Below are 56,675 nucleotides of genomic sequence, written 5' to 3' on the forward strand. Positions count from 1 at the left end.
TAATTCCTGCTGCCGGGGTGCTTGCAGGTCAGGCTGATAAATTGTATCGACCAGCGCGGTGGCAAGTGCTTCCAGTAACTGCTGCTTGTTGCGGAAATAGTAATAAATCGCCATCGGATCAACCTTTAAGCATTCGGCGAGGGCGCGGATCGAAGGTATTTTTCCCTGTGCCTGCCACATTTTCTGTGCTTCAGTCAGTATATTTTCCGGTGTCAGTTTACTGCCCCGGTGAGCAGGCCGCCCGCAGGGCGGCAGTCGGGATTGGGTCACGTTCAGTCTCCGGTTACCGGAAATGGTGTTGATATTTAAGAATAAAATCCGTCACAGACATCGGTTTTTTGCCGGTGATCGCCGTGAAGTTATCAAATGTGGTTCCCGCTCCCGGAATACGGAATTCGCTGAAATCCACATAATGATCATAAATACTTTTCATATACGCCGGTTCAAGCTGCTGCTTTTTGACAAACTCACGGAATATTACCGGAGACAGCGCCTGATAGCGATACGGTTTCCCGGTAACATCACTGATAACAGCGGCAATTTCATGATAGTTTTTTGCATCATAGCCCAGGCGGTACACGCGGTTGCGGTGCTGTTCAGGTGCCCGTAAACAGGCCGCCGCCACTTCTGCCACATCTTCACAGGCAACCCAGCTCAGTGTTGCATCGCCGAAATAATCGCTCAATATACCGGGATCGCCATTATTATCACCCTGATATCCCAGCAAATTTTGCATATAGGATTCCGGTCGCAGATGGGTGAAATCAAATCCCGCCCATTCAATATAGCGCTCAACCAACTGATGCCAGGCCCAGTGTGCTACGCGGGTATTATCATCACCGCAGGCGCCGAGGTGAACAATATGGCGCACACCGGATTTTTTCGCTTCATCCGTAAATACTTTGCTCTGCTCCAGCATGGCAAGTGTATAGCCGGTCATCATAAAAACGGTATCAACACCTGCCAGTGCCGGTAATATTGAATCCGGATCATCATAATCGAAATAACGGACCGGCAGACCACTGTCAGCGAGCTTTTGCGGGTCACGGGCGGCGAGGATAATATTCAGCCCGGCGCTTTCCCGCAGGCGCTGAGTCAGAAATTTGCCGACCTGCCCGGTAGCGCCGGTGATCAGTACTGTGCGTGTTGCCGTCATCATTATTCCATCCGTTTTTGATCATATTATTGACGACAACCATATCAGTCCGCTAAGCTGTGTAAAGATATTCTACGGTGTAGAATGCCGGCAGAGCACAATATATATCATTTAATTAATTAACTATTAAGGTCTTAATCATGCGCAATATTATTTATATCGCGACCAGCCTCGACGGATATATTGCCGATGCACAGGATAAACTGGACTGGTTGTTTGCCGTACCAAATCCTGAGCAGGATGATATGGGATTTGCTGCGTTTATGCAGGGCATTGATGCGGTGGTGATGGGGCGCAAAACCTTTGAAACTGTGTGTAATTTTGACGGGGAGTGGCCGTATGATAAACCAGTTTTTGTATTATCGCGCTCTGTGACGGAATTACCGGAAAAGCTGACCGGTAATTCTGTGAAATTAATGCAGGGTGATATTAATGAGATACTGAATACGATTCACGGTTCAGGTTATAAGACACTGTATATTGATGGCGGAACGGCGGCACAGCAGTGTCTGGCGGCAGATTTGATTGATGAGATGGTGATCACGACTGTACCGGTTCTGTTAGGCAGCGGCAAACCCTTGTTCGGAACACTGACTGAGCCGCTGCAATTTGTTCATATCAAAACAGAGCGCTATTTTGATTATATGGTTAAAAACACATACTACAGACAGAGTGATCAGGCAGCGCAGGTCTGAGCACGCTCCGGGTGGCATAACTCAAATACCATTTCCGGCACTGAATACCGGTCCGTTTTCACCGATCTGATTGAACTCATAACCCGGCTGCTTTGGCCGGTATTTCATCCATACTGCGGCGCAGAACTATCATCGCAAAAACAATACTGCCCCCGACTGCCAGCCCGATAGCATTGACGCAATACCAACCCGCATAATAAAACGCAACACCTCCCAGCAAGCTGCCGAGCGCGCCAAAACTGAAGATAAGAAAGTCCGTTGCACCCTGGATTTTTGCCCGTTCATTTCCGCTATAGGTGCGTGGCAGCAGTTGCGTGGTACTGATCAGGATAAAATTCCATGCCAGCCCCAGAGCGGTCATGGCAATCAGAAAATGGGTATAACTGTTACCGGCAAGACTGACCAGATTAGTGATAAGCAGGCAGCCGACACCCAGCCAGACAAATAATTTCACCCCGAAACGGCTGATGAGATGCCCGGTAAAGAAAGAGGGCGCAAACATGCCCAGAATGTGACACTGGAAAACAAAGGCAATGGCGGGAAACTCAAAGCCCAGCGCTTTCATTGCTAACGGAAACGCGCCGATCATATAAACAACAAGGGCGTAACCGACAGCACTGACAACGGCAATCAGCATCAGTAATGGCTGGGAATAGAGCTGACGATACGGGCGGTTTGGCGGCGCATCTGTTACCCGCAGGGTATGTTGCGGTTTAAGCGGTAAATACAGTAACAGGGCAAATGCCAGCACATAAATGATACTCAGCGCCCAAAATGTCCCGGCAAACGGATAGGCTGCAACCAGTGTGCGGGTTGACATTGCGAGTGTCGGACCAATCAGCACGGCAACAATACCGCCGCTCATGACCAGTCCGATAGCTTTTGCCCGCAGCGCGGCAGGGGCCTCTTCCAGTGCGGCAAAGCGATATTGTTGTGCGGTGCCGATAGCAATACCGGTAAAAAAGGTACCGACGGAAAAAAGAGTCATACTCTGCGCATAAATACCGGCTATCGCCAGCAGAGCGCCAATTAATCCTCCTATATTTCCCAGGATAAACCCCGGGCGGCGACCTGCACGCATCATAAAATGCGCCATGGGAACAGAGGCAAAAATCAGACCGATATATTGCGCCAGCAGCGGCACGGTGGCGTAAGCCGGATCGTCCGCCAGTTGTGAGCCGATTAATACCGCCACAGAAAGAACCAGCGCATTACCGGTGGTAAACAGAGCTAAAGCGGCAGCCAGCCAAAAAACAGAACGGGGCATAATAATTCCTTATTATTCAGTGTCATAAATTAATATATGGATGAATAATGTAATAAGATGGAAATCAGTATGCCGGATGATACAACTTCAAGTTAACTTGAAGTCAAGAGGGGGTTTTGATCATTTTTTCTCTGTTTTTTTTCAGGCTGACCGCAAGGATTTTCCGGAAATTCGGACACTCCAGGTGATTTTCTGCCGGACATTGCTCAATATGCAGTAATCCCTGCTTCAATTTTTGCAGTTCGAGTATTTTATCATCAATTTCGGCGATTTTTTCTTTAATCGCTGTCCGTTCGATGCCTTTTTCCGGTAATTCACTGAGCATCACCGCGATTTCATCCAGCGAAAAATGCCCCTGTTTTGCCAGTATGATCAGAGAGAGCCGGGTCAGTACCTCCGGCTCATAGATACGGGTCAGACCTTTACGCCCGGCGGGCGTAATCAGTCCTTTGCTCTCATAATAGCGAATGGTGGCCGTTGTCAGACCGGTCAGTTGTGCAACCCGCCCGATGTTCAGTAATTTCATGCCTGTCCTGTCAGTTTGCGGAGTGAGGCGAGTGAATGGATCTGTTTTCCGTCTGCGGTAAAGTTGTCCGGAGATAACCATGTCTGCATCGCCTGATCCACATCCGGCCACTGCGTATCAATAATGGAAAACCACTCTGTATCGCGGTTACAGCCCTTGACCACGCGAGCCTGACGGAAACATCCCTCATACTGAAAACCCAGACGCAGCGCCGCGCGGCGGGACGGTTCATTCAGGCTGTCGCATTTCCACTCATAACGGCGGTAACCCAGGGTATCAAACGCATATTTCATCAGCAGCCAGTGGGCTTCCGTGGACATCACCGTGCCGCTCAGTAACGGGGAAAAATGAACATGTCCGACTTCAGTTACGCCATTTTGGCAATCTGTCCGCAACAGGGAGAACAACCCGATGGCTTTGCCGGTTTCTTTACTGATAATGGTAAAAAACAGTGGGTCGGTCAGTTGCGCATTTTTTTCAATTCGTGCCGTATACTCAGTGAGATCACGCGGCGGCTCATCCGGCAGCCAGGTCCAGTATCGTCCGTCGGGTGCAAGGGAAAATGCCTGATATAAATCAGCCGCGTGTGCCGGAACCAAAGGTTCAATACGGCAATGCTCTCCCTCTGCGCTAATCCGCTCAGGGTAAGGGCGTCCTGACCAATCCGGTATGGAATCGCCGACAGGTTGTCCGAATGTGTTTAACCGGCTCATTTTTTTTCTCCTCTGTGTATCTGTTTTTTTTGTACTGTAATATGCCGGGCAAAAAGAAGAAAGATCCAGTTTATTTAAATAACAGGGATCCGGTACCAAATTGATATTTTATTCTGTGGTAATCCAATACAGAACATGGAATGGCTGTGTTAATGGCTTATTTCACGAAATGTACTCCGGGGGAGTACATAACAACATGTCATTATATTGTGTAATCTAATATAATGATTAATCAATACGTTACTCTTATGCTGACAACGTGTTATGTGAATGTTTCATTAAATACAGGCTGATATATATGAGGGATATGGTAAGTAATATAAACAGGATAAATAAAAAAGAAATATCAGTATCAGAGTATTTTACAGTTATTTTTTTTACCTCTTTATTTTACTCGCTGTCATGTTTTTTTTCACTGTTTTACGGCAGTGTCAATATAGAGTTTCATCAAAAACTGACAACTGTCCTTAAAATAGTCACCGGTGGAATAAACAGCAAAGACCTGTTGCCGTATGAAACGATTATTTATAATATCCGGTTGCCCCGGATAATTCTTGTTGCTGTCACCGGCGCATCATTATCATTGGTCGGTATTCTGATGCAGACCATTACCCGTAATGAACTGGCTGATCCTTATATTCTCGGCGTTTCTTCCGGTGCGAGTGCGGGAGCTGTTTCCGCGATTGTGCTGGGGTTATTCTCTTCTGTTTCACCTTATAATATCTATATTGGCGCCTTTGCGGGGGGATTGATTTCCACCTCCATTATTGTGTTATTTAACTTTAAAAAAAAGTAATATGACAAACCTGGTGCTGATCGGGATAGGGATCTCCAGCCTTTTCTCTGCAATAACAACCGCGATTATTTATTTATCGAAAAATGAAAGTCAGGTGAAAAGTGCGATGTTCTGGATGCTGGGCAGTTTTTCAGGCATAAAATGGTCCTATATCTGGCTTCCGTTTGTTGCCATGCTGGTCGTGCTGGCATTCTGTCTTTTATTCAGTAATGTCCTTGATACACTGTTATTAGGCGCGGATGCTTCACAGCAGTTAGGTATTAATGTTGGTGCGATTAAATTATGTATCATCATTCTGTCTTCTTTTGTCGTCTCCATTATTGTTGCAAACGTCGGTGTTATTGCGTTTATCGGGCTGATTATTCCGCATATTGTCAGGAACCTTATTTCGGTTAAACATTTTAAGTTATCACTCTATTCCTGCCTGATCGGTGGCGCATTTTTAGTCATTATTGATACCATCTCCCGGAGCTGGTTTAAACCGGAAGAAATTCCGGTCGGGATACTTACTTCTTTAATTGGTGCGCCGTTGTTTGTTTATATCATTATCAAAGGAAACCGGAGCCGATAACATGAGTACTGTTGATGTTACTGACCTGAACTATAACGGAATACTGAAAGATATTTCGTTATCATTTTCCGGTAAACATATTATTGGTATTGTCGGGCCTAATGGTTCAGGTAAAACAACGCTGCTGAGACATATTTACCGCGATATAAAAACAAAAAAAACCGTCTTTCTTGATAAGACGGATATTGCTGCATTTTCGATAAAATCGCTTGCCCGTCATATATCAGTACTGACTCAGTTTAATGATCAGGTAGAAGGAAAACTGACCATTGAAGAGATAGCGGTTATGGGCAGAATGCCGTATAAAAAACATTATGTTGATTACAGTCACAACGATTTTCTGATAGCAGACCGCTATATGGCATTATTTGGCCTGCAAACCATGAGACATAAAGAGTATCACGATTTATCCGGCGGTGAAAAACAGCGGGTTATGCTGGCAAAATGTTTCTCACAGGAAACAGATATCATGATCCTCGATGAGCCGACAAACCATCTGGATGTCAGGTATAAAGTTGAGGTAATGAAAGCATTAGCGGCGTCAGATGCGACGGTTATCATGACGATTCACGATATTAATTTAGCCGCCAAATATTGCCGGTATCTTATTATGATGAAAGACGGTGAAATTTATGCACAGGGAACACCTGCGCAGGTATTTACCAAAGAGTGTCTGTTTGATGTATTTGGTGTGGAATTTACCATACTACCGGTCGATGATCGTGTGGCTATATTTCTCTGAATTAGTTTGTGTTTGTAACCCGGAGAGGGAATGATGAAAAAATTATTACTGAGTACATTTATTATCTCTGCACTATTTTCACTACCGGCGCACACTGCACTGGCACCGGTTCAGTTTGATGCAAATCTGGACGGCAGTGAATATCATTTTAAACTGGATAAACACCCGCAGCGTATTGTTTCCCTCAGCCAGATCACCACGGAGATGTTATTGGTACTGGGATTAGGTGACCGTATGGTGGGAACCGCCTTTCTGGAAGAGCCTATTTATCCGCCGGTCAAAGAAGCGTATGACAAAATCCCGGTGCTGGCAGAAAAATGGCCCTCTTATGAAGTGTTTATGTCAGTTTCCCCTGATTTTTCCACCGGCTGGGCAAATTCATATTCTAAATTAGCACTGGAAGCGAATAAAATTGTTCCGGAAGGCGTTTCTGTTTATATCCCCGAATCAATGACCTCTTCAGACGCGGATGTGAATACCTATTTTAATGATCTGCTGAAGTTTGGTGAGATTTTTGGCGTTGAAGACAATGCTCATAAATATGTTGCGTCTGAAAAAGAAAAATTAAAATCAGTCGTCAGCCATATTAATAAATACCCTGAGAAAACCGCGTTTATTTTTGATTCACAGGATGGTAAGCCTTATACTTTTTTTGAGGGGTATACGACGGAAATGCTTAAATTAATTTCAGTGAAAAATATTTTCGCCGGGAAAGGCATTAAAAAGACCTGGGCTGTCGGTAACTGGGAAGATGTGATTATGTCTGATCCACAAGTCATTATTATACCTGTCTATAAAGGCTTCCGTAATGATGATGATTATGACCAGAAAGTAGCGTTTCTTGAATCTATGCCGGAAATGCAGGGCGTCAGTGCGATAAAAAATAAAAATTATATAAAAGTGAATTTATCTGAGCTTGTTCCGGGTCCCCGTTCTATTGATATTCTGCCGGCACTGGCAAAAGAAATACACGAGAAACATTAATCGTGTATTTGTTCAGCACCGGTTTTTATCCGGTGCTGAAGTATGACGAGTATAATTAAAACAGATAAATCAGTGAATAGAAAAAAACCAGTGTCAGAACAACTGTCAGCAAGGTATTTTTAATTAATCGCGCAGATATTATGCAAAACAGTGTTCCCCATAAATACGGATTATCACTTATCTCCCGGAATTGTTGCTCTTCCAATAATACAATTGGCGCACAAATAGCCACCAGCAGGCAGGGCGCAGAGTAAGTCAGTGCCTGTTGCACAAAGACGGGCAGACGCAGCGGCAGCCCCGGGATCAGAAAAATAAAGCGCAGTGAAAAAAACATCACTGTCAGTGTCAGAATTAATCCCCAGCTCATTTTACATCCCCCCATTTACGACCCAGGAAGACAGCAATCAGCATGGCGCTGACACCGGCTACCACTGTGCTGCCCTGAATACCCTGGCGTGTCAGGAAAATAGTCAGTGCAAAAGAGATAATTGCACCGGTTAATGCACTTTTAGATTTAATCAGCGGCACAACAATGGCCAGTAATGTCGCGACGACTGAGAAATCCAGTTTTAGCTGACTCAGGTCACTGATGCTGTGCGCGAGAACAATTCCGAGCACGCTGACCAGCACCCAGACCAGGTAAAAACTGAGCCCGGCGCCGAAAAGATACGCAAAACTCAACTGTCTGCGCCCGGCAACACTGACGGCAAAGAGTTCATCTGTCAGTAAAAAACCGATACCCGCGCGTTGTACCGGGGTGAACGAACGTACATGCGGGCGCAGCGTCAGCCCGTAAAGCAGGTGCTGTGAGGTGATAAAAAAAACAGACACAATAATCGTGATAATCCCGGCGCCACTGTTTAGCAACCCGAGCGTTACAAGCTGAGCAGCACCGGCAAACATCATCGCGGACATCGCCACACTTTGTGCAAAGGTCAGCCCGCTGTCCACCGCCATCGAACCGGCAAGGATTGCCCAGGGAACCACAGCGAGATTCAGCGGGGTCATATGCAGCGCGCCGGTAAAAAAATCCTTCAGAGGTGATACGGGTAAATCAGAGGTTATCGTCATAGTGAGCCATCCGTCAGCATAAAACAGTAGCGGATACTCTGGCATCAGAGAGGGTAGGAAGATTGTATAAAATTGCTCAGCGGGTGCGGCGGTTATGGATAAATTTACCGGGTGAAATGCCCATTGCCCGTTTGAAATGGCGGGTAAAATGGCTTTGGTCAGTAAATCCGCACTGAACGGAGATATCAGCCGGGCGACCGCCGTCAATCAGTAACTGACGTGCTTTGCGCAGGCGCGCCTGGATAAGCCAGGCATGGGGCGGCATGCCGTAGCGCTGACGAAACTGGCGCAGAAAGTACCACGGACTCAGGTTTGCGAGTGCGGCAAGGTCGTCCAGTGCGTAATCAGTCTCCGGCTGGCTGCTCATCATATCCGCGATATGTTGCAGGCGCTGACCGGCAGGGGTTATTTCAATCCCGGAAAAACTTTTTTTATTATAACGGGTTATCAGCCATGCGAGGGTGGAGAGCAACAGTGAGCCTTTGAGCAGACGGTTATCCGGTTTGAGCAGTAAATCAAACAGCAGCCGCAGTTGTGCGGACAACCCCGGGTCATGTACCACAGCACTGGTAAACCAGGGAACAAAGCTCTGGTCTGTCGCTTTCAGATCCCGCATCAGGGTGTCCAGCATTTCAGGTGTCGGGTAAATCGCCCGGTAAGCCCAGCCGGTTTCCAGGGCGGAAGAGCCGGTGTGGATCTCATCCGAATTCACCAGGATGATATCCCCGGTCGGAGCATAATGATTACTGCCGGTGCGGAAGAACTGCTGTACACCATCTTCAATCACACCAATACAAAAGCCCTCATGAGTGTGACGGCTGAATTTTTGCTGATGATAGCGTGCCGAGAGCATACCCAGACCATAAAAATCGTCCAGGTGAAAATAATCCGCTGTTTCCCGGAGCTCCGGCTGTTTGTCATGCATAAAAATAGACCTGTATTTATACCCTTATTCATTCAAACAGCAGATTGGTTGTCTGTCTTGTACAAAATTGCGCATCTGCCGCGAAAATTCAATTAATTAATTTACGTGCGCTCAGGTCTTTAATAATCAACGCTGCCACCAGAGAGCAGCGGGGCAGGTCACGGCTGTCGAGCCATGCCAGTTCAGCAATTTCAGCCGCCGGTTTCAGTTCACCGGTAAATTCAGCCTGAAAACAACGGATGCGTACTTGCGTGCCGTCCTGCTTGCCATCCGCCTGTCCGGTAAAATCACCGTAAAAAGAGATAGAGTCCGGTATCAGGGTAACGGTCAATTCTTCATCAATTTCACGACAGAGTGCCTGTTCATCCGTTTCACCCGCCTCACGTTTACCGCCCGGGGCATAAAACAGGGTTTTATTATGTGAGTGCACCATCGCGACTTTGCCATCTTTCAGGGTAATCAGTGCCAGTTTATCAATCATTTTTGTGGTCATGGTCATTTCTCAGAGTTTATATAATTAATTATCACTATCGTTATTAAAACAGTACATCATAATGTATTTTTGAGGTAATAATCAGTGTACCGCTAACTGACTAAGAAACATTATACCCAACGTCATTTAAGATGCAGGCTGGCTGAGCGTAGCCAACGAACCTGTAGTTTGAATGAATAAGGGGATTAAGGATAATAACATTGAATACCAAACCCCATCGCTTCTATCAGGTTGATGTTTTCTCTGCGGTGCCGTTACTGGGCAATGCGCTGGCGGTCGTTGTTGATGCTGATGATTTGACGGATGAGGATATGTTGCGCTTTTCCCGCTGGACAAATCTGAGTGAAACCACCTTTTTGCTCAAACCGGTCGATCCGCAGGCGGATTATCGCGTACGTATTTTTACCCCGGACGGTGAGCTTCCGTTTGCCGGGCATCCGACTCTTGGCTCTTGCTATGTCTGGCGGGAGACGCAGTCGTTTCAGGAAAAACGCACTATTATCCAGGAGTGTGGCGTGGGGTTAGTGCCTATTCGTCAGCAGGATGAAAAGCTGGCATTTGCCGCGCCAAAATTGTTGCGCGGCGGGGATGTGGAGCCTGATAAACTGGCTCATATTATCAGTGCGCTGGGATTAACAGATGCGGATGTTGTGCGTTCTGCATGGGTGGATAACGGGCCGGGCTGGATAGGTCTGCAACTGACTTGCGTTGAAAGCGTGCTGGCGGTTAAGCCGGATTATTCCCGCCTGAATGGTTATGATATTGGTATTTGCGCTCTGTATGACGATCAGACGGGTCCGGTACAACTGGAAGTGCGCGCATTCTGTTGTTCCCTGGTGGAGGAAGATCCTGTCACCGGTAGTCTGAATGCGTCACTGGCACAATGGCTGATTGGCAACGGCACATTGCCGGAAAAATATACGGCCAATCAGGGACGGGCACTCAGTCGTGACGGACAGATTTTTCTGAGCAAAGAGGGCGCTGATGTGTGGGTTGCCGGTGATGTGGTTTCTGTTATCACCGGGCAGGTGTCTCTGCGCTGATTATGTCCCTGTTTTTCCGGTCTGTAAGGGATTTATCAGACTTTACAGACCGGCATATAAGGCGCTAAATCCGGTTTTTCGTTTTCTATCCAGTCTGTAATGATGTTCAGGGCGCCGGGATAATAGGCATCGCGTCCGGCATACAAAAAATGCCACCGGCGCAACACCGGCCAGTCACTTTCCAACTGATAATTAAAGGCGGGTGCGCGGAGTAATCCGTGACCGGCCTGCGGAAAAATAATCACATCAGCCTGCGGATTATCTTTCAGGGCTGACTGATAATGACAGGCATCAGTGCGCGCATTTACATTTAAATCTTCCGCGCCCCATACCGCTAATACGCGCCCGTTCATGCGCGGCAGGTCAGCGGATGAATCACTCAGGTAATTTTTTGCTACGAACGCAAAGCGATCCGGCGTCATATCACTGCGTTGCGCCGGGTCTTTTGAACCATTCATTGCGAAAATACGGTCATTTTCTGTTTGCTCTTCCGCCAGCAAACGGGCGATATCATCAGGTGTTTTTCCCTGCTGCGCATAGCGCAATCCCTGATAAAACTGCCCCTGATCCCGCCAGTTAACCGCTCCGCCGATAATCACAGAGAATGCCGGATGTGATTGTCCGGCCGCCGCAGGGATAACCCATCCCGCCTGGGAAAAACCGAGAAAGCCGACTTGCACAGTGCCGTCCGGATAGCGGGACTGAATAAAGCGCAGTGCGGCTGCCGCTTCTTCTGCGCGATCCGGCATTGATTGATCCGGCCAGTTTCCCCGGCTGCTGCCGACACCGGCTTTGTCCCATGAAAACACCGCAATACCGGCATCTGTCAGTGTGTTAAACAGCGGGCTGTAACCCATATTGGAATAACGATCCTGCGGGCCATCGCCGTGAATAATAACGGCAACCGCCGCCGGTTGTCCGCTTCCCGGTAACAGAAGTGTGCCGGAAAGGGTATTACCCTGTGATTCAAAGGTCAGTTCCTGCTGTATCGCGTTATCAAAATCGAAATCATCAAGGTGACTGGTAAAAAACAGCACAACACCGGCTGTCAGCAGTAAGAAAAATAGCCTGGTTAATATGCGGGTGGCGGCGTATTTCATTATTATTTCTCTCAGAAGAGCAGATAAAAATTAGACTAAACAATCTGAAATATAATGTCGAACATTTCCCTGAGCTATCCGTTGTGGGCTTAATATTGTGTTCAGATTCAGCTCAGGCGTTTGAGGCTCTGGCTGTGCTGCATAATGAAATCGATAAAGCAGCGCAGGCGCGGGGAGAGAGTCTGACTCCGGTAATAGACTGCGTGAATGGGTTGTTTGTTTTCATACGTAAATGAGGTCAGGATCTGCCGGAATTCGCCGCTTTCGCGCATCTCATGGGTCATAAAATCGGACATACAGACAATCCCTGCACCCTGACGAGTCAGATTACAGAGAATTTCCCCGCTGCTTGCGGCAATATCAGGGGTGATTTTCAGTCCTTTTTTATCATTATAATACAGCGGCCATTCATTCAGACTTTCCGGCGAGGTAAATCCCAGCAGGCGGTGTTGTGTCAGCTCCTGTGGTGTTTTGGGTTCGCCGTACTGTTGCAGATAGTGCGGGCTGGCTAAAATGCGCAACCGGCTGTGACCCAGTAATGTGGCGTGAAGAGAAGAGTCCGCGAGTGTCCCGATACGAAATGCAATATCTGTCTGTTTTTCAAGTAAATTAATAACACCTTCATAGTTGGTCAGTTCCAGGCGGATCTGCGGGTAGAGCTCATTAAACTGCGCCACCAGCGGTGTTATCACATGAATAAGAAAGGGCGTTGATGCATCCACCCGCAAAATACCGGACGGGATCTGCTGGTGGTTCATCAGCGCATCTTCTGCTTCCTGTGCGAGCTGTACCACATCCCGGGCTTTGTGCAAAAATACCGCGCCTTCCTCACTCAGTTTCAGCCGCCGGGTCGTACGTAAGACGAGTGTGCTGTTCATTTTTTCTTCCAGACGCAGCAGGGCGCGGCTGGTGGCAGAAACCGTCAGTCCGCTCTGTGCGGCGGCGGCAGTGATAGATCCGCTGTCCACCACAGCGATAAATACCCGCATCTCTTCCAGCGTAATGTTCATTTTCGCGTTTCACTCAATTATTTTTTGCAGATTAACGACTATTTCCGCCAGAATCAATGTGACACAATCGCCGCACTTACAACAAAGTGGCGTTGTTATTATTTTCTGAGGACATTATGCGAACAAATACTGCACTGTTATCCCTTTCTGTCGGGGCTTTTGCTATCGGTGCGACCGAATTTTCCCCGATGGGCATGCTGCCGGAAATCGCAGGTTCACTGGCGGTTTCCATTCCTACTGCCGGTATGCTGGTTGTGGTGTATGCGCTGGGGGTAATGTTGGGTGCGCCAATTATGACATTGTTATTAATTAAGCGTTCACCGAAAGCTGCCCTGATTTTTCTGATGAGCATTTTTACCCTCGGTAATATTTTGTCGGCGCTGTCGCCGAATTATGAAATGTTGCTTATCGCCCGCTTTATTACCAGCCTGAATCACGGCGCATTTTTCGGGATAGGCGCGATGGTGGCGACCCGCGTGGTCGCGAAAGGGAAAGAGGCGAGTGCTATCGCAGGGATGTTTATGGGACTGACCATTGCCAATATCGGTGGCGTACCGGCGATCACCCGGTTATCCCAGATACTGGGCTGGCGTGAATCTTTCTTTGCCATCAGTGTATTAGGGCTGATAACTATGCTGGCACTGTTGCGCTCTCTGCCGCGTAATATGCAGGGACAAGAGCTGAACCTGCGCCGCGAATTACAGGTGCTGACCCGCCCGGCAGTGTTACTGGCGATGCTGTGTACTGTGCTCGGTGCCAGTGCAATGTTTACATTTTATACCTATATTTCGCCGTCACTGATGTTTATCTCCGGTGTGCCGGAAGCACAAATCAGTATCATGCTGGTGCTGGTTGGTCTGGGATTTACGCTGGGGAACTACCTCGGCGGCGTTTGGGCAAACCGCTCAGTTTCCCGCACATTATACGGATTATTTACCCTGCTGGCGCTGACCATGGTGCTGTTCCCTATGGTAGCAAGTGACAGTGTCACGGCGGGCGTAATGCTGGTTGTCTGGGGGCTGGCAAGCTTCGGGATTGTGCCGCCGTTACAGGTAAAAGTGATGCAGGTAGCCTCGGAAGCACAGGCGCTGGCATCATCGGTCAATATCGGGGCGTTTAACCTGGGTAATGCTGTTGGTGCGGCGCTGGGGGCATCTGTACTGGCGAACGGTGGTGATTATTCTGCGGTCAGTTATGCCGGTGCTGCTGTTGCTGCGGGCGGGTTAATTATCCTTCAGGTCACATTGCGTCAGGCAAAACGTCAGCGGATGATGAAAGCAAAACACTGTACTGAAAGCTGAGTTATCTGATATTTCCCGCATAACCGCAGCCTGTTGCACCATATTGTTATACTGTGCAGTTGCTGCGGTTGTTTTAATGGTTATTCCTCATCACTGACCGGCGTATACACCAGCAGCCGGTTTGATTTATCAATATCAAATGTCAGTGACGCGTACTCGTAGGTTTCCCGCTGTCCGTCAAATTCAATCTCCCGCATTCCGTTACAGGGCTGATAAATCTCATGAATATTCCACAGCCGGTTAAATACCGGGGATTCCTCACATAATGTACGGATAAGCAACTGAATCGCGGGGTCTTGTTTTGTCCGCGCATAATCACGGCGGAAACTGGCGAGCAGGCGCTGTGCATCAATATCCCAGTCAGTAAAACGGGTCTGATAGCGCGGATCAGTAAACAGCATATATAAAAAGTTGCGCATTTTGGGCGTGGCATCAGAAAAATGAAAATATCTGTCCGCTTTGTCATTATAAGCCAGTACATCCCAATGCAGATTCAGTACATAACAAAGATAACTGTCCGGAAAATCATCCAGCATACGGGTGATCACAGCGGGGACATGATGCTCCGTTTCACTTGTGGTTTCCGGTACCCGCTGGTGTGCCAGCAGATAAAGGTGCTGACGTTCAGCATCATTGAGCTGCAACGTCCGCGCCAGATTATCCAGAAAGCGGGTGGATACACCAATTTCGCGACCCTGCTCAAGCCAGGTGTACCAGGTCAGCCCGACACCCGCGAGTGCTGCAACTTCTTCCCGCCGCAGTCCGGGAGTGCGCCGCCGCGAGGTATGCGGCAGACCTGCACTTGCCGGTGTCAGGCTTTCGCGTTTTGTCCGCAGGAAATCAGCCAGTTCCGGGCGGGTTCGTGCTTTATCACTCATTGTCGGTAGTCCTGTGTCATCAGTTATGTTTTGTCAGCCTGTTGCAATAATATAGCCTGTTGCTTTTAGTAATAGTATAACCAGTTAAATTGTAACAGGATAACACCCCGATTATAGTCTCATTCCTGCTTATACCCGGATTCATTCAAACTACAGGTTCGTTGCCTGCATCCTGAATGACGTCGGGTATAGAATTGGTTACATAATGAGATAAAAAATGAATCAGCAACAACGGATCGCGCTGTTTGTATTAGTCCTTGCCGGGTTTGTCACTATTTTTGATTTATTTGTGGTTAATGTGGCGATAGTCAGCATTGAGCGCGATTTACACACCAGTTTTACGGAGCTGACACTGATTATTGTCGGGTATGAACTGGCTTTCGGGCTGTTGCTTATCACCGGCGGGCGTCTTGGTGATATTTACGGGCGGCGCTGTTTGTACCGTGTTGGTATGACCTGTTTTACTGTCGCATCATTGTTGTGTGCATTTTCGCCCACCGCGACACTGCTGGTGACAGCCCGCTTTATTCAGGGGCTTGCTGCCGCACTCCTGTTTCCGCAGGTCTACGCCGGGATCCGCCTTAATTTTAATGAAACACAGGCAAAAAAAGCCTTCGGTTACCTGGGAATGACGCTCGGGCTTGCCGCGATTGCCGGGCAGGCGCTGGGCGGCTGGCTTATTACACTGGATCTGTTTGGTATGAGCTGGCGGCTGATTTTCCTGGTCAATCTGCCGGTCGGTATTCTGGCACTGATGTTATCCCGTTATTTACAGGAAGGGCGGGCAGAAGGCCGGTTAACACCGGACTGGTGCGGTGTCATTCTTTCAGCAGCCGCTATCAGTATGCTGTTGTTGCCGTTACTGATGTTACCGGTATGGGGCCGGGATTGGCGCAGCAGCGGGTTATTTATCACCGGTATTATTCTGTTGTGGTGCTTTGTCCGTCATGAAATTAACCTGTCCCGCAAAGGTAAAACACCGCTGTTTGATATGGCAATATTACGCAACCGGTCGTTTGTTACCGGCACCGGCGTCGTGGTTTGTGTGTATGCCACATCCTCTGCATTTCCGCTGATACTTTCTCTGTTGCTGCAAAACAGTATGGGGGCAACGCCACTGGAAGCCGGGCTGATTTTTGTTCCTGCCAGTATCGGATTTGTTATTGCCTCATTTATCACGCCCGGCGCGATGATCAAATACGGAGAGCGGGTTATTTTCCGGGGCGCATTATGGTATGCCGCCGGTTATCTCGCACTGATTACAGGGCTTCATCTGTTGCCCGCCGGTGATACGCTGTGGTTACTCACCCCATTGTTGTTCTGGGTGGGTTTTACCCAGGGAATGATCATGACCCCGATGCTGAACCTGGTGCTCTCCCGTGTTTCTGCGCAAGATACCGGAATGGCTTCCGGACTGACCGCCACACTGCAACAAATCGGTGCGGCAGCAGGGGCTACCGCGGTATCCGTTATTCTGCAATTTTCATTTAAGTCTGAGGTTATTACTTCATTGACTGCCGGGTCTGTTACTGCATTCAGCCTGAGTCTCGGGTTTAATATTCTGATGGCATTGTGTGCGGCGTGGTTTCTTTACCGGCTGACGCGCAAGCCCTGCGTGAGCGGATGATGAAAACAGCAGTCAGCAGAAGGGCTGCAAGTACACAACCTAATGCAGCCCGGATATCCCCCTGAAGTGAAAATGAGGAGACAAACATACCGCCCGCAGCAGATCCGGCTGCGATCCCTGCATTAAAAAAAGCAATATAAAGAGCGCCGGTTATTTCAATATCCGGCGCACTGAATCGGATCATCCAGGTCATCAGTACCACAGACACACCTCCATAGGTGAGCCCCCAGAGAATGACCAACGGGATCCGGGCAGTCATGACAGGAGGAAGAAAAAGTAACCCGGCTAATGTCAGAATGATCCCTGTAATGATACAAAAAACAGCCCGGTACAGATGACGTCCGGCAAGTAGCCCGAACAGAAAGTTTCCGGCTATCCCGGCAATACCGTAAAGTGCCAGTAATCCGCTCAGATTTTGAGGTTGCAGTTGCGGATCTTCATGTAATAACGGGCGGATAAAGGTAAATATCATAAAATGTCCGGTTACCAGCAGCAGCGTGATAAACAAACCGGTACGGATAACCGGGCGGCGCCACTGCGTTATAAACCGGCTTACAGCAGGTGCGTGTGTACAGGGCAAAGATGGCAGGCACACCATTTGTAACAGCAGAATAGCGAGGGAAAATGCGCTCATGATAGTGAAGACTCCCCGCCAGCCGGTCAGTTCCCCCAGCATGATACCTGCGGGGATGCCCAGTACGGAAGCCGCCGCCACGCCGCCAAAAATCAATGATGTTGCAGCGGCGACCGACCGGGCCGGCAACAGGCGGACGGCAATACCACCGGCTATCGCCCAGATCCCGCCGATACTCAGCCCGACAATAATCCGTGCGGCAACCAGTACATAAAAATGCCCAGCGAAAGCGGCACTGATATTTGCCAGCATCAGCAATGCCATCAGCAGCATCAGCAGGGAACGCCGGTTCAGCTGACCGGCAAATAAAATAACCAGCGGGGAACATAATGTCGCTACTATCGCCGGGATAGTCAGCAGCAGGCTGACTTGTGCCTGCGGCACATCAAAATCGGCAGCGATAGGGCTGAGTAATCCGACCGGCAGCATTTCGGTGGTGACAACCGCAAAGGTGGCAAGTGTGATGGCAATAACGGAAAGCCATCCCCGCCGTAATGATGGTAAAGATAAACAATGATTGGCTGACATACATTCCTCATAAAAAATAAACATAACTTGAGGCGTTAGTCTATCTGCGCCAATATGACAGATAAAGATGGGATATGGGGTAACACCGGGGACAAATCGTGGCAGATAAAAATCGCTTATTGCTGGATAATTTATTTGATGTGCTGGTTTTTGTGCGGGTTAGTGAAACCGGGAGCTTCACATCCGCAGCAGAAAAACTGCACATTTCCCGCTCGGCAGCCGGAAAATGTATTCAGCGCCTGGAAAACAGGGTAAGTACCCGCCTCCTGCACCGGACAACCAGGCAGATCCGCCTCAGTGAAGAAGGTGAGCGCTTTTATCTTCATGCAAAACGGATTTTATCTGAGGTGGATGATGCAGAAAATGCACTGCATGAAGGGCAGCAAACCCCGTCGGGCACATTACGGATTGACCTGCCTGTGGTATTCGGACGTCACTATGTGTTGCCGGTTTTACAGGATTTTACTGCGCAATGGGTGGATGTGGAGATTGATGTCAATTTTTCTGATGATTATTGTGATTTGGTACAGGAGGGAGTCGATGTGGCAATCCGCATCGGCGGAAACGATGACAGCCGCCTGGTACGGAAAGTATTGGCACCGCACCGTCTTATTACCTGCGCATCGCCGGATTACCTGGCACGGAAAGGTACACCGGAAACACCGGATGAACTGACCGCACATGAATGTCTGGTTTTTTGTCACCGCGGGCGGCGGGTTGCCTGGCAGTTCAGCCGGGATAAACAGATAATATCGCTGCCGGTCACAGGCAGGATGCGTTTGGGGGACACCGGCGCTATCCTGGATGCGGTGCTTGCAGGGAACGGCATTTGTCAGATTGGTGCATTTCTTGCGGGACCACAGATAGCGCAGGGTAAATTAATACCACTATTTAATTCTTTTTCAGTCCCCGGAGAACCGGTGTGTGCCGTTTACCCGTCAAAACAGTTTTTACCGCCTAAAGTCCGCCAATTTCTGGCATTGCTTGAAACCCGCTGGCAGGGTAAAGCAATATGGGAATATTAAGGAAACGGATGATGTAACTTGTGTGCGAGACGATATTATTCAGATATCCGGCTGTTATGATGAATATCGTTGACTGGTTAATAAGGATCGGGAATGGCTGACAAACAGTTTTTGCAGCAGGCGATTGCACTCGCACGCCGCAATATTGAAAAAGGCGGACGTCCGTTCGGCGCTGTTATAGTGAAAGACGGCAAAATTATCAGCGAAGGTGTTAATCAGATGGCTGAACTGAATGATCCGACGGCACATGCAGAGTTGCTGGCATTGCGCCATGCCGGACAGACACTCGGTCAGACCCGGCTGGAAGGTTGTGTGGTTTACGCCAGTGGTCAGCCGTGTCCGATGTGTCTGGCTGCTATGCGCATGGCAGGCATTACCCGGGCGGTTTATGCTTATTCCAATTCCGATGCACAGCCCTATGGCTTATCAACAGAGTTGATTGCCGTGGCATTGCGCGCGGATCCTCATGAGCAGACCGGATTTTCGTTTACACAACAAAAACCGGATGATGAGCCGTCTCTGTATGCACAATGGCAGGCGCATCAGCATTAAATTATCATAGGGACGGTCGCGGCTTCCGGCGGCGGCTGTTTCTGTTATAATCGTCCCTGCATAACCTGGTTATGTTCCTCTTCGTCTTTCCTGCGTTTACACTACTGTCATTGTGACAATATGTCTGTTCCTCCCCCCAAATATTGTTACCACTTATTTTTCCTGTCGTTTTATCTGCATTAACTTCCCCTGATGATGTGATTTTTATTTTCCTCGATCCTTTTAACCTTATTTCACGGGAATTTATGATGACTTCACCTTATTTACTGCCGGTGCTGGCAATGATTGTCTTTTTCACCGGTGTAACGGAATTTATGGTGTCACCGATGCTGACACCACTGGCAGAGGCATTTTCGGTTACACCTGCACAATCATCCTGGCTTATCGCGGTTTATACCTTATCTTACGCCGTCGCAGCTCCCTTTATGGGGCGGATTTCTGATCGTGTAAACCGCTATAAGTTGTTACAGGCAGCACTGTTGTTATTTGCCGCTGACGGGTTTGCACTGGCGCTGGCGCCGGGATTTGTGGCTGCTGCCGGGTTGCGGGTTCTGGGTGGGCTGGCTTCTGCAGCACTGATCCCGACCGTATTTGCACTGATTGCAGAACAGTTTCCTCCGTCACTGCGGGCAACAATTATGGGCTATGTTATGACAGGAATGACACTCGGTATTGTATCCGGGCCGGTTATGGCGGGTTGGCTGACAGCCCGTACGGGCTGGTATATGCCCTTTATTCTGACGGCGACAGGCGGGCTGATTATGTGGTTAATCTGTGTTTTTTTGTTCCGCAATATCAGTACCACGCTACTGTCGGTTTCTCACAAAACAGGAAAAATCCGCGATAACCCCCGGCTGATTGGTTTTCTGATGGCAAAAGGTCTGTGGAATAGCGTTGTTGTAACATTATTTGTCCTCAGTGGTGAGCTTTTGCGCCTGCGTTTCGGGTTACCGACAGAAATGGTCGGGTTTATCAGCGGAATATTTGGTGGTGGATTGCTTCTCGGAAATATATTACTGCCGTTTATAATACGCCGTTACAGAGCGGAATCGCGTTTATTACTGATAAGCCTGACAGGTATGACCCTGATGATTGCCGCGTTTATCCGCGGAACCGGTGGTCTTTACTACTCCTTGTTATGGATGATGCTCTGGGGCGGAATGCTGGGTATCGCGGCGCCCGTCAGTACATCTGTCGTGGCTGAACGTGCCGGGGCTAATAAAGGTGAGGCGCTTGCACTCTCTGAAAGTATGAATAATGTCGGTATTTTTATACTGTTACCTGGTGCGGCGGCATTACTGGCTTCACAGGGCAGCACGGTGTTATTGTTCGCGTCCGTCATATTATTGTGTATAGCCACCGGGCTGACAGGGTACTTAATCAGACCGGTAAATGGAAAATGGAAAAATAATAATGAGAGGCATTCGTGAGCAATATAACAGCGAGTATTACAGTTTTTTCTCCATTATAAATAACTGAGAGGATTGCTGTGTGGTTTCAAACGCAAGGGTGCCGGTTTTTATCATTCCCTGTGACTGATAAAAATGTTGTGCGCCGGTATTATTTTCCAGGACTTCCAGCCATAAACCAGGCTGGTTCCGGCTGCGGGCAAATGTTTCTATCAATCCAAAAACCGTTTTTCCGTAACTTTTTCCGGTTTCACCGGGTAAAAAATACAGTTTGTTCAGCAGCATTGCGCAATATTCGCTCCCTTCAGCCCGGCTATTCTCTGTTAATTTACAAAAACCGATTATTTTTTCATCAGCACAGATAAAAAACCAGAATACACCGGGTGTCGCCAGGCTTTGCTGCAAGGGCTCCGGGTGATATTCATTGTTCAAATAAGTATTTAGTTCTGCCACTGAATCCCAATAACCGGTAAAATGGTGTCGGTAAGCTTTGTCGCCCGCGTCACTGAGTACGGTGATTTCATCCGGTGTAACAGGCTGTAAAGTGAGTAATGCTGTCATTTGTGTTTACCTCATTAATTTTATTGTTTTAATATAATGATTTTTAGTGAAATATCTGATTTATCAGCCGGGTTTAAGGTTTTGTTATATCCGACCAGTGAACGATAACCCGAATAATGAGTGAAATAATGCCTCCTATATCAATATTATGCACTCGTTTTCCGAAAAAATTAGGAATTATCCCTATGGAACGGAAGGGTGGTAATTTGTTGATAATTATGGCGTTATGGAAATCAACATAAAATGACACGATAGTATTTGTCGTATCAGTGTGTTAAAACACAGTGTACTGAAAATCAGAAAAATAGTTTAATTGATTTTTTATAAAAGGATATTTTCAGATGATGTTCATCGACAGGGTCATTCACCTGGTGCTTAGTGGTATTATTATCGTCGGTGTTTACCAGTTTTATTTTTTTTACACAACGAAACATGGTACGGCCTGTTAAAACGTTTAATTCATCCATTGATGAAAAAATTCCTTTCTGGCCCTGGTGGTCATGGATATACAGCTTTCTTTATTATCCGGCTATTCTTTATCTGAACTGGATAATTCAGGACTCACGACAATTTATTATCATCGTATTCAGCTATGTGATTTTATTGTTTATGCAGATGTTTTTCTTTGTTGTCTACCCGGTTGCCGTACCCGCACACTGGCGTCAGATGAATACAGGGAAGAAAGCATCTGAGAAATTCTTGCAGTTTGTACAGAAATTTGATGACACTTCCAACTGTTTCCCTAGCATGCACGTATCCGTTGCCACATTAACGGCGTTACTGGCTTATGCATCACTGGGTCCGTGGGTGTTTATGTTCCCGCTGCTGATTGCATTGTCCTGTATGTTTACCAAACAGCATTATGTGATTGATTTACCTGCCGGCGCTGTACTGGGCTGGATTGCGTTCCAGTGTTATGTATTTTTGATTTAACCTTTTCCTTACGTTTGATTAGTAGACTCACTATTATTGGTACCCTTACTGACTTCCTTGCCGCATAATTATATGCGGCTTTTTTTTATGTGCGCTAACACAAAAGACCGGCAAAATGCCGGTCTTTTTAACTATCATACTATTGCTTTTTCAACGGCAATATCACTTCGCCATACGCGCGAATCCATCGGCTAAATCTGTTTTCAGGTCATCACTGGCTTCCAGTCCGATTTGCAGGCGCAATGTCAGTCCGCCGGGATTCCACTGCGTTACTGTGCGGTATTCTGCGCAGTCAAACGGGATGATCAGGCTTTCAAATCCGCCCCATGAATACCCCATTCCGAAAATAGAAAGACCATCCAGTAATTTCCCGATATCGTCTTGTGTAAATTTCGGGTCCAGCACAATGGAGAACAACCCGGAAGAGCCGGTGAAATCCCGTTTCCAGATCTCATGCCCCGGGCAATCAGGAAATGCCGGATGCAGCACCCGGATAACTTCCGGGCGTGCTTTCAGCCAGTGCGCCATATCCAGCGCCCGCGCCTGTGCTTCTTTCAGACGGATTGGCAGGGTGCGCAACCCGCGCAGGGCAAGGAAGCAATCTTCGGCACCCGGCAGCATGGCCATTAAATCATAAGTTTCCCGCAGTGCAGGCCACCATGCGGCATTGGCTGAAACAATCCCCATCAGTAAATCTGAGTGCCCGCCCAGGTATTTTGTCCCGGCTTCGAGAGAGATATCACATCCCATATCATGGGCGCGGAAGAACAATGGGGTCGCCCAGGTGTTATCTATAATCGTGGCGATATTATGGCGTTTTGCCACGGCCACAATCGCCGGAACATCCTGAACTTCAAAGCTCTGGGAGCCAGGGGATTCAAGGAAAATGGTGGCGGTGTTGCTCTGGATCAGCGATTCAATATCACTGCCTGCCATCGGGTCATAATAGGTGGTAACAATCCCCATTTTGTTCAGCAGCCCGTGGCAGAAATTACGGGTCGGGCGGTATACGCTGTCCGGCATCAGAAGGTGATCGCCGGTTTTCAGTGTTGTCAGCAATGCCAGTACAATCGCACCCAGCCCTGAGGGTGATAATACAGTGCCTTCAGCACCGGCAAGGGCGCTCCAGGATTGCTCTAAATTTTTGATGGTCGGCGTGCCCGCCGTGCCGTAGTTAAACTCAGCCCGGTTATTGAGCAGGGCATCCATGGTCGGAAACACCACGGTCGATCCCCGGTAAACCGGGGCATTAACAAAACCTGACTGCGTTGCCGGGTCACGGCCTAACTGAGTGATTTGTGTATCAATATGAAACTCGGAAACCGCTTTTTTCGTCATAAAATCCTCACACATAAACAGGGCTGTTCATACAGCATTATTCGAAAAATTTAAAGAACGGAGAGAGGCACAGTAACACACCAAAAAAAGATGATAAACCAGACTGTCGCCCCTTTGTATTTATGTAATACCGGCACGCGATACACCAGGTAGCACGGGATCAGGCAGGAGACGATGCCGAATAACGGGCCGCCGAGCTGCATGAAAAAGAGAATTGAAAAGCGCGTGGACACCCAGAACCACAGAGCCAGGATAACACCTGCGCATACGCTGTAATGCAATACGGTGTGATTGATTCGCTCCTGCGGCATAAAGCGGCTCAGAACGTTGACAACAATTCCTTTAATTGCTTCCTGGAAGCCCAGATAAATGCCGAGAAACGCGGTCAGGATAGCGAAAATATTGAGCATCGCCGTCATGACTTTCACAACGGAACCCGGAATAACCTGAGCGGCAATCGCCAGCGCAGAGATATTTTGTTCAAATGCGGAAACTGCTTGTTCATGACTGATTGAGAACGTGAATGAAAACGCAAAGAACAACACGGCAACGGCTAAAATAATGTAGGCGACACGGTTGGCGCGGATAGCCCGGTATGTCGCGATACGTTTATCTTTTTCCACCCGGCGGTAAGCAATGTTCATCGGGCTTAAAATCTGAACAAACAGGATAGAGAACAGTGTAAACGGCAGAGTCAGAAACACATCCCGCAGAAAAGGCAGAATATCAGGAAATGCCGTGATATTCGCGAAATTCCAGTATGGCACCATCACCACGCCGAGTAATACGATAATACCGAATTTCACAATCACCATCGGACCGGAAATTTTGAATAACAGGCGTTCACCCTGTGCGGCAATAACAACCAGGACTGTCAGAATAATCAGTCCGTACCAGACGGAGTCAGACCATAATCCTTCGGATAAACCAAATGTTTTAATATAAGACGCACTGTCAAATGTGACCGCCAGTGAGTAGGAGAACATGCCGTGAAGCAGCATCAGGAAATAAGCTATCCCGAGCGCTACTCCCCAGTTTTTCCCCAGATATTGGGTAATTACGCTGGCATAATCTTCACACTCATCTGATTCGGATAATGTGCGCAGATATAAGTTTTGCAGCCAGTAAATCGCCGGATAAGAGAGTAAGGTTGCCGCAATAAAGACCCAGATACCTTTAATGCCAACCTGAACCGGCATAAACACAATGCCGGAACCAATTGCCATACCGATACATAAAATAACCCAGCCGGTATCATATTTGGTAAACGGAATCTTTCGTAAATCGCTTTGTGAGTTTGCATCTGTCTGCATAGTCAATTCCTCAACGTTATAGATTTAATTATTAAAAAAGTCAGGAACAACGTGAATATATTTTTGTTGTATGGGTACAGTGGGTGTTATATACCCAACGTCATTCAAGATGCAGGAAGGCGGCAAACTCAGACCGTCGGGGGAGCATACACAAGTATGTGACCCAGCGGGCTGGGTGCAGCCAACGAACCTGCAGTTTGAATGAATAAGGGTAAAGCTGTTGTTATAGTAAGCGGGAATACGCAATCTGAACAAGGGTGACACTATGCTAATAAATAAAAACACTTTTGCGTTTAAAGCAAAAATAGACAGCTATGCGATTTTCCGGCACCTGGAACTTTTTATTAAAATTGTAGAGTGCAACAGCCTGAGTGGTGCGGCGAAAAAACTGAATGTGACACCTTCTTCAGTCAGTCGTGGGCTGCAACAGCTGGAAGAGCAGTTAGGTGTGGTATTGCTGAAACGAACCACCCGTAATTTTGTGCTGACAGAAGCCGGCCGCTATTTATTGCAGCGAGCGCAACAGTTACTGACGGATCTGGATGATTCATTAGTAAACACGGCCAGTTTTTATCAGCACGCACAAGGGCAGTTAAAAATAACCTGTTCGATTGCGTTTGGTGTCTGCCATTTAATGCAGCTTTACAGCGAATATAGGGAAAATAATCCGCAGGTGTGGCTTTCGGTTGATCTCAACGATGCATTAATTAATTTAAATGAAACTGACTTTGATATTGCATTACGAATTACCAGTCATCCGCCGGATAATTTTGCATTACGCAAATTGTGTAATATTAATTGGGTGTATTGCGGCAGCCGCCACTATTTTGAACAACATGGTATTCCCGAATCACCGGCAGATATTGCATTGCACCGCTGTTTAATTAATCCGAATATTCCTGATACCTGGCGGATGACAGACAAAGATGGCGTGGCATTTCCGCTGGCTATTAATAATGTTATTGAGGTAAACAGCAGCCTGGGATTACTGGAAGCGGCACGTTGTCATCAGGGGATTGTATGCCTGCCGACATATATGCTGGGTGATTATATTAATAACGGAGAGTTAATACCGGTGCTGACGGACTATAACCCGAAAACAACACCGTTTGCGCTTTATGCGTTGTACAGCCCGGCGCATACTCACGCGCCGAAGATCAGGACATTTATTGATTTTCTGGCGGATAAGCTGCCGTCAGATCCGCCGTGGGACAGTTGGATGCATCAGGACAGAGGTGGTAACTCACCTGCATAAACATAATAGGTTTCAGTGACATCATGACCGCCCCAGTCATAAGGCTGTGCCGCAATACGCTGTAAACCTTTATGCTCATAGAACCCGAAATCAGAATCACTGTCAGTCCAGAGGAAATAGCGGGCAGCATTGTTATCGCGTAAATAACGCATGGCGTGCTGCCAGAGCTGGTTGCCTATCCCGCGTCCGCGGTAACGGGCATCAATCATAAACAGATTCAGCGAGGCATCAAAAGGGTGTTCACAGTGTGCCAGTAATTCCCCGTTAATAATCAGGGTATTAAGATACAGTTCGAACAGACTTTCTTCCTGAACCGGCTCTTTGGCAATAATGTTTTTCAGGGCGCGGTACTGACGGGTTTTGGCATTCACTTTTTGTATCAGATCGGGGGCTGCGGTAACCGCCATAATCCCTGCAATTGCCTCCCCGTCGCGGACCACAAAAATACGCGAAGAGGTCAGAATGACATCATCGAGCAGAAATTCCGCCATCGGCAGAACTTTCTCTTTCGGGATCCAACTGCGGTAGTCCCAGGTTGTGATAATTAGCTCATTAATCTGTGTGATATCAGTGTCAGTGATATTGTGTAACTCGCTGTAATTCAGTGCCTGAGTGTCACTCATGCGGATATTGCCTTCTGAAGTAATTGTCTGCTGATTATTATATCGTTTGAGTTATGACTACCGCAAACTATCCTGTCCGGTTTAGCAATTGCGCGGCAATAATAAAGAGATTAGAGTGTTCAGCGCATCCGTCTTTCTTGTCTGATAATCAGGTGGCTAATGACTTCTCCGCACGATCGTGTCCGTATTATTGATACCATAACTCTTTCCGATAACTGGTATATCCTCAGAAAATATGTTTTTGATTATCTGCGCAGTGACGGCACCTGGCAACGTCAGGAGCGGGAAGCGTATGACCGGGGTAACGGCGCGGTTATTTTGCTCTATAACCGCAGTAAAAACAGTGTGATACTGATACGTCAGTTCCGGTTTCCCGTGTTCATTAACGGGCACGACGGTTTTTTGATTGAGGCCGCCGCCGGTCTGCTGGAGGAAAAAGACCCGGTATCGCGTATTAAAGCGGAAGCTGAAGAAGAAACCGGGTTTCATATCACCGAGGTGGAAAAAGTCTTTGAAGCTTTTATGAGTCCGGGATCAGTGACAGAAAAACTCTATTTCTTTATGGCGGAATATCAGGACAATAACCGTCTGAATAAGGGCGGCGGGCTGAAAGAAGAGGGGGAAGATGTCGAAGTACTGGAAATGAAGTTTGATGATGCCCTTGCCGCTATCCGCAGCGGTGACATTAATGACGGAAAAACCATTATGCTGCTGCAACATCTGGCATTATCCGGGAGAATGGCATGATGTACAGGTTGGTGCAATGCGAAGCAGAATAATCATGAAAACAGTAATGAAAACAGTTAAATATCTATTTCTTATCCCAGGTCTGCTTTTGCCCTTATCTGCCGGTGCCACACTATTACCGACAGAATCGCCCGTCAGTGTGGTACTGGATTTTTACCGCCTGAATTTACAGGATTCATCATCCGGTGGGTATGATCAGAGTGTAAAACAGTATGTTACACTGACGTTACAAAAAAAATATCAGTGATTCAATTAGTTGTAATTATGACAGTGATGATACCGACCAGGCACTGTGTGATATACCACGGCCCTGTAAAACCACAGAGAATCACTCAGCCTGCCTGTGGGGCGATAACTGGGTTGAAAATGATGTGAATTATTACACCAAATCACAAGATATTTATGATTCCTGGGTAAATTACCGCGATGCGCATACCGAATCACAAACAGATGAAATGGCAACGGTGCTGGTAACACTCGGTAATCCACCGGATGAATTATTGCCGCTGCGGGTGACCGTCATTAATGAAAACGGACACTGGAAAATTAATAATGTGGCGTTGATAGCACAGTAATTTTCCGGAAAACGGGATAGTTCGCTGATATCCGGCATATTATTTTAGTTATGGTAAAATCAGGAGAGGAACCGCACGCGGTATATGGCATTCCATCATCGTGCAGTGGTTTGCAGAATATTATGGCTTTACGAGAGAAAGACAATGCCATCGCCATTAGCGGGCTGGTTATTTTAACACTGATCTGGAGTTACAGTTGGATCGCCATGAAACAGGTCACGCGCTACGTTGATGCGTTTGATTTTACGGCGATGCGCTGTGTATTCAGCGCCATTATGCTGCTGCTGGTGCTCTATATCCGTTCGCGTGTGACAGGGCGCAAAATCCGGTTTACTCCGTTTAGTTACACGCTGGGAATTGCTGTGCTGCAAACCTGCGGCATGGTCGGGCTGGCGCAGTGGGCGCTGGTCAGCGGCGGTGCCGGAAAAGTGGCGATCCTCAGTTATACCATGCCGTTCTGGGTAGTCATTATGGCGGCAGTTTTTCTGGGCGAGCGGATGCGCCGCCTGCAATATGCGGCTATTGCAGTGGCTGCCGCCGGGCTTGTGTGTGTCATCCAGCCCTGGTCCCTTGATTTTTCATCAATGAAAAGTGCCTTTCTGGCGATTTCCTCCGGGATAAGCTGGGGGGCGAGCGCTATTGTGGCGAAAAAATTATACCGTCGCTATCCGCAAGTGGATTTGCTCTCTCTGACTACCTGGCAGATGGTCTATGCCGCCGTTGTTATGACAATTGTGGCTTTACTGGTTCCGCAGCGGGAAATTGACTGGCAGCCTTATGTGTTCTGGGCACTGAGTTACAGTGCAATACTGGCGACCGCTGTTGCCTGGAGCTTATGGTTATTTGTTCTGCGGAAATTGCCTGCCGGTATCGCCAGCCTGAGTACATTAGCCGTGCCGGTGTGTGGTGTTCTGTTTTCCTGGTGGTTATTGGGTGAGGAACCGGGACGGACAGAGGCGACAGGAATTATCATGATTGTGCTGGCACTGGCTGTGATAAGCATTAAATTACCCAAAAAATCAGCATAAATACTTATACAAAACGTCATTCAAGATGCAGGAAGGCGGCAAGGAGCAGATATGTCAGATACACAACCCCGGGGGCAGCTTCATTTTTTCTGCGGCAAAATGGCATCGGGAAAATCCACGCTGGCAAAACAGTTAGTCCGCGAAGAAAGTGCCGTTCTTGTGACAGAAGATAGCTGGCTGGCGGCACTGTATCCCGGGGCAATAACCCAACTTGCCGATTATATTGAGAAAAGCGGATTACTGAAGTCTGTTCTCGCACCGCACCTGACCGATCTTTTGCGTGCGGGGAATACACTGGTACTGGATTTTCCGGCGAATACACCTTCACAGCGCAGGTGGCTGAAAGGGCTGGCAGAGCAGGCGGGGTGTCAATATTGCTGTCATGTGCTGAGTGCAGACGATGACGAATGCAAACGACGGCTGGCGGTGCGCAACCTGACAGGTGAAAATCCGTTTATCACTTCAGCAGAACAATTTGACCTGATCACCGCACATTTCAGCTATCCGGCAGAAGAAGAGGGGCTGGTGGTCAGTTACCGCTGAATCGGCTAAGTTGATCGGCAAGTAAGGTTTTGACCAGCCAGACAGCTTCACTGATAACTTTAGGCTTCAGTGCCGGGTCTTTGATCATCATGATGCATAAAGACTCGGTCGCCCCGAAAATCATGATAGCCGTCCATTCCGGAATCCGGAAATTTTCCGGCAGGTATGTTTGCAGCGAACGTTGAAGGATCTGACAGAAAAAATCCTGCACGTCTAATCCGATATCTGAAAATTCCGGATACGCTTTCAGTGCCGCCACAGTGGCGTTAAAGGCTTCCCCGTCATCCGCCATACATTCAAAATAAGTGGTAATACATACGGTTACCGCATCTTTCAGATCAGAAATCGGCTGGTCCATCTGCGCATTCATCCGGGCGGTAAGGGCATCATCACTGTATTTAAACAGTGCATGCAGCAGGGATTTCCGGTTGCCGAAATGCTTATAAGTCACCGGTTTGGTGACACCGGCTCTCTCTGCCAGCGTGATCAATGTCAGCGCATCGGTTCCTTTTTCCAGAATGATGGAGTTGGCGACATTCAGCAGTTGGATCTGGCGCTCATCGCGCTGTAAACGTCCGGACAAGTCCGTCTCCTTGTTGTTGTTGTATAAAAAAAATTTAAAAACAGGAACCCGGAAAGTGTATCACAGACTCGCAGGGCAAATCAGGCAGTAAAAAAAGTTCTGAAAACGCTTTACAAGTTACCAAAGGTAACATATAACTATACTAAAGGTAACTTACAATATTCATCTGTTATTAATCAATATATACCCAACGTCATTCAGAGTGCGGCCAACGAACCTGAAATTTGAATGAACAAGGGTATAATTTAGTGAGGAAGTACCATGCCGTGGATTTTATTAATTACTGCCGGTCTGTTTGAAGTCGTCTGGGCATTTACCATGAAGCAGTCTGAAGGCTTTACAAAACTAGGTCCGTCAGTGATAACCATCATCGCGATGCTGATCAGTTTCGGGCTGCTTGCCGCTGCAATGCGTGTATTACCGCTGGGCACCGCATATACCATCTGGACCGGTATCGGGGCGATTGGCGCCTTTATTGTTGGGATCACAATTCTGGGCGAACCGGCAAATATGATGCGGATACTTGCCGGGGTGCTGATTGTGTCCGGCCTGGTACTGATGAAACTATCCAGCCCGGCGTAATAATGCCTGTCTGAGTTTGTAAATAGTTCTGTGTTGACTGCCGGCAAATGTTGCCGGCTTTTTTGTGCTTACAGTAACGGCAGTTCCCGTAACTGAATAACATTCTTCATCACCAGTGTGGACGTCAGGCGCTGGACTCCCGGCATAGCGGAGAGCTTGCTGTCATAAAGCCGCTGGAATGCATCAATATCTTTCACCACAATCGTCAGCATATAGTCCGGGTCACCAAACAGCCGTTTTGCTTCAATGATATACGGAACATCAACAACCGCTTCTTCAAATTTGCGCATGCTTTCCTGATTGCCGTCTTTCATGGTCACAAAAACCAGGGCTGAAAAATTCAGTCCCAGTACCCGTGGGTCAAGCTGTGCGCGGTAATCACAAATTGCCCCGGATTGCTCCAGTGCTTTCAGTCTGCGGTGGCAGGGGGAAAGACTCAGACCGACGCGATCTGCCAGTTCAGTGACAGTTAATCGTCCATCGAGTTGTAATTCAGAAAGGATCTTCCTGTCAAAGCTGTCCATTGGCAATTTTCTTCCAAAAATAAGGTAAATCAGGGGCTGATTAGCAAGCACATTCTATCCGATTAACGATATTCTTCCTATCAGTTTCCGGTGAAGGACACAGGTATACGGAAACGGATTTTAAAAAGTGTCAGAATGACCCGGCAATAAGCCCCCGCCGGGTCTGACTAAATAAAAAACCCCGTTTCATGGCTCTGAAACGGGGTTTTTCTTATTCTGAAAATGACCGGTTGCGCTGGTGGTTATTATAAAATATAAACGATGGTAAGTGGATTTGTTACCTATTGAAATATAATGATTAAAAATTTTAAAGATAACCACCTTTCAGTGACATCAACACTATATTCTGTTTTTATGCCTTTGGGATTTATTTATCAGATTCAGAAACCTGATGATTCAATTTTATTTATTGATAGCTGTATTTTTTCGTTATTGTTCATGTGATTGTTAACTGAAGCATTTTGTTGAATCGTTTATTTTCATGTGAATAGCCTTATTTTGTGTATCCAATTGATTTTAAACAATCAAATGGCACCTTAAATTAATGAAACAATATTTAAAATTATAGTTCCGGTTAATTGTTCTGATATCCCCGCCTATCTCTCTCTGTTAAGTATTAGATCTCACCTTTTCTGCAAAACTCAATATAAGTCATTTATTCTGTGTCCATTCGGGTTTCATCCGCGCCGGAGAATACTTTACATATTGTTAAGCTAATCTTATGATTTTGGCGCTATCACCATGCGCACTGGCTGATGACGATGCAACGTCAGATAACTCATTGTTATTTTTACTTTATAAGGAATTTATCATGCCAACTCCGTGCTATATCTCCATTAACGGCAAAACACAGGGCAATATCACTGCCGGTGCCTTTACTGCTGAATCTGTCGGTAACATTTATGTGCAGGGTCACGAAGATGAAATGCTGGTGCAGCAGTTTGACCATGTTGTGACTGTCCCGACGGACCCGCAATCCGGTCAGCCATCAGGCCAGCGTGCACACCGTCCGTTCAAATTCACCGTAGCACTGAATAAAGCGGTTCCGCTGCTGTATAACGCCTTGGCGTCCGGTGAAATGCTGCCGAAAATACAACTGAAATGGTACCGCACCTCAGTCGAAGGCAAGCAGGAGCATTTCTTCACCACGTCTCTGGAAGATGCGACCATCGTCAATATCGACTGCAAAATGCCGCACTGTCAGGAACCGTCCAATACGGATTTCACTCAGTTGATTGAGGTGTCTCTCTCTTACCGTAAAATCGACTGGGAGCACACAGTTTCCGGTACCTCCGGGGCTGATGACTGGCGTGCGCCGGTCGAAGCGTAATTATTTCATTCACACCATACATTCATCCCGGATGTGTGGTGTTTCTGCATTATTGCACTGACGCCAACAGGTTCCGGAGCTGGTATGTTTGCTGAAGACCGAAAAAAAAAGACGGCGGGGGCTGCTGCCGTGCTGAATAATAATGTGATGCAACAAGCAGGAGACGCGACAGTATCAAAAACTGCCGGTTCACTGCTGCCCGGCGGTTCGTTGTCCGGTCTGGTATTTACCTGTAAAATCGGGCGGTTACCGGAGCAGACCTTTCAGGTCACTGAATTCACCCTCAGCGAAGCACTCTCCTCCCTGTTTACCCTGTCAGTCAGTGCCGTCAGTTTGCTGCCCTCCATTCCTTTTGATGATCATCTCGGCTCGGCGGCATCACTGACGGTGATCCGTGACGGCGTAAAAGTCCGTACCGTACAGGGGCTGCTGGCGTCGGCGGAGCAGGGAAATACGGACGGTAACAAAACCTGGTATCATTTTATTATCCGCCCGGAAATGTGGGTGATGAGCCTGAATCAGGACAGCCGGATTTTTCAGAAACAGTCTGTGCCGGACATTCTGGCGACACTGCTGAATGAAGCGCATGTCAAATGTGATAAAAAATTCTATCAGGATGAACTGCATCAGAAGCGGGATTACATCACGCAAAAACGCGAATCTGCTTATGAATTTTGGTGTCGCCTGGCGTATGAAGAGGGGATTAATTTCTGGTTTGAAGAGGGGCCGAAACTCTTTTACAGCGATAATCACCTTGGCATGACCGCCGGTATTCATCTGATCTATAACCCGCAGGCAGACACAGATACCCGTGACAGCACCGCATCCTCCTGGCGTTACACACAAACACTGTGCAGTGATGTGTTTATCCAGAAAGATTACAACCCGGACCGTCCGTCCTACCCGTTTCAGCATCAGGTCACGGGTAAGGTGCATAAACAGCACGCTGTGTACGAAAGTTACGGTCGTTGCCGCGATGACGAGACCGGCAAACCCTTTACTCAGCTGCGCTACGAGCAATCTCAAAACCAACGGCAGACCGGAGCCGCCAATACCAACTGTTTTTCCCTCAGACCCGGTAAAATATTCACGCTGAATAATCACCCGTCGGCGGCGATGAATCAGTCATGGCAGGTGATCAGCGTCAGCCATCGCGGGGTGCAGCCGCTGGCGGATAACGGCGGCGGGGACGGTACGCAGTTTTCCAACACCGTCCGGTTTATCCCGGGAACTCAGGAATGGCGTCCGCCGTTTCGCTTCCGCCCTCAGGCGGACGGTGACGAGCTGGCAACGGTTGTCGGGCCGGAGGGCGAGGAAATTTACACCAATGAGCAGGGGGCGGTAAAAGTGTATTTTCACTGGGATCGCTGCGGTCAGCCCAATCACAGCGCCTCCTGCTGGGTTCGGGTGGCAATGGGCTGGAATGGCGGGGGATATGGGTTTATGTCGATCCCGCGTATTGGTCAGGAAGTCATTATTTCTTATCTGAACGGCGATATCGATAAACCGGTTATTACCGGCTGTACCTACAACGGGCGAAATCGCCCGCCACTGGATTTACCAAAAGAGAAAACCCGCACTACGTTTCGTACACAAACTCATAAAGGTGACGGCTTTAACGAGCTGCATTTTGACGATTTAGCCGGGGAAGAAGAAATTTATCTGCATGCACAGAAAAATATGAATGTGCATGTTGAACATGATGTCACCTGGCATATACAGCACGATCTGAAACAGAGAATTGATAACAACAGTCACACGGAACTGGCGGGTGATGAGCACGTCATAATCAAAGGCTCACAGAAACATCAGACAACCGGTGATGTTTCGCTGCATATCAAAGGTGAACAGCACACCAGGGTGGATAAAAATCTGGTCACCGAAAGCGGGCAGCAAACCCACCACCTCAGTGATGGAAAAATCATTATTGAGGCGGGAACGGAAATCACCCTGAAAGTCGGTGATAGCTTTATCCGCATCACACCGGGAGCGATTTTTACCTCCGGAAACCTGAATATCGGTGACAGCGGTCCGGGCACCGGCGCCCCGGTAACACTGATGTCGCCGGAAGGTGTTTTGCCTGCCAAAGCACCGTATCCGGTGAAAAAATATTGTGCGGTTGCGGCTCAGACAGCAGGAAGCTGGATTATAAAATCAGGAGAATAAAATGGCCGGACTGAACACGACACAATGGCTGACAGAAACCGATCCTGCACCTATATATCTGATGGTGAATACACAAGCAAAACCGAATCCGGTTGAAATACTGTATGCAAATGACTGGATTGAGGATGCATTCCGAATTTATGACAGCACCCCACTGGCACATATCACAGAGCAAAGCCCCTGGCTTATCCTGTTGAAACAATCATCATATCCGGCACTCGGAAGATTAATGGACAGCGGTGTTTTCAGTGATCCGTCATGGGGCTGGGCATACCGCAGCAGTCAGTCATTACAGGAAAATCTCGATCACTGGCGTCGCCGTCAGTTAGTTACCCTGAAAGGAAATACCGTTATTCTTCGCCTCGCTGACAGCCGGGTCGCGGGTATTTTATTTCCGGCAATGAATAAAGAGGACTGGCGGATACTGATGACACCGGTAGCGCGGGTATTAGTTACCACACCAGAGCTGAAAGCATTTCACTCACTTGCCACTCATTGCGACTTACCTGCACCGGAAATACAACATCTGCCGTTTGAGGTAAAACCACATCTGATCAGGGCATGGCAACAATCGACACAGGCACTGATATTTTATGCGGATAATATCGCCTGTGAGCTGTGGGAAAACCAGCCGGAAGAAGCCCTTATACTGGATACCCCGGAAGGTGAGTTAATGCATCGTCTGGATATTTGGTTTCGGCAGCAGTTATCACTTATGACCGATATTAATTTTCTCACTTATGAGGATTTTCTCCGCCATGCAAAACATAAGGGATGGATGCCGTCAACTGACGGAGGGATGATGTGAGTGAAATAAGGGATTGTATTGATTGTGATAATTACCGTTACTGGCTGGAAATTCAGTTAACGGATGATGTCGGTCAGCCTCTTGATAATCTGCCGTTTACGCTGAAAGAACGGGGAACGGATAAATCGGTATCCGGTGTAACCGATGAACAGGGGCTTTTCCGGGCAGAAGGGCTGTCTGCCCGTCCACTGATGCTGACAGCCGATGCTCAGAGCCTGGCGGATAAATTAACAGCTGATAATCCCGGACGCCCTTTGCCGTATCCGGAAGACTCGCTGAAAAGCTGGTGCCGGACACAGGGGCATATTCTCAATGAGGATAATGTCGCCGGTACGTTCAGTAATGAATTACCTGAACGTATTTATGATATGTCTCCACCTCAGATATCCCGCCTCAGTGATTACCGAAACCGGCATGAAGGTTATTTCCTTATCTGGCCATATAGTCACCGGCGGGTGATTGCCATCCGGCGGATCACTGAAAAAGTCTATGCTAAGTCAGTACAGCGGGGAGCCGGAAATACGGATGCCGGGACTGAGACGGAAAGACTGGATAATTTCGGTCAATATCAGACTCAGCCATTACTACCGGATCAACCGGTTGCTGAGGCCGGATTTCCGATCCATTACATGCTTCAGTTAATGGGAAACACGTTATCCGGCGGTGCCGCCGGGCAGCCGTATCCCGGTCTTCAGAAGACCCGGCAGAATGATGATGATTTTTTCCAACAGGAAAATTCCCCCCGCAGCGAAATGTCCGCGCAGTCGCAGCGCAAATTTATACTCACCTTACTTAACACCGTATTGCCTGTCGGGATGTTTATTGCGAAAGAGTACGCCAGTGACTCACTGACCTATGACGATCTGGCTGAAAAAGCTAAAAATAATGGTACGGCAACAACCCGTGTCCGGATTAAATATCAGGAAAATACGGCAACCGGCGAACAGGACGTGGTGTCTTACGCCACAAAAGGCAGTAACGATCAGGTCCGGGTGCGTATGGGTGTTAAGGCGCCGGAATCTGAAGCGGATGAAATCCGGATGAGCAGCCGGGCTTACCGTTCGGACGGTCTGCCAACCCCGCAATCACTGGCGACTATTTATAAATTTGCGTTGGATGACGGAAATATTATCTATCTGGGTGTAGATACAGATAATAAATTCGTTGAGCTGACATCCTCCACACATCCGGACGAATTCGGCGGACGGGGCTGGCATACCGGCGGAGAAGTTGACAAAATAGATGTCCCGGCAGATACCGGTAATCACAATCCGTACCTTCCCGGAAAAACGGACAGCTCCGGCGGATTTCAGGTACATAATAACGGACCGGTGATTCTGACCAGCCCGGCACCGGATGAGCAGGGATTTAATGACTATATCCTGATCACACCGATAGCCGATGTTCCGGCGATTTATGTGTATTTGAGTGAGATGGTTGGGGATAATGGAGAAGAAAAACCGCCCAGTATAAAAGTAGTTAACGATAAATTCTTAAAGAACAATAACATAGATGCTCATCAAATAAAGAAAGATTTTCTTGGCTCTAAGGCTGAAATTAAGCATTACGATATTTATGCAGATAAGGATAGTGGTCAGTTATGGATATTCAGGAAAGGTGGTAAAGGTGAAGGTATTCCAACCGGTGAGTTCATTAATAAATAAAGAGTGTTTTTATGAATAAAACAACAGTAAAAGCAGAATTTTCAATTTATGGTGATGATTTTAATCCTGATGAAATAACTGAGTTACTCGGGATTTCACCGATGGAAGTAAATTTAAAAGGTACTATTAACGGAACAAGAAAAAAGACCAAGTACAGAAACAAACTGGTCAATATATACAAGGAAAGAAGAATCTTATGATGTAAAAGAACAAACAAGAAAAATAATATCAATTTTAAATGATAAGGTCATCATTCTTAACGAAATAAAGAAAAAATATAATATTTCATTTATGCTATCTCTTTTGATTGAAGTGGAAAATGGAGAAAAACCAGCAATTTACTGGACGCCAGAAACAAATTACTTTCTGGGGTCAATTGGTGCTGAAAGTTCAGTTGATATTTATATATATAGCTAGATATTGACTATGTGTTAAATTTATCTTTAGCTACATTGTATATTTTTTATGTAATGCCAATAATAATGATGTTGAACTGACATCCTCCACAGATCCTGATGAATTCGGCGGACGGGGCTGGCATACCGGCGGAGATATTGACAAAACAGATGTCCTGTTGACACCGGTAAAGAAATGGTCTGGTTCCGGATGCAGGATTACAACCGGAAAACGCTAATCAGGACTGTTTCAGATAAAGAAAAATGGACAACACTATCAGCCCGAATTGCTGATTTTTTATTTACCGATTGTTTTTTAAGATATTTTACATCATCGGCATTTGTATCATCTTATTTTCAGTCATTTTACTTTCAGTTTTATGAAGTTATTCGTGAAAATCATTATATCTATTTTAATATATTGTATGAACATAACCAACATCATCTTCTTCCGAAAAAAGCACTGTTACTTAATAATAAGTTAATGAAATAATAAGATGGTTCTAGTATTTCATAAAATTCAAATGAGGTATCTTCCGTGAAAATATATTAAAAATGAACACCACAGGGATATTTTCAGATGTATGCAGTAGAAATGGAGAATGTTCATAAAAGCTATTTTCTCGGAAAAATCCGTGAGACAGCATTAAGAGATATTAGCCTTAATATTACTTCGCAGTGTTTTACTGTATTGTCCGGAAAATCCGGCAGCGGAAAAACGACATTACTTAATTTAATCGGTGGACTAGATACTCCGGATGACGGACATATTACGATTGCCGGTCATGCAATGAATAAAATGAATGATAACCAGCGCAGTACATTCAGAGAACAGCATTTAGGGTTTATTTTTCAGAATTTCAATTTAATTCCGGTCTTGACGGCCTATGAAAATATTGAGATTCCACTAATCCTGCAGGGGTGTCCTCCGGCAAAACGCAGGCTGGCAGTGATGGCAATGTTAGAAAATGTCGGTCTTGAAAATAAAATAAACTCTCTCCCTAATCAGCTTTCAGGGGGACAGCGGCAACGCGTTGCAATTGCCCGCGCACTGATCCATAAACCCGTATTAGTCCTGGCTGATGAACCGACTGCTAACCTCGACAGTAAAACGAGTAAATCAATTTTACAGCTTTTGAGAGAGCTGCAGACCGAATATAAAACATCGGTTGTTTTTTCGTCGCATGATCCGCTGGTACTTTCAGCAGCAGATGATATTTATTTAATTAATGACGGTATGGTTACCCATCAAATCCGGGATATGACTGATGCAAACAACTAAACTTGCTCTGCGCAATCTTCTCCGGAACAGACGGCGTACCTGTTCTACATTATGTGCGATTATTATCGGTGCGGTCAGTATTCTGCTATTTGGTGGATATAATCATTCTATTGAATACAGTCTGAGGACCACCTTTATCCGTGATATCGGTCATCTTCAGATTCAGCATAAAGATTATTTTCTTCAGGGTATTGCGAATCCTCAGGAATACAGTATCCGCCGCTACCAGGCTATTATTGATGCCATTTCCACAGACCCCGTATTAAGCCCGATGATTAATGTCAGCGCGCCTGTTCTTCTGATGAACGGAATTGCGGGTAACTATTCTGCCGGTACATCCCGGCCGGTATTAATTTATGGCACCGATGCAGTCAGTCAGCAGAAATTATCTCAGTGGGACGAATACCAGTTGGGTAAAGATATTCGTGCGCGCAATGCACTGGATAAATCAATTAGTGATGCCGGATTAACCGGGAATGGCCTGAGTCGGCTGCTGAAATTAGACGAGCCGGAAAATAGCCATATTACCGGTACCCGCCGGACTGATACCACTGCGGATGCGCTGCCTGATGATCTCGCTGAGTTGGTTCAGGATACCCGTGGTCAACGCAAAACCGGGGCGGGAAAATATATCGAATTGCTGGCAGCGTCTGCTAACGGCGCCCCCAATATTGTCAGAATTAACGTTACCGGTCACCAGCCGCAGGCGGCTCGTGAGCTGGATGACAGCTATGTGAATATTCACCTGAAACAGGCACAGCAGCTTTTATTCGGACAGGGTGAACCGGGTGTCACCGCGATTGTTCTGCAACTTAATCATTATGACCAAATGGATGAAGCCAGAACGCGCTTACAGCAGTTGCTGACTGAAATATCGGCTGATGAACCGCTGGCAGTGCTGGATTTTATGCAGTTGCAACCACTGTATAATCAAATTCTGGCCATGTTCGGAAAGTTATTCAATTTCCTGCTGGTGATTATTCTCTGTATTACGTTATTTACTGTCGGTAATACGATGAGTATGGCCGTTCTGGAGCGGACAGTTGAAATTGGTACGCTGAGGGCTATCGGATTAAAACAGCGGGATATTCAGAGCATGTTTCTTAATGAAGGTATTCTTCTGGGGATTATAGGTTCTGTCACCGGGGTTATTTCCGCTCTTATCATTGCTTATATTATCAATCTCTCCGGTCTGACCTGGCAGCCCCCGGGTGTTATTGCCCCGATTCCTATCCGGATAAAAGTATGGGGTGAACCGCTGATGGTTGCCGGTGTTATCGGAACGCTGATGGTTGCCGCCGTATTTTCTTCCTGGTGGCCATCAAGAAGAGCCGCGGTTGTCTCTATTGTTCAGGCATTACGATATACATAATGCAATATACCCAACGTCATTCAGGATGCAGCCAACGAATCCGCAGTTTGAATGAATAAGGGTATAAAAAAAATTAATCAGATCACAGGACGTAATATACCATGATATTTCAGACAAAATGGTCCGCCCCGTTGTGCCTCGCATTTGTATTTTTATTTGCAGGAATACGCCCGGCGCTGGCAGATATAAATGCGCAGGATATTCTGAAGAGAAGCGACATTGTCCGCAATCCGCAGCAACCATTCACGCTGGTCACAACATTAATCAGCTATAAAAATGGCACTCAGCATGAAAAAAAGTGAACTGCGGCTTTATTCCCGCCCGGATCCTCACGGCGGACAGTATCACAGCCTGCTGCGGTTTATCAGCCCGCAACGTGATGTGGGAAAACTGACATTAAAAAGCGGGCGCGACCTCTGGTTGTATGATCCTAACAGCAAAGCCAGTGTGCCTATCTCACCACAGCAGCGGTTGTTAGGTCAGGCATCAAATGGTGATGTTGTGACGGCAAACTGGGCGGCAGATTACAGTGCGGCAATTATAGCGGAAGAAACTATTCAGGATGGATATAAACAGGATCGTGAATGTTATCGTCTGCATTTAACTGCAACGAATCCGGATGCTGCATATCCGTCCATGGAGCTGTGGGTCGATAAAACCAATTTTAAGAGCCTGAAAGCTGAGTTTTATGCCGTTAACGGTAGTCTTCTGAAAACCACTTTTTACCGGCGCTATGAAGAAGTCTTAGGCGGAGAGAGACCCACTGAAGCGGTAATTATTGATGGTATGAATTCGCAGTTGGTGACGGTTATCCGTAATCAGCAATTTGAATGGCGTGATGTGCCGGAGTCCTGGTTCCAGCGTGATTTTTTACCACATATCAGGGATGACTGATTTATGTGGAAGCATCACAGTTACCTGATTGCCGGTGTATCCTGTCTTGCAGGCAGTGCATTATTGCCGGCGGTGGCTGCTGAGGGCATGGATACGTCGGTATTGCAGGCGCTCGATCTTGCGGATAATACCGTCTTTGAAAAGGCGGAAAACAGCGCATTATCCTTGTTTACAGAAGCCGCTACGGTGATAAATGAGGCAGGCAGCAATGTGCAGCGCCTGTCTCTGGATCTGCGCCTGGATACTCAGCTGTTCCCCTCAGGATCTGATAAGGTCCGGTTTGTCTTATCCAACCGGACGGATAGCCGTTTTTTTGGTGCACTGGGGCATAACGGGAATGTCAATGTACTCAGGGAAGCCTATATCAGTTATAAAATGTCATCCGTGACTATCGTGGATGCCGGGCGTATTAATACGCGTTATGGTGTGGCTCTGGGTTATAACGACGGATTTTCTTGGCAGGAATACGGTCAGGTCAGCTATTTCTGCTGATCCTGAAAGTTTGCGTACCAACCGGCTGGGTAATGTCATGATCCGGCTTCAGCAGTTCTGGGATAAGGCTGCCGTAACCGCCATTATTTCACCAAAGCTCGGGGATAAACCGAATAAAGCTGCGTTCAGTCCTGACTGGGGCGCCAGTAACCCTGAAGACCGCCTGTTGTTATCAGCAAGCTATAAATTCGGGGATAATTTTAATCCTCAGGCTATCTATTATCACGAGGCCGGCAGCCAGCCGCAGTTCGGGCTTAATGTCTCACGGGTTCTCAGTCGTTCCGTATTGATGTACACGGAGTGGGCCGGTGGTCGGCAGCCACTGGCATGGCAGAAAGCCTTACCGGAAAATCAGCAGGAAACCAGGTGGCGTAACCGTGCCGCAATCGGCACAACCTGGACGAGCGATAACCAACTGACATTGCGCCTGGAAGGGCATTACAACGGCAGTGCGGATAATAAAAAAGCGGCAGATCAGTTATCGCGGATCCCTCCGTCCGTGCTGAATCCGGCCGATCTGACCAATAAAATGCCGGATATTATGGCATCACGCAAATCCGTGTTATTCCAGGTCTACCAGAAAGATATTATTGATAATTATGATGTTAACCTGATTTTGCAACGCGACCTGCAACAACATAAAAACATGGGTTTTGCTGAGATACGCCGACATTTCGGTTCTGCGGATGTTGCTGTGCAGTGGCAGAAAACCTATGCACTGAAAGAAAACGACGGGTTTGATGTCAGGCCTGAGCAGCGCTGGCAGCTATCGGTTAATTATTATTTTTAAATATACCCTTATTCATTCAAACCGCAGGTTCGTTGGCTGCATCCTGAATGACGTTGGGTATAAACCGTATTTCCCCTGAATGAAAACAAGACGCCCGATGATGTTCATCGGGCGTCTTGTTATTGAAAAGCGGTCAGACTATATCAGCTTGATCAGCTTGCCGATGATTCAATGCCCTGGCTGCGCAGGTATTCATCATACGTCCCGGTGAAGTCGACAACTTTTTCCGGGGTGATTTCGATGATGCGGGTTGCCAGTGAACTGACGAACTCACGGTCATGGGAAACAAAGACCAATGTTCCCTGATATAACTCAAGCGCCATATTCAGAGATTCAATGGATTCCATGTCGAGGTGGTTAGTCGGCTCATCCATAATCAGAATGTTCGGCTTGGTCATCATCAGCTTACCGAATAACATCCGGCCTTTTTCACCTCCGGACAGTACCTGGACAGGTTTTTTGATATCATCCTGGGAGAACAGCAGACGCCCGAGCACACCGCGTACAGACTGCTCATCATCACCAGCCTGCATCCACAGGCTCATCCAGTCGAAAACTGTCATATTGACTTCAAAATCAGCCCCATGATCCTGACCATAATAGCCGATAGCCGCATTCTCAGACCATTTGTAGCGACCTGCATCCGGTGTCAGTTCACCGACAAGCATTTTCATCAGTGTGGTTTTACCGACACCATTCATACCCAGAACGGCAATTTTTTCGCCCACTTCAACCATCATATTGATGTTTTTGAACAGTGGCGGGTTGTTATCATACCCTTTGGTCAGGTTTTCCACTTCCAGCGCATTACGGAACAGTTTTTTATCCTGATCAAAGCGGATAAACGGATTCTGGCGGCTGGAAGCTTTTACTTCTGCCAGCTGAATTTTATCTATCTGTTTGGCGCGGGAGGTTGCCTGGCGTGATTTGGAGGCATTTGCACTGAAACGGCTGACAAATGACTGCAATTCATTGATTTGTGCTTTTTTCTTCGCGTTATCCGCTAACAGACGCTCACGGGACTGTGTGGCGGCAAACATGTATTCATCATAGTTACCCGGATGCACATTCAGGCTGCCGTAGTCCAGATCCGCCATGTGTGTACACACCATATTGAGGAAGTGACGGTCATGGGAAATAATGATCATGGTACTGTTACGGGCGTTCAGCGTCTGCTCAAGCCAGCGGATAGTATCGATATCCAGGTTATTCGTCGGCTCATCGAGCAGCAGAATATCCGGGTCAGCAAACAGTGCCTGGGCTAATAAAACGCGCAGTTTCCAGCCCGGAGCGACTTCGCTCATCGGGCCGCTGTGTTGCTCCAGCGGAATACCCACACCCAGCAATAATTCACCGGCGCGGGATTCGACAGTATAGCCATCCATTTCGGCAAACTGTACTTCCAGATCAGCCACACGCATGCCATCTTCTTCGCTCATTTCCGGCAGATTATAGATGCGGTCGCGTTCCTGTTTGACTTCCCACAGCTCGCTGTGACCCATGATCACGGTATCAAGCACGCTGAATTCTTCATAAGCAAACTGATCCTGCTTCAGTTTACCCAGGCGCTCATTCGGGTCGAGGAAGACATTCCCGCCGGACGGAGTGAGTTCGCCGCCGAGAATTTTCATAAAGGTGGATTTACCACTGCCGTTCGCGCCGATCAAGCCGTAGCGATTGCCGCCGCCGAATTTTACAGAGATGTTTTCAAACAGCGGCTTAGCGCCGAACTGCATCGTGATATTATTGCTGATTAACAAGACGAATACTCATTAGTTGAAATTGAAAAAGGAAACGGCGGGCATTATGCCACAAATTAAACGCGAACTCACCGGTGTATAAAAAAAAAGGCGGGGCATGAGCGGAAAAATGCAAAACAAAATTGATAAATAATGGATTCTCTGGTGAAGTTGTCCCGGGGTTTCTGTAAGAGAAGCCCGTCGGGTATATACCCAATTTCATTCAGGATAGCACTATGCCATGGACATTTTCTCATCCGGCGGTTGTTTTTCCGCTGAAACATTCCCGTTTCGGACGCGGGCTGAATCTTCCCGCTCTGATAACCGGCAGTCTCTCGCCCGATTTACTGTATTCTTTCGGGTTATACCGCGCGGCAGGTGATGCGCACCATTTCAGTGGCTGGTTTTATACCGGACTGCCGCTTTGTCTGCTTATTATACTGGTTTTTCATTATTTGTCTGATCCGCTGAAAAAAATCCTGCCCGTTCCTGTAACCGATCCGCTGACCGGGTCATGGCGCAGAAATTTTATCCTGTTGATTTCTCTGTTTATTGGTGCCGCCACTCATATTATCTGGGATGCGTTTACCCATGAAACCGGCACTGTCGTCAGAGCGGTGTCACTGTTGCAGGCGTCTGCATTACAGGGGATGACTGACGGGCAGGAGATAGCTGTCTACAAAGTGTTACAGCACTTCGGCTCACTGCTCGGTGCCGGGTATCTTTGTCTGGTGTATATCCGGTATCAGCGCAGGCTTGAGGCCGTGCAGCAACAGGAAAACCGCCGTAAATTTATCCGGCTGACGGGTCTTGCTGTGCTTTCTGCCCTTTGTGCATTGCCGGTTGCGTTGTGGCTGTCACAGACGGTTTCCGGTTTTCATGTGAATCGCTTTGTTTTTTATGAATTGTCGCTGACTGTGCCGTTTTTGTTCGGATTTATTATATTGATGGCTCTATTTTATGCAGTTAAGCGGGTCTGACGGCTTTATTCTGTGTGTTTTGACGTCATTCCGGTATTCTTAGCGCAATATACCTGTTCAGAGGAAATACCATGGCAATCTGGGTCGATGCTGACGCCTGTCCGAAAGTAATTAAAGAGATACTCTACAGAGCGGCAGATCGCGAAAAAATAGAGATTACATTTGTTGCCAACCAGCGCCTGGTTGTACCGGCATCTCCGTTTCTGCGGACATTACAGGTGCCCGCCGGGTTTGATGTCGCCGATAACGAAATTGTCCGCCGGGTTCAGACTGATGAACTGGTGATCACCGCCGATATTCCGCTGGCAGCGGAAGTGCTGGAAAAGGGCGGTGTTGCGCTCAATCCGCGTGGCGAACGCTATAGCAATGCCACTATCCGTGAACGCCTGACTATGCGTGATTTTATGGACACCATGCGTGCCAGCGGTGTTCAGACCGGCGGTCCGGCAACCATGAATCAGCGTGACCGTCAGCAGTTTGCCAATGAACTGGATAAATGGTTGTTACAGCGTAAAAAACGTCTCGCAGCGTCCTGATATCCCCTCACTATTAATATATTAATGTTTTCCGGGCTGCATGATGTGGCCCGGTGTTTTTGTTTGTTACTATCACCACCATAAATGTAACAATTCCCTCTTTGTGTTCATTATCTAACCTTAAACACTACAATAACAATGGGTTATAATTGTATTGTGGTTATATCCCCGCAGACGATCTGGTCTGAATCCAACTAAATACCTCGCCAAATTCGATATTTTATATCGGTTATACCTGATAATGCTTCTATTTAGTCCCGATATTATTAACAATACGTCATATTCATTAACAATATAATGATCTTTGTTATAATTAGCGTGCTACTTTATTAGAGAATTACAATATAAATATTAAATAAAATGATGAGGCTTTAGATGAAAATCTCACGCAGAAAGTTAATTTTAGGGGTTGGTGCTGCCGGGGTATTGGCAGGTGGTGCTTCAGTATTAGTTCCGATGGTGCGCCGCGACGGTAAATTTGTGGAAACCACATCCCGTGCAAAAGCGGTTGCCGGTACAGAAGGTGCGTTACCGAAAGAAGCTGATACGGTGATTATCGGCGGCGGCATGATGGGCATAATGACCGCAATTAACCTGGCGGAAAGAGGCATGAGCGTCACCGTCCTGGAAAAAGGGGATATTGCCGGTGAGCAGTCCGGCCGGGCTTACAGCCAGATCATCAGCTACAAAACATCAAAAGAAATTTTCCCGCTGCACCATTACGGCAAAATGCTGTGGCGCGGTATGAATGAAAAAATTGGTGCGGATACCAGCTACCGGACTCAGGGTCGTGTTGAAGTGCCGTCAAGTGCGGACGATCTCGAAAAATCACAGGCGTGGGTTGAATCCGCCAAAGTGTGGGCGTCTGATTTTGATGCGCCGCTCAATACCCGTTTTATTAAGGGTGATGAATTAAAACAACGCCTTGCCGGTGCAAAAACAGACTGGCCAGTTGCCGGGTTTGAAGAAGATTCCGGCAGTGTGGACCCGGAAACAGGTGTGCCGGTTCTGGCAGAATATGCCAAAACGCTGGGTGTCAAAATTTTCACCCATTGTGCGGTTCGCGGCATTGAAACCGCAGGCGGTAAAGTATCTGATGTTGTTACTGAGAAAGGCGCAATCAAAACCTCTCATGTTGTACTGACCGGGGGGATCTGGTCGCGTCTGTTTATGGGCAATCTGGGTATTGATATCCCGACACTGAATGTGTATTTGTCACAGCAAAGGGTTTCCGGCGTACCGGGAGCACCACGCGGCAATGTGCATTTACCGAGCGGTATTCACTTCCGCGAGCAGGCGGATGGTACTTATGCCGTAGCTCCGCGCATTTTCACCAGCTCCGTGGTGAAAGACAGCTTCCTGCTGGGACCTAAATTCCTGCATCTGCTGGGCGGCGGCGAATTGCCGCTGGAGTTCTCCATCGGGGAAGATTTATTTAACTCCTTTAAAATGGCGACATCCTGGAACCTTGATGAAGCATCACCTTTTGAGACTTACCGGATTGCGACAGCCACACAAAACAGCGAACATCTGGATGCGGTATTCGCCCGCATGAAAGCAGAGTTCCCTGTATTTGAACAATCAAAAGTGGTTGAGCGCTGGGGCGCGATTGTTGCACCAACGTTCGACGAACTGCCGATTATTTCTGAAGTGAAAGAGTATCCGGGGCTGGTTATTAATACAGCGACCGTCTGGGGAATGACCGAAGGTCCGGCATCCGGTGAAATTACAGCGGATATTGTTACCGGCAAAAAACCGGTTATTGATCCGGCACCGTTTAGTCTTTCGCGTTTCAGTTAATTAGTTAATTACCTGCAATATTATAAAGAGGCTCAATATGCGTTATAAAAGTTTACTGTTAGCTCTTCCGTTAGTCTGGGGTGCGGCAAATGCAGCTGAGGGTGTTGTTCATCACAAACTGAACGGCATGCCTATCTCTGAATCTGTGGAAATCAGCGGCAACAAAAACATTATTTTCCTCAGCGGAAAAGTTCCGGCGAAGATTTCAAAAGACGCACCTGAAGGCGTTCTGGCGTCTTACGGCAATACTGAAGCTCAGACCATCAGTGTTATGGAACAAATCAAAGCACATCTGGCTGAATTAGGTCTGGAAATGAAAGATGTGGTGAAAATGCAGGTGTTCCTGGTCGGCGGTGACGAGACTAACGGCACAATGGATTTCGCAGGCTTTATGGCAGGCTATTCCAAATTTTATAACGACAAAGACTCCGGCAATGCATTACCGGCACGCAGTACTTTCCAGGTTGCTAAATTAGCCAACCCGGCATGGCGTGTGGAAATTGAAGTAACCGCAGTACGCCCGTAAGGCGATATATACCCTTATTCATTCAAACCGCAGGTTCGTTGGCTGCATCCTGAATGACGTTGGGTATAGCCGCATCATAACTACCGGATCTACGGCCAAAAGGCGTAGATCCGTCTTATCCCCGCCACGCTTCCGTACTAAAATAATTGTCATAACTTGTTGAATTAAGATATCTAATTCCATTATTTCATGGCATACGCATACTGCGTTATTCTGTTTTTCTGAGACAACGATATGCTGACACGAGTCCGCTTTTCACTATAAAATGGTACTCCGCCTGCTAACTCTTCCTGTATTCGACATAATCCCGCACCTTTTATATGGTTTTGATATGAATCAATAAGGTCTGACCAGTCCCTCTTATGATTATCGGTAATTAAAGAGCGATGTGAGATTATAATGACAACAAAAATAATACCTGAAAATACGGATGGATTGCCGGTCAGCCGCCGTCACTTTGTGCAGGCGGGTGCCGCACTGGTTACCTTACCGTTTATCAGCAGCAACGCCTGCGCACAGGCAGATGAAAGCCTGCCGCAGAGTTCAGCAGACAGCGTGGCAGCGAATGCCGGAGCCGATGTGATAGCCACATGCAGCACCTTTGACTGCGGCGGTAAATGTGATATCCGCGCTCATGTGAAAGAGGGGATTGTTACACGAATAACAACCCGTCCGGATGCCGATCTTGATGATGACATGCCGGTGATGCGGGCGTGTGTCCGCGGGCGCGGTTACCGCAAATTTGTCTATAACGCAGATCGGCTGAAATACCCGATGAAACGGGTCGGTAAGCGCGGTGAAGGGAAATTTGAGCGGATTTCATGGGATGAAGCAACCACCCTGATCGCGGAAAATGTCACCCGTCTGACAGAAAAACATGGCGCAGCCAGCCGTTTTCTGACAGTTAATACCGCCGTTACCGGGGGTATTTTTTCCGGTGATACTATGATGAAGAAACTGTTTAATCTGACCGGCGGCTATCTGCCGTATTATCACTCCGTCAGTCTGGGAAACACTGTCAAAGTCACCCCTTATACCTACGGGATTGCCAAAACCGGCAGCTCGATGGATACCCTGGCAAATACGCCGTTAGTGATCCTCTGGGGACATAACCCGAACGAAACCGTATTCGGGCATTCCAATCATTACTATCAGAAAATGAAGCAGAACGGCACAAAGTTTATTGTCGTTGATCCGCGCTATTCTGATACCGCGCAGTCTCTGGCTGATCAGTGGGTTCCGCTGCTGCCGACCACGGATAATGCCCTGATGGATGCGATGATGTATGTCATCGTCACTGAAAATATCCACGACAAAGCGTTTGTGGATAAATATGTTATCGGCTTTGATGAAGAGCATATGCCGGAAGGCGTCCCGGCGGGTGAATCGCTGGTTTCTTATCTGACCGGTAAAAAAGACGGCACCGAAAAAACACCGGAGTGGGCAGAAAAAATCACCCGCGTCCCGGCAAATACTATCCGCCAGTTGGCGCGTGAGTATGCGATGACCAAACCGGCGGCACTTATCCAGGGCTGGGGTCCGCAGCGCCATATCTGTGGTGAGCGCAGCGCGCGCGGCTCCACGTTGCTGGCAGCGATCACCGGGAATGTCGGGAAAGAGGGCGCATGGGCTGCCGGTTACGGTGGCGGCGGTAACCGTGTGTCAATGCACGGACCGGATACCGGTGAAAACCCGGTTAAAGCGCAAATCTCCATTATGAACTGGATGCAGGCAGTTGAAGATGCCGGTAAAGTGCGCCCGGAAGACGGGTTACTCGGTGTTGATAAGCTTGATAGCAATATCAAAATGATCTTCTCGCTGGCGGGCAACTATCTGGTTAATCAGAACCCGGATGTGAATGCGGCGGCAAAATTACTGGCAGATGAATCAAAAGTTGAATTTATCGTCGTCAGTGACCTGTATATGTCACCGTCCGCCAAATACGCCGATCTGCTGCTGCCGGAAACCAGCTTTATGGAGCGCTGGAATATCGGTGATACCTGGGGCACCGGCAGCTACTTTATTCTGTCAGAAAAACTCATCGAACCTGCATTTGAACGCCGTTCTGATTATGACTGGATAAGCGACGTTGCAGACAAAATGGGTGTAAAAGAGGCGCTGACAGAAGGGCGCAGTGAAAAAGAGTGGATTGCTTATCTTGTCGGAATGAATAAAGCCCGCTTCCCTGAGCGTCCTGATTTCCCGACCTTTGAGGAATTACAGAAAACCCGCCGTTATCTTTTCAAAGAGAAGCCGTTTATTGCTTTTGAAGAGAATATCCGCGACCCGGAAAATAATCCGTTCCCGACACCGTCCGGCAAAATTGAAATCTTCTCCAAACGCCTGTATGACATGCAGAACCCGGATATTCCGGCGTTGTCACATTATGTTCCGGCAATTGAAGGACCGGAAGATAAACTGACTGACACCTATCCGCTTCAGATGCTGACCTGGAAAGGGCGCAACCGCGCAAACTCCACACAGTTTTCTAATCCGTGGTTACAGGAAGTGCAGGGACAGGCGCTGTGGATAAACCCGATCGATGCAGAAAATCGCGGGATCAATGAAGGGGATATGGTGCGTATTTATAATGAGCGCGGCATTTCTCAGATCCCCGCGCTTATCACTCAGCGCATTATCCCGGGCGTTGTCGGGATGCAGGCGGGCGCCTGGTGGAACCCGGATGAAAAAGGTGTTGATCACGGCGGCTGCCCGAATGTGCTGACATCCACACGGATGACCCCGCTGGCACACGGTAACTCGCATCTGACAGTTTTGGTTGAGGTAATAAAAGCATGAGTGACTTTAAAGAATATGCACCGGTCAGTGATGAACAGCTCGGGTTCTTTATTGACTCCTCACGCTGTTCCGGCTGCAAAGCCTGCCAGGTAGCCTGTAAAGATAAAAACAATCTGGAAGTCGGGCGGAAATTCCGCCGCGTGTATGAAGTTCAGGGCGGGGGATTTGCACCCAATGGTCAGGGCGGCTATGAAAACAATGTGTTTTCCTACACCTTAACTATCTCCTGTAACCATTGTGCCGATCCGGTCTGTGTTAAAAACTGCCCGACCACCGCGATGCATAAACGTCCCGGCGATGGCATTGTGCGGGTTGATACCGGCAAATGTGTCGGCTGCGGCTATTGTGCCTGGTCGTGCCCTTACGGCGCGCCGCAGATGAATAAAGAGACGGGGCAAATGTCCAAATGTGACCTTTGTGTGGACTTGCTGGCAGAGGGTCAGAACCCTGTGTGTGTTGATACCTGTCCGCTGAATGCCATAAAATTCGGTAAAATCCGTGAACTTCGTGAAAAATACGGGCATTTAAGCCAGGTTCAGGGATTGCCGGACTTTACCATCACACAGCCGAATCTGGTGATAAAACCACACAAAGGCGCGCAGAATAAAGGGGAGGTTAAATCATGAGCGAGTGGCCGTTAGTTGCATTTACGTTATTAGTACAAAGCTCGGTCGGTGTTGTGATTTTTTCCGCACTTTTTTTCTGTCGTCTGGAAAAATCGCTGGGTAATCAGCGCGCAAGCCTTGCCATGAAACCGGTATTACTGACCGGCGCAGTTCTGGGCTGCCTCGGGTTGCTCGCCTCGACACTGCACATGGGGTATCCGTGGAATGCGTTTCATGCGCTGCGCCATATCAGCACCTCGTGGCTGAGCCGTGAGATTGTCTTTGCCGCGTTATATCTGGGGGCGCTGTGTCTTTATACGCTGTTTGTTCTGATCAAAGGGCGGATGAACCGGAGTATTCTGGCGCTGATTGGATTGCTCGGACTGATTGATATTTACTGTATGGCATCCCTGTATTTCAGTACTGCGATGATGACATGGATGCATGTGAATACCTACATCCTGTTCTTTGCCGCGGTATTTGCCGCAGGCGGTACGATTGCGCTGGGACTCACGGCGCTGCGGGTGAAGTCAGTCATTGACGGTACAACAACTCTGCGGATTGTCGCAGTGGCGCTGGGGCTGATTTTCCTGGCGGTTGCGGTACGAATGGCGGCTCAGCCATTCTTCCTTGAATGGTTGTCAGAAGCAGCACAAAACAGTGATGCGATAACCTTCCCGCACTCACCGCTGGCCGCTTACGCGACAACGTCCGGACTACGGATTATTGCCGGTGCATTATCAATCAGCGGAATTTTATTCCTCGGATTCAGTTTGATGCGGATGCGTAACACCGTACTGACCAGTGGTCTGCCGGTTATTTTATCCGGCTCAGTCCTTGTCTTTGCCGGTGAGGTGCTTAACCGGTTTGCGTTTTTTATTGTTCAGTAGCTATAGATCCCCTCTTTGAATTTGGCAAAGAGGGGATAACCAATCTGGTCATTCATCTTAATATCCCACTGTTAAATTATATAACAGCGGGATTGTCATTCCTGATGTAAAAAAGTATTCCGGATATCTTTCCGGAATACTCAGGAGAAATAAAGATGACAGAGAGTAAATCTGAAAAACCGGGTGGCGGTTATCTGACAGATTATCAGCATGATGGTGCGTGGCGTAAAGGGATAAAATTCCCGTCCGGAAAACTCAGCTATTATGAGCAGTATGACATTGTTGTAGAAGGTATTACCTGGCAAAAACCGGAACAAATTGACAGTGAAAACATTATTCTGATACCTGCTCAGGAAGATATTGTATGGAACAGCAAGATAGGGATATATGGCTCGCGGGGCATTGAAGCCAGTGAAACCGTCTATATGGACGGTACTGAAGTTAAACCGTTCGGCGGAAAAATAGATAACTCCGGCGCACTGACGCGGATTATTTTCGAAGAAGGCAGTGTTACCCGTTACAATAATTATCAGGCAGTTGTTAACGGACACAAATATACTGATTTACCAAAAGATACCGAAAGTAATGCTATCGGTCTGACCGTGAAAATTGATGAATACGCGGGTGTGGTACTTTCCGGACTTAATGATCGCAGTCAGCCGGTAACTGTATTTGAAAAAGACAGTGATAATAAACCATTACAGGGATTTGTTATTTTCCACGGAGATACATCGACCTGTATTATGTTCCGCAAAGGCGATCTTACGGCGTTTTCCGCCGGTTATAAACTGTATTACGAGGATACATTTACTACCGCATCGATCAATCTCGAACCGGTTCATATCCGTTTTGAATCTGTAGGCAAAAATATCCGGACAGAAGTCCGTCTGGTTGCGCTGAACAGCGATGGTCAGGATGGCGAAACCCTGTTTCAGGGACGTTATAATCAGTCGTAAAAGAGAAACAAGTTAGTCAAAAACCTCCTTCAGATAAGGAGGTTTATGCAAACAACAGAATGATTATTTCGCCAGATACAGGCACGGATCTACGGCATTACCGTTTTTTCTGACTTCAAAGTGCAGCAGTGGCTGTTTGGCATCAGTGTCTCCGACGGTGGCTATTTGCTGACCTGTTTTGACTTTATCGCCTTCTTTTACCAATATTTTATCGTTATGTCCGTAGGCTGTGCGGTAAACCTCATCATGACTGATGATAATCAGGTTACCGTAGCCTTTCAGGGCATTGCCGACATACACCACATCACCATCTGCAGCGGAAAGGACAGGTTTGCCTTTTTCAACCGCAATAGTGATTGCTTTGAGGCTGGTAAAGTTATCAACAATATTGCCTTTCAGCGGCCACTGAAACTGTCCGGTTGTTTTTGCGGCAGTTGCGGCATCACATCCTGTAAGCGTGTTTTTTTCAACGGGGGTTGTACAGGCTGACAGCAGAACAAATACCGGCGCGAATAAGACAGCCGCTGTTAATTTTTTCACTGATTATTCCTTAAATATGAATGACTCTTCTTCTGAATAATAATCGTTTGGTACAATCATTCACAGGTGAATTTATTGTTTATGCCCTTATTCATTCAAGCTATAGGTTCGTTGGTTGAATCTTGAATGACGTTGAGTATTGTTACGGATATCTGCTTACCACTCTTTCACATCGCGATCCACGTTAGTGACGGAGGTCAGTTTTGCCAGCCGGGGCTGCAATGCAATTTTCAGATCATCCATAAAGGTATAAATCACCGGGACGAACAGTAAACTCAACAGGGTGGAGCTGATAAGCCCGCCTATCACCGCAACCGCCATCGGGGCACGGAACCCGGCATCTGCGCCGCTGGTGAGAACCAGTGGTACCATACCGGCGATCATAGCAAAGGTGGTCATGATAATCGGGCGGATACGCGCCTGTCCGGCTTCCTGAATGGCCTGCATACGACACATGCCACTGCGCTGTTTTTCCAGAATAAATTCCACCAGCAAAATAGAGTTTTTGGTGACTATTCCCATCAGCATCAGAATGCCGATAATCACCGGCAGATCAATCATTGCGCCATATATCACCAACGCCACAATGGCACCGCCGACAGAAAACGGCAGGGCGGCAAGAATAGTGATTGGCTGCATAAAATCTTTAAACAGAATAATCAGGATCGCCAGCACCAGCAGAATACTGAACAGCATGGTGGTACTGAAACGCATAAACATATCATTCATGTATTCCATATCGCCGTATTCTAATTGTGACACCGTCACAGGTAAATCCTGATATTCAGGCAGTGCCATAACGGCATCCAGCGCATCGCCAAGAGAGAGTCCGTCCAGATTGGCGTCCACTGACATTTTCCGTGAACGGTTTATCCGGTCGATTTGTGCCGGACCATCACTGAAATCAATAGTTGCGACAGATTTCAGCGGAATATTGCCTTGTGAGTCGCTTCTTATATATAAATTATTCAGCACGCGGATATCGTTTTTCTGATGTTCCGGCAACGCCACCTGTAACATCAGTTGTCTGTCCGGCAGATTGAATTTTGCACTGCGGGAGCCGGATTCACCCATAGTGGCAACGCGCAGTGTATCAGCGATTTCAGCCGTATTGACGCCGGTACGACCAAGGTTTTCAGATACCGGAGAAACAATCAGCTCTTTACGCAGCAGCGGTTTAATCACCTGCACATTACTTATCCCGGGTATCCGGGCCATTCCTGCGCGCAGATGCTGCATTGCTGTTTCCAGCTCTGCCGGGTAGCTGCCGGTAAAGACCAGCGAAAATTCTTTACCGCCATTACTGTTACTGAAGTTATAGCGCGCATCCGGGCGTTCATCCAACAGCGGGGCAATCGCCTGTTCAAACTCTTTTTGTGATAACTCACGCTCTCCGGGCGGGGTCAGTGTTAAGATTATTTCACCTTTGTGCTGCGCAATACCATCAGCGTCATCTGCAACACCGGCAATGGTATAAACTGATTTTATTTCCGTCCGGGTTTTCAGTGATTGTGCCAGCAACCGCAGGTGCTGCTGCGTCTCTTCCACCGGGGTTCCCGGCGGTAATTCAACCCCTATCTGAGTGACACTGACATCACCTTCAGGCATAAAACCGACCGGCAGATAACTTACTGATAAAACAGAGCCCACCAGAAAAACCAGCGCCAGCGCCAGGGCTGATTTGCGGTGCGTCAGTGTCAGCGACAAGATCTGTGTGTATTTTTTAATCCAGCGCGGGATCTGTCCGGTGGCATGCGTTTTTTTAGCCGGCAGCAAAATATACGCTGCCATCAGAGGGGTAACCAAGCGGGCAACGAGCAGGGAGGACAATACCGCCGCAGAGACGGTGATCCCGAACGGCACAAAGTATTTCCCGACAAATCCGCCGATAAAACTGACCGGCAGGAATACGGCTACAATCGTTAAGGTAATCGCCACTATGGCAAATCCGATAGCATCGGATGCTTTCAGCGCGGCAAGATAAGGACGCTCTCCGCGTTCAATATATTTTTGGATATTTTCGATTTCAACAATCGCATCATCCACCAAAATGCCGATAACCAGTGTCAGTGCCAGCAGGGTAATACTGTTCAGGCTGTAGCCAAACATCATCAGAACAAGGAATGCCGGCAGGATGGACAACGGCAGTGCGACTGCTGCGATCAATGTTGCCCGCCAGCTTTTCAGAAAGAAAAAAACAATCACAACGGTCAGAAAAGCACCCTCAAGCAGTGTCTGAATGGTCAGCTGATAGCTTGATTCTGTGTAGGTTACGGTTGATGACACCAGGTCAATCGCCAGCTCCGGATGTTTTTTTACAAGGTCGCCCAAGGCTTTTTCAACATGTTCAGCCACCGCGGTATCACTGGCACCTTTTGCGCGGAACACGGAAAAACCCACCACATCACGCCCGTTAAGCTGTGAAATTGTACGTATGGCCTTTTGTCCGTTATAGATCTC

The 56,675-nt window shown here is 47.6% G+C and carries 60 protein-coding genes and 1 pseudogene (2 of these 61 running past the window's edge); 39 read left to right on the forward strand and 22 right to left on the reverse strand.

Going from position 1 to position 56,675, the window contains the following annotated elements; genetic code table 11:
• Together AYY16_RS03705 and AYY16_RS03710 are read right to left on the reverse strand one after the other, a co-directional pair.
• Nucleotides 1–270 carry the start of a TetR/AcrR family transcriptional regulator gene (locus AYY16_RS03705; protein WP_067362228.1) on the reverse strand. Its footprint begins 309 nt before the window's first position, so 270 of the gene's 579 nt are visible here — the first part of the coding sequence; it begins with the start codon at nt 268–270; its stop codon lies off the left edge, out of view.
• A 13-nt stretch (nt 271–283) separates the two neighbouring features.
• Nucleotides 284–1,159: an NmrA family NAD(P)-binding protein gene (locus tag AYY16_RS03710; protein ID WP_067362231.1), complete on the reverse strand. Its 876-nt coding sequence runs from the start codon at nt 1,157–1,159 to the stop codon at nt 284–286.
• A gap of 137 nt (nt 1,160–1,296) precedes the next feature.
• Between AYY16_RS03710 and AYY16_RS03715 the strand changes: the two genes are divergently transcribed.
• Complete coding sequence (locus tag AYY16_RS03715; protein WP_067362234.1) at nt 1,297–1,851, forward strand: dihydrofolate reductase family protein; 555 nt, start codon at nt 1,297–1,299, stop codon at nt 1,849–1,851.
• A gap of 76 nt (nt 1,852–1,927) precedes the next feature.
• Here the strand turns inward: AYY16_RS03715 and AYY16_RS03720 are convergent, their stop codons facing one another.
• From AYY16_RS03720 to AYY16_RS03730, 3 genes are all read right to left on the reverse strand, one after another.
• Nucleotides 1,928–3,118 carry an MFS transporter gene (locus tag AYY16_RS03720; protein ID WP_067362239.1) on the reverse strand — a complete coding sequence of 397 codons (1,191 nt, stop codon included), beginning with the start codon at nt 3,116–3,118 and terminating at the stop codon, nt 1,928–1,930.
• Nucleotides 3,119–3,221: 103 nt separating this feature from the next.
• The gene (locus AYY16_RS03725) at nt 3,222–3,644 is read right to left on the reverse strand and encodes a MerR family transcriptional regulator (RefSeq protein WP_067362242.1); all 423 of its coding nucleotides are present in this window, start codon (nt 3,642–3,644) and stop codon (nt 3,222–3,224) included.
• On the reverse strand, nt 3,641–4,357 hold the full coding sequence (locus tag AYY16_RS03730; protein WP_067362245.1) for a GNAT family N-acetyltransferase: 717 nt from the start codon (nt 4,355–4,357) through the stop codon (nt 3,641–3,643). The genes AYY16_RS03725 and AYY16_RS03730 overlap by 4 nt, the downstream gene beginning before the upstream one ends.
• Nucleotides 4,358–4,664: 307 nt before the next feature.
• Here AYY16_RS03730 and AYY16_RS21510 point away from each other — a divergent pair, with 307 nt between their 5' ends.
• The 4 genes from AYY16_RS21510 to AYY16_RS03745 are packed head-to-tail and all read left to right on the forward strand — an operon-like array spanning nt 4,665 to nt 7,450.
• Complete coding sequence (locus AYY16_RS21510; protein WP_328585666.1) at nt 4,665–5,153, forward strand: FecCD family ABC transporter permease; 489 nt, start codon at nt 4,665–4,667, stop codon at nt 5,151–5,153.
• 1 nt (nt 5,154) lies between these two features.
• Nucleotides 5,155–5,724: a FecCD family ABC transporter permease gene (locus tag AYY16_RS21515; RefSeq protein WP_328585660.1), complete on the forward strand. Its 570-nt coding sequence runs from the start codon at nt 5,155–5,157 to the stop codon at nt 5,722–5,724.
• A gap of 1 nt (nt 5,725) precedes the next feature.
• Nucleotides 5,726–6,466, forward strand: coding sequence for an ABC transporter ATP-binding protein (locus AYY16_RS03740; protein WP_067362247.1), 741 nt, complete (start codon nt 5,726–5,728; stop codon nt 6,464–6,466).
• 30 nt (nt 6,467–6,496) lie between these two features.
• Entirely contained in the window at nt 6,497–7,450 is a 954-nt protein-coding gene (locus AYY16_RS03745; RefSeq protein ID WP_067362250.1) for an ABC transporter substrate-binding protein, read from the forward strand.
• 55 nt (nt 7,451–7,505) lie between these two features.
• Here AYY16_RS03745 and AYY16_RS03750 read toward each other — a convergent pair whose 3' ends face one another.
• The 4 genes from AYY16_RS03750 to AYY16_RS03765 all read right to left on the reverse strand — a co-directional run bounded on the left by AYY16_RS03750 (nt 7,506) and on the right by AYY16_RS03765 (nt 9,939).
• On the reverse strand, nt 7,506–7,817 hold the full coding sequence (locus AYY16_RS03750; protein ID WP_067362253.1) for an AzlD domain-containing protein: 312 nt from the start codon (nt 7,815–7,817) through the stop codon (nt 7,506–7,508).
• Entirely contained in the window at nt 7,814–8,521 is a 708-nt protein-coding gene (locus tag AYY16_RS03755; protein ID WP_067362256.1) for an AzlC family ABC transporter permease, read from the reverse strand. Before AYY16_RS03755 ends, AYY16_RS03750 begins: the two co-directional genes overlap by 4 nt.
• A 76-nt stretch (nt 8,522–8,597) precedes the next feature.
• Nucleotides 8,598–9,446, reverse strand: a complete 849-nt coding sequence (locus AYY16_RS03760; RefSeq protein ID WP_067362259.1) for an AraC family transcriptional regulator — start codon at nt 9,444–9,446, stop codon at nt 8,598–8,600.
• A gap of 88 nt (nt 9,447–9,534) precedes the next feature.
• Nucleotides 9,535–9,939, reverse strand: a complete 405-nt coding sequence (locus tag AYY16_RS03765; protein WP_067362262.1) for an NUDIX hydrolase — start codon at nt 9,937–9,939, stop codon at nt 9,535–9,537.
• A gap of 200 nt (nt 9,940–10,139) precedes the next feature.
• Between AYY16_RS03765 and AYY16_RS03770 the strand changes: the two genes are divergently transcribed.
• Nucleotides 10,140–10,982 (forward strand): PhzF family phenazine biosynthesis protein, encoded by an 843-nt coding sequence (locus tag AYY16_RS03770; protein ID WP_067362267.1) that lies wholly within the window; start codon nt 10,140–10,142, stop codon nt 10,980–10,982.
• A gap of 35 nt (nt 10,983–11,017) precedes the next feature.
• On the opposite strand, the gene AYY16_RS03775 is transcribed toward AYY16_RS03770, so the two are convergent.
• Together AYY16_RS03775 and AYY16_RS03780 are read right to left on the reverse strand one after the other, a co-directional pair.
• Nucleotides 11,018–12,082, reverse strand: a complete 1,065-nt coding sequence (locus tag AYY16_RS03775) for an alpha/beta hydrolase family protein (protein ID WP_150384702.1) — start codon at nt 12,080–12,082, stop codon at nt 11,018–11,020.
• 107 nt (nt 12,083–12,189) lie between these two features.
• Entirely contained in the window at nt 12,190–13,092 is a 903-nt protein-coding gene (locus AYY16_RS03780; protein ID WP_067362275.1) for a LysR substrate-binding domain-containing protein, read from the reverse strand.
• Between the two features lie 116 nt (nt 13,093–13,208).
• Here AYY16_RS03780 and AYY16_RS03785 point away from each other — a divergent pair, with 116 nt between their 5' ends.
• Nucleotides 13,209–14,393, forward strand: a complete 1,185-nt coding sequence (locus AYY16_RS03785) for an MFS transporter (protein ID WP_067362277.1) — start codon at nt 13,209–13,211, stop codon at nt 14,391–14,393.
• 80 nt (nt 14,394–14,473) lie between these two features.
• Here AYY16_RS03785 and AYY16_RS03790 read toward each other — a convergent pair whose 3' ends face one another.
• Nucleotides 14,474–15,271, reverse strand: coding sequence for a helix-turn-helix transcriptional regulator (locus tag AYY16_RS03790; RefSeq protein ID WP_067362280.1), 798 nt, complete (start codon nt 15,269–15,271; stop codon nt 14,474–14,476).
• 217 nt (nt 15,272–15,488) lie between these two features.
• Between AYY16_RS03790 and AYY16_RS03795 the strand changes: the two genes are divergently transcribed.
• Nucleotides 15,489–16,898, forward strand: coding sequence for an MFS transporter (locus AYY16_RS03795; RefSeq protein ID WP_067362283.1), 1,410 nt, complete (start codon nt 15,489–15,491; stop codon nt 16,896–16,898).
• Here AYY16_RS03795 and AYY16_RS03800 read toward each other — a convergent pair.
• The gene (locus AYY16_RS03800) at nt 16,825–18,060 is read right to left on the reverse strand and encodes an MFS transporter (protein ID WP_067362287.1); all 1,236 of its coding nucleotides are present in this window, start codon (nt 18,058–18,060) and stop codon (nt 16,825–16,827) included. The two genes, AYY16_RS03795 and AYY16_RS03800, sit on opposite strands and share 74 nt — an antisense overlap.
• 98 nt (nt 18,061–18,158) lie before the next feature.
• Between AYY16_RS03800 and AYY16_RS03805 the strand changes: the two genes are divergently transcribed.
• The 3 genes from AYY16_RS03805 (at nt 18,159) to AYY16_RS03815 (ending at nt 21,067) form a co-directional block, all read left to right on the forward strand.
• On the forward strand, nt 18,159–19,085 hold the full coding sequence (locus tag AYY16_RS03805) for a LysR family transcriptional regulator (RefSeq protein ID WP_067362290.1): 927 nt from the start codon (nt 18,159–18,161) through the stop codon (nt 19,083–19,085).
• Between the two features lie 93 nt (nt 19,086–19,178).
• A complete protein-coding gene (locus AYY16_RS03810) occupies nt 19,179–19,637 on the forward strand; it encodes a nucleoside deaminase (protein ID WP_067362293.1) in 459 nt (152 codons plus the stop codon).
• A 245-nt stretch (nt 19,638–19,882) separates the two neighbouring features.
• Nucleotides 19,883–21,067, forward strand: coding sequence for an MFS transporter (locus AYY16_RS03815; RefSeq protein ID WP_067362296.1), 1,185 nt, complete (start codon nt 19,883–19,885; stop codon nt 21,065–21,067).
• An 18-nt stretch (nt 21,068–21,085) separates the two neighbouring features.
• Here the strand turns inward: AYY16_RS03815 and AYY16_RS03820 are convergent, their stop codons facing one another.
• Complete coding sequence (locus AYY16_RS03820; RefSeq protein ID WP_067362299.1) at nt 21,086–21,607, reverse strand: GNAT family N-acetyltransferase; 522 nt, start codon at nt 21,605–21,607, stop codon at nt 21,086–21,088.
• A gap of 432 nt (nt 21,608–22,039) precedes the next feature.
• On the opposite strand from AYY16_RS03820, the gene AYY16_RS03825 reads away from it, so the two are divergent.
• Nucleotides 22,040–22,540, forward strand: a complete 501-nt coding sequence (locus tag AYY16_RS03825) for a phosphatase PAP2 family protein (RefSeq protein ID WP_235846201.1) — start codon at nt 22,040–22,042, stop codon at nt 22,538–22,540.
• 162 nt (nt 22,541–22,702) lie between these two features.
• On the opposite strand, the gene metC is transcribed toward AYY16_RS03825, so the two are convergent.
• Nucleotides 22,703–23,878 (reverse strand): cystathionine beta-lyase, encoded by a 1,176-nt coding sequence (gene metC, locus AYY16_RS03830; protein ID WP_067362302.1) that lies wholly within the window; start codon nt 23,876–23,878, stop codon nt 22,703–22,705.
• Between the two features lie 37 nt (nt 23,879–23,915).
• A pseudogene (locus tag AYY16_RS03835) lies at nt 23,916–25,191 on the reverse strand (amino acid permease).
• Nucleotides 25,192–25,456: 265 nt separating this feature from the next.
• On the opposite strand from AYY16_RS03835, the gene AYY16_RS03840 reads away from it, so the two are divergent.
• On the forward strand, nt 25,457–26,446 hold the full coding sequence (locus AYY16_RS03840) for a LysR family transcriptional regulator (protein ID WP_067362305.1): 990 nt from the start codon (nt 25,457–25,459) through the stop codon (nt 26,444–26,446).
• Here AYY16_RS03840 and AYY16_RS03845 read toward each other — a convergent pair.
• Nucleotides 26,416–27,069 carry a GNAT family N-acetyltransferase gene (locus tag AYY16_RS03845; RefSeq protein ID WP_067362308.1) on the reverse strand — a complete coding sequence of 218 codons (654 nt, stop codon included), beginning with the start codon at nt 27,067–27,069 and terminating at the stop codon, nt 26,416–26,418. The two genes, AYY16_RS03840 and AYY16_RS03845, sit on opposite strands and share 31 nt — an antisense overlap.
• A gap of 159 nt (nt 27,070–27,228) precedes the next feature.
• Between AYY16_RS03845 and AYY16_RS03850 the strand changes: the two genes are divergently transcribed.
• From AYY16_RS03850 to AYY16_RS03865, 5 genes are all read left to right on the forward strand, one after another.
• Entirely contained in the window at nt 27,229–27,816 is a 588-nt protein-coding gene (locus tag AYY16_RS03850; protein ID WP_067362311.1) for an NUDIX domain-containing protein, read from the forward strand.
• A 46-nt stretch (nt 27,817–27,862) separates the two neighbouring features.
• Entirely contained in the window at nt 27,863–28,063 is a 201-nt protein-coding gene (locus AYY16_RS20815) for a hypothetical protein (protein WP_235846202.1), read from the forward strand.
• Between the two features lie 124 nt (nt 28,064–28,187).
• The gene (locus AYY16_RS20820) at nt 28,188–28,391 is read left to right on the forward strand and encodes a DUF3828 domain-containing protein (RefSeq protein ID WP_235846203.1); all 204 of its coding nucleotides are present in this window, start codon (nt 28,188–28,190) and stop codon (nt 28,389–28,391) included.
• Nucleotides 28,392–28,513: 122 nt separating this feature from the next.
• A complete protein-coding gene (locus AYY16_RS03860) occupies nt 28,514–29,419 on the forward strand; it encodes a DMT family transporter (RefSeq protein ID WP_067364641.1) in 906 nt (301 codons plus the stop codon).
• Between the two features lie 51 nt (nt 29,420–29,470).
• Nucleotides 29,471–29,962: a P-loop nucleotide/nucleoside kinase family protein gene (locus tag AYY16_RS03865; RefSeq protein WP_067362314.1), complete on the forward strand. Its 492-nt coding sequence runs from the start codon at nt 29,471–29,473 to the stop codon at nt 29,960–29,962.
• Here the strand turns inward: AYY16_RS03865 and AYY16_RS03870 are convergent.
• On the reverse strand, nt 29,949–30,545 hold the full coding sequence (locus AYY16_RS03870; RefSeq protein ID WP_067362317.1) for a TetR/AcrR family transcriptional regulator: 597 nt from the start codon (nt 30,543–30,545) through the stop codon (nt 29,949–29,951). The two genes, AYY16_RS03865 and AYY16_RS03870, sit on opposite strands and share 14 nt — an antisense overlap.
• A gap of 261 nt (nt 30,546–30,806) precedes the next feature.
• Between AYY16_RS03870 and AYY16_RS03875 the strand changes: the two genes are divergently transcribed.
• Complete coding sequence (locus AYY16_RS03875) at nt 30,807–31,127, forward strand: DMT family transporter (protein WP_067362320.1); 321 nt, start codon at nt 30,807–30,809, stop codon at nt 31,125–31,127.
• Between the two features lie 68 nt (nt 31,128–31,195).
• On the opposite strand, the gene AYY16_RS03880 is transcribed toward AYY16_RS03875, so the two are convergent.
• Entirely contained in the window at nt 31,196–31,651 is a 456-nt protein-coding gene (locus tag AYY16_RS03880) for an Lrp/AsnC family transcriptional regulator (protein WP_067362324.1), read from the reverse strand.
• A gap of 811 nt (nt 31,652–32,462) precedes the next feature.
• Between AYY16_RS03880 and AYY16_RS03885 the strand changes: the two genes are divergently transcribed.
• The 12 genes from AYY16_RS03885 to AYY16_RS20150 all read left to right on the forward strand — a co-directional run bounded on the left by AYY16_RS03885 (nt 32,463) and on the right by AYY16_RS20150 (nt 42,844).
• On the forward strand, nt 32,463–32,981 hold the full coding sequence (locus AYY16_RS03885) for an Hcp family type VI secretion system effector (RefSeq protein WP_067364644.1): 519 nt from the start codon (nt 32,463–32,465) through the stop codon (nt 32,979–32,981).
• 210 nt (nt 32,982–33,191) lie between these two features.
• Nucleotides 33,192–35,147 (forward strand): type VI secretion system Vgr family protein, encoded by a 1,956-nt coding sequence (locus AYY16_RS03890; protein ID WP_067364647.1) that lies wholly within the window; start codon nt 33,192–33,194, stop codon nt 35,145–35,147.
• 1 nt (nt 35,148) lies between these two features.
• Complete coding sequence (locus tag AYY16_RS03895; protein ID WP_067362327.1) at nt 35,149–35,955, forward strand: DUF4123 domain-containing protein; 807 nt, start codon at nt 35,149–35,151, stop codon at nt 35,953–35,955.
• Nucleotides 35,952–37,619: a polymorphic toxin type 33 domain-containing protein gene (locus AYY16_RS20130; RefSeq protein ID WP_150384698.1), complete on the forward strand. Its 1,668-nt coding sequence runs from the start codon at nt 35,952–35,954 to the stop codon at nt 37,617–37,619. The genes AYY16_RS03895 and AYY16_RS20130 overlap by 4 nt, the downstream gene beginning before the upstream one ends.
• A gap of 11 nt (nt 37,620–37,630) precedes the next feature.
• Complete coding sequence (locus tag AYY16_RS21370; RefSeq protein WP_156664950.1) at nt 37,631–37,819, forward strand: DUF4279 domain-containing protein; 189 nt, start codon at nt 37,631–37,633, stop codon at nt 37,817–37,819.
• Complete coding sequence (locus tag AYY16_RS20420; RefSeq protein ID WP_156664973.1) at nt 37,791–38,036, forward strand: DUF4279 domain-containing protein; 246 nt, start codon at nt 37,791–37,793, stop codon at nt 38,034–38,036. Before AYY16_RS21370 ends, AYY16_RS20420 begins: the two co-directional genes overlap by 29 nt.
• Nucleotides 38,037–38,594: 558 nt before the next feature.
• The gene (locus AYY16_RS03915; protein WP_067362332.1) at nt 38,595–39,296 is read left to right on the forward strand and encodes an ABC transporter ATP-binding protein; all 702 of its coding nucleotides are present in this window, start codon (nt 38,595–38,597) and stop codon (nt 39,294–39,296) included.
• On the forward strand, nt 39,283–40,668 hold the full coding sequence (locus AYY16_RS03920) for an ABC transporter permease (RefSeq protein WP_067362334.1): 1,386 nt from the start codon (nt 39,283–39,285) through the stop codon (nt 40,666–40,668). The genes AYY16_RS03915 and AYY16_RS03920 overlap by 14 nt, the downstream gene beginning before the upstream one ends.
• Before the next feature lie 101 nt (nt 40,669–40,769).
• On the forward strand, nt 40,770–40,970 hold the full coding sequence (locus AYY16_RS20825; RefSeq protein ID WP_235846204.1) for a hypothetical protein: 201 nt from the start codon (nt 40,770–40,772) through the stop codon (nt 40,968–40,970).
• The gene (locus AYY16_RS03925; protein ID WP_235846205.1) at nt 40,957–41,562 is read left to right on the forward strand and encodes an outer membrane lipoprotein-sorting protein; all 606 of its coding nucleotides are present in this window, start codon (nt 40,957–40,959) and stop codon (nt 41,560–41,562) included. Before AYY16_RS20825 ends, AYY16_RS03925 begins: the two co-directional genes overlap by 14 nt.
• Before the next feature lie 3 nt (nt 41,563–41,565).
• A complete protein-coding gene (locus AYY16_RS20145; protein WP_067362337.1) occupies nt 41,566–42,054 on the forward strand; it encodes a hypothetical protein in 489 nt (162 codons plus the stop codon).
• Between the two features lie 37 nt (nt 42,055–42,091).
• Entirely contained in the window at nt 42,092–42,844 is a 753-nt protein-coding gene (locus tag AYY16_RS20150; RefSeq protein ID WP_067362340.1) for a hypothetical protein, read from the forward strand.
• Between the two features lie 152 nt (nt 42,845–42,996).
• On the opposite strand, the gene AYY16_RS03940 is transcribed toward AYY16_RS20150, so the two are convergent.
• Nucleotides 42,997–44,604: an ABC-F family ATPase gene (locus AYY16_RS03940; RefSeq protein WP_067362344.1), complete on the reverse strand. Its 1,608-nt coding sequence runs from the start codon at nt 44,602–44,604 to the stop codon at nt 42,997–42,999.
• A 215-nt stretch (nt 44,605–44,819) separates the two neighbouring features.
• Here AYY16_RS03940 and AYY16_RS03945 point away from each other — a divergent pair, with 215 nt between their 5' ends.
• The 8 genes from AYY16_RS03945 (at nt 44,820) to AYY16_RS03980 (ending at nt 53,675) form a co-directional block, all read left to right on the forward strand.
• On the forward strand, nt 44,820–45,563 hold the full coding sequence (locus AYY16_RS03945) for a DUF4184 family protein (protein WP_067362348.1): 744 nt from the start codon (nt 44,820–44,822) through the stop codon (nt 45,561–45,563).
• 71 nt (nt 45,564–45,634) lie between these two features.
• Entirely contained in the window at nt 45,635–46,099 is a 465-nt protein-coding gene (locus AYY16_RS03950) for a YaiI/YqxD family protein (protein WP_067362351.1), read from the forward strand.
• A gap of 375 nt (nt 46,100–46,474) precedes the next feature.
• The gene (locus AYY16_RS03955; protein ID WP_067362354.1) at nt 46,475–47,899 is read left to right on the forward strand and encodes an NAD(P)/FAD-dependent oxidoreductase; all 1,425 of its coding nucleotides are present in this window, start codon (nt 46,475–46,477) and stop codon (nt 47,897–47,899) included.
• A gap of 37 nt (nt 47,900–47,936) precedes the next feature.
• Nucleotides 47,937–48,425, forward strand: coding sequence for a RidA family protein (locus tag AYY16_RS03960; RefSeq protein WP_067362358.1), 489 nt, complete (start codon nt 47,937–47,939; stop codon nt 48,423–48,425).
• Nucleotides 48,426–48,824: 399 nt separating this feature from the next.
• Nucleotides 48,825–51,224 carry a DMSO/selenate family reductase complex A subunit gene (locus AYY16_RS03965; RefSeq protein WP_067362361.1) on the forward strand — a complete coding sequence of 800 codons (2,400 nt, stop codon included), beginning with the start codon at nt 48,825–48,827 and terminating at the stop codon, nt 51,222–51,224.
• Nucleotides 51,221–51,850: a DMSO/selenate family reductase complex B subunit gene (locus tag AYY16_RS03970; protein WP_067362364.1), complete on the forward strand. Its 630-nt coding sequence runs from the start codon at nt 51,221–51,223 to the stop codon at nt 51,848–51,850. Before AYY16_RS03965 ends, AYY16_RS03970 begins: the two co-directional genes overlap by 4 nt.
• Complete coding sequence (locus AYY16_RS03975; RefSeq protein ID WP_067362367.1) at nt 51,847–52,719, forward strand: dimethyl sulfoxide reductase anchor subunit family protein; 873 nt, start codon at nt 51,847–51,849, stop codon at nt 52,717–52,719. The genes AYY16_RS03970 and AYY16_RS03975 overlap by 4 nt, the downstream gene beginning before the upstream one ends.
• Before the next feature lie 155 nt (nt 52,720–52,874).
• Nucleotides 52,875–53,675: a hypothetical protein gene (locus AYY16_RS03980; RefSeq protein ID WP_067362370.1), complete on the forward strand. Its 801-nt coding sequence runs from the start codon at nt 52,875–52,877 to the stop codon at nt 53,673–53,675.
• A gap of 63 nt (nt 53,676–53,738) precedes the next feature.
• On the opposite strand, the gene AYY16_RS03985 is transcribed toward AYY16_RS03980, so the two are convergent.
• A complete protein-coding gene (locus AYY16_RS03985) occupies nt 53,739–54,215 on the reverse strand; it encodes a murein hydrolase activator EnvC family protein (RefSeq protein WP_067362372.1) in 477 nt (158 codons plus the stop codon).
• A gap of 156 nt (nt 54,216–54,371) precedes the next feature.
• A protein-coding gene (locus AYY16_RS03990) for an efflux RND transporter permease subunit (RefSeq protein ID WP_268874115.1) crosses the window boundary here: on the reverse strand, nt 54,372–56,675 show its 3' portion. It continues 84 nt past the right edge of the window; only the last 2,304 of its 2,388 coding nucleotides appear in the window; its start codon lies off the right edge, out of view — the gene reads right to left on this strand; its stop codon occupies nt 54,372–54,374.

The sequence above is a fragment of the Morganella psychrotolerans genome, from assembly GCF_001676155.1.
Classification (GTDB): domain Bacteria; phylum Pseudomonadota; class Gammaproteobacteria; order Enterobacterales; family Enterobacteriaceae; genus Morganella; species Morganella psychrotolerans.

What these genes read in the sequence shown, in the direction of transcription:
- AYY16_RS03710 (WP_067362231.1), bottom strand. Translation starts at nt 1,159, where the DNA reads ATGATGACGGCAACACGCACAGTACTGATCACCGGCGCTACCGGGCAG.
- AYY16_RS03715 (WP_067362234.1), top strand. Translation starts at nt 1,297, where the DNA reads ATGCGCAATATTATTTATATCGCGACCAGCCTCGACGGATATATTGCC.
- AYY16_RS03720 (WP_067362239.1), bottom strand. Translation starts at nt 3,118, where the DNA reads ATGCCCCGTTCTGTTTTTTGGCTGGCTGCCGCTTTAGCTCTGTTTACC.
- AYY16_RS03725 (WP_067362242.1), bottom strand. Translation starts at nt 3,644, where the DNA reads ATGAAATTACTGAACATCGGGCGGGTTGCACAACTGACCGGTCTGACA.
- AYY16_RS03730 (WP_067362245.1), bottom strand. Translation starts at nt 4,357, where the DNA reads ATGAGCCGGTTAAACACATTCGGACAACCTGTCGGCGATTCCATACCG.
- AYY16_RS21510 (WP_328585666.1), top strand. Translation starts at nt 4,665, where the DNA reads ATGGTAAGTAATATAAACAGGATAAATAAAAAAGAAATATCAGTATCA.
- AYY16_RS21515 (WP_328585660.1), top strand. Translation starts at nt 5,155, where the DNA reads ATGACAAACCTGGTGCTGATCGGGATAGGGATCTCCAGCCTTTTCTCT.
- AYY16_RS03740 (WP_067362247.1), top strand. Translation starts at nt 5,726, where the DNA reads ATGAGTACTGTTGATGTTACTGACCTGAACTATAACGGAATACTGAAA.
- AYY16_RS03745 (WP_067362250.1), top strand. Translation starts at nt 6,497, where the DNA reads ATGATGAAAAAATTATTACTGAGTACATTTATTATCTCTGCACTATTT.
- AYY16_RS03750 (WP_067362253.1), bottom strand. Translation starts at nt 7,817, where the DNA reads ATGAGCTGGGGATTAATTCTGACACTGACAGTGATGTTTTTTTCACTG.
- AYY16_RS03755 (WP_067362256.1), bottom strand. Translation starts at nt 8,521, where the DNA reads ATGACGATAACCTCTGATTTACCCGTATCACCTCTGAAGGATTTTTTT.
- AYY16_RS03760 (WP_067362259.1), bottom strand. Translation starts at nt 9,446, where the DNA reads ATGCATGACAAACAGCCGGAGCTCCGGGAAACAGCGGATTATTTTCAC.
- AYY16_RS03765 (WP_067362262.1), bottom strand. Translation starts at nt 9,939, where the DNA reads ATGACCACAAAAATGATTGATAAACTGGCACTGATTACCCTGAAAGAT.
- AYY16_RS03775 (WP_150384702.1), bottom strand. Translation starts at nt 12,082, where the DNA reads ATGAAATACGCCGCCACCCGCATATTAACCAGGCTATTTTTCTTACTG.
- AYY16_RS03780 (WP_067362275.1), bottom strand. Translation starts at nt 13,092, where the DNA reads ATGAACATTACGCTGGAAGAGATGCGGGTATTTATCGCTGTGGTGGAC.
- AYY16_RS03785 (WP_067362277.1), top strand. Translation starts at nt 13,209, where the DNA reads ATGCGAACAAATACTGCACTGTTATCCCTTTCTGTCGGGGCTTTTGCT.
- AYY16_RS03790 (WP_067362280.1), bottom strand. Translation starts at nt 15,271, where the DNA reads ATGAGTGATAAAGCACGAACCCGCCCGGAACTGGCTGATTTCCTGCGG.
- AYY16_RS03795 (WP_067362283.1), top strand. Translation starts at nt 15,489, where the DNA reads ATGAATCAGCAACAACGGATCGCGCTGTTTGTATTAGTCCTTGCCGGG.
- AYY16_RS03800 (WP_067362287.1), bottom strand. Translation starts at nt 18,060, where the DNA reads ATGTCAGCCAATCATTGTTTATCTTTACCATCATTACGGCGGGGATGG.
- AYY16_RS03810 (WP_067362293.1), top strand. Translation starts at nt 19,179, where the DNA reads ATGGCTGACAAACAGTTTTTGCAGCAGGCGATTGCACTCGCACGCCGC.
- AYY16_RS03815 (WP_067362296.1), top strand. Translation starts at nt 19,883, where the DNA reads ATGATGACTTCACCTTATTTACTGCCGGTGCTGGCAATGATTGTCTTT.
- AYY16_RS03820 (WP_067362299.1), bottom strand. Translation starts at nt 21,607, where the DNA reads ATGACAGCATTACTCACTTTACAGCCTGTTACACCGGATGAAATCACC.
- AYY16_RS03825 (WP_235846201.1), top strand. Translation starts at nt 22,040, where the DNA reads ATGGTACGGCCTGTTAAAACGTTTAATTCATCCATTGATGAAAAAATT.
- metC (WP_067362302.1), bottom strand. Translation starts at nt 23,878, where the DNA reads ATGACGAAAAAAGCGGTTTCCGAGTTTCATATTGATACACAAATCACT.
- AYY16_RS03840 (WP_067362305.1), top strand. Translation starts at nt 25,457, where the DNA reads ATGCTAATAAATAAAAACACTTTTGCGTTTAAAGCAAAAATAGACAGC.
- AYY16_RS03845 (WP_067362308.1), bottom strand. Translation starts at nt 27,069, where the DNA reads ATGAGTGACACTCAGGCACTGAATTACAGCGAGTTACACAATATCACT.
- AYY16_RS03850 (WP_067362311.1), top strand. Translation starts at nt 27,229, where the DNA reads ATGACTTCTCCGCACGATCGTGTCCGTATTATTGATACCATAACTCTT.
- AYY16_RS20815 (WP_235846202.1), top strand. Translation starts at nt 27,863, where the DNA reads ATGAAAACAGTTAAATATCTATTTCTTATCCCAGGTCTGCTTTTGCCC.
- AYY16_RS03860 (WP_067364641.1), top strand. Translation starts at nt 28,514, where the DNA reads ATGGCTTTACGAGAGAAAGACAATGCCATCGCCATTAGCGGGCTGGTT.
- AYY16_RS03865 (WP_067362314.1), top strand. Translation starts at nt 29,471, where the DNA reads ATGTCAGATACACAACCCCGGGGGCAGCTTCATTTTTTCTGCGGCAAA.
- AYY16_RS03875 (WP_067362320.1), top strand. Translation starts at nt 30,807, where the DNA reads ATGCCGTGGATTTTATTAATTACTGCCGGTCTGTTTGAAGTCGTCTGG.
- AYY16_RS03880 (WP_067362324.1), bottom strand. Translation starts at nt 31,651, where the DNA reads ATGGACAGCTTTGACAGGAAGATCCTTTCTGAATTACAACTCGATGGA.
- AYY16_RS03885 (WP_067364644.1), top strand. Translation starts at nt 32,463, where the DNA reads ATGCCAACTCCGTGCTATATCTCCATTAACGGCAAAACACAGGGCAAT.
- AYY16_RS03895 (WP_067362327.1), top strand. Translation starts at nt 35,149, where the DNA reads ATGGCCGGACTGAACACGACACAATGGCTGACAGAAACCGATCCTGCA.
- AYY16_RS21370 (WP_156664950.1), top strand. Translation starts at nt 37,631, where the DNA reads ATGAATAAAACAACAGTAAAAGCAGAATTTTCAATTTATGGTGATGAT.
- AYY16_RS03915 (WP_067362332.1), top strand. Translation starts at nt 38,595, where the DNA reads ATGTATGCAGTAGAAATGGAGAATGTTCATAAAAGCTATTTTCTCGGA.
- AYY16_RS03920 (WP_067362334.1), top strand. Translation starts at nt 39,283, where the DNA reads ATGCAAACAACTAAACTTGCTCTGCGCAATCTTCTCCGGAACAGACGG.
- AYY16_RS20825 (WP_235846204.1), top strand. Translation starts at nt 40,770, where the DNA reads ATGATATTTCAGACAAAATGGTCCGCCCCGTTGTGCCTCGCATTTGTA.
- AYY16_RS03925 (WP_235846205.1), top strand. Translation starts at nt 40,957, where the DNA reads ATGAAAAAAAGTGAACTGCGGCTTTATTCCCGCCCGGATCCTCACGGC.
- AYY16_RS20145 (WP_067362337.1), top strand. Translation starts at nt 41,566, where the DNA reads ATGTGGAAGCATCACAGTTACCTGATTGCCGGTGTATCCTGTCTTGCA.
- AYY16_RS20150 (WP_067362340.1), top strand. Translation starts at nt 42,092, where the DNA reads ATGATCCGGCTTCAGCAGTTCTGGGATAAGGCTGCCGTAACCGCCATT.
- AYY16_RS03945 (WP_067362348.1), top strand. Translation starts at nt 44,820, where the DNA reads ATGCCATGGACATTTTCTCATCCGGCGGTTGTTTTTCCGCTGAAACAT.
- AYY16_RS03950 (WP_067362351.1), top strand. Translation starts at nt 45,635, where the DNA reads ATGGCAATCTGGGTCGATGCTGACGCCTGTCCGAAAGTAATTAAAGAG.
- AYY16_RS03955 (WP_067362354.1), top strand. Translation starts at nt 46,475, where the DNA reads ATGAAAATCTCACGCAGAAAGTTAATTTTAGGGGTTGGTGCTGCCGGG.
- AYY16_RS03960 (WP_067362358.1), top strand. Translation starts at nt 47,937, where the DNA reads ATGCGTTATAAAAGTTTACTGTTAGCTCTTCCGTTAGTCTGGGGTGCG.
- AYY16_RS03965 (WP_067362361.1), top strand. Translation starts at nt 48,825, where the DNA reads ATGACAACAAAAATAATACCTGAAAATACGGATGGATTGCCGGTCAGC.
- AYY16_RS03970 (WP_067362364.1), top strand. Translation starts at nt 51,221, where the DNA reads ATGAGTGACTTTAAAGAATATGCACCGGTCAGTGATGAACAGCTCGGG.
- AYY16_RS03975 (WP_067362367.1), top strand. Translation starts at nt 51,847, where the DNA reads ATGAGCGAGTGGCCGTTAGTTGCATTTACGTTATTAGTACAAAGCTCG.
- AYY16_RS03980 (WP_067362370.1), top strand. Translation starts at nt 52,875, where the DNA reads ATGACAGAGAGTAAATCTGAAAAACCGGGTGGCGGTTATCTGACAGAT.